A 52,849-nucleotide genomic window follows, 5' to 3' on the forward strand; every position below is an offset into this window, starting at 1 on the left:
CTGCGCAAGAAGGTCGTCGGCACCACCGAGCGTCCGCGCCTGGTGGTCAACCGCTCCGCGCGCCACCTGCACGCCCAGCTGATCGACGATTCGGCCGGCAAGACCATTGCCGCCGCGTCGACCATCGAGGCCGATGTGCGCGCGCTCGAGGGTGACAAGTCCGCCAAGGGCGCCAAGGTCGGCGAGCTCATCGCCGCCCGCGCCAAGGCTGCCGGCGTCGAGGCGGTCGTGTTCGACCGTGGTGGTCACGACTACCACGGCCGTATCGCGGCTCTCGCCGATGCCGCCCGTGAAGGTGGGCTGAAGTTCTGATGATCAACACTGCGAACGAAGGGAACGTCTGATGCCGGGACGTCAGCGGCGTGACGGCGGAAGCAACGGTCCCGCCGGACAGAACAGTGGCAGCGACAACCGCGATCAGCGTGGTGGCGGTCGCGACCGCCGCGGCGGTAGCGATCGCCGGGACAATGCCGCCGAGAAGAACCAGCTCGAGCGCGTCGTCGCGATCAACCGTGTCTCCAAGGTCGTGAAGGGTGGTCGTCGCTTCAGCTTCACCGCCCTCGTGATCGTCGGTGACGGCAACGGTCTCGTCGGCGTCGGCTACGGCAAGGCCAAGGAAGTTCCCGCGGCCATCCAGAAGGGTGTCGAAGAGGCTCGCAAGAACTTCTTCCGCGTTCCGATGATCGGCTCCACGGTCACCCACCCGGTTCAGGGTGAGGCGGCTGCCGGTGTCGTCATGCTGCGTCCGGCTTCGCCCGGTACCGGTGTGATCGCCGGTGGCGCGTGCCGTGCCGTTCTGGAGTGCGCCGGCATCCATGATGTTCTGGCCAAGTCGCTCGGTAGCGACAACGCCATCAACGTCGTGCACGCCACGGTTGCGGCTCTGAAGATGCTGCAGCGTCCCGAAGAGGTCGCGGCCCGTCGTGGCCTGCCGATCGAGGACGTGGCCCCGGCCGGCATGCTGCGTGCGCGCGCGGGACAGGGAGTCTGATATGGCACAGCTGAAAGTGACCCAGGTCAAGTCCAGCATCGGCGCCAAGGCGAATCAGCGGGACTCGCTGCGCACCCTCGGGCTGCGCGGCATCCGCAAGGTTGTGGTGCGTGAGGACAACGCGCAGAACCGTGGCCTGATCAACGTCGTGCGCCACCTCGTGGAAGTTGAGGAGGTCTAAGCATGACCATCAAGTTGCACCACCTGCGTCCTGCCCCGGGTGCCAAGACCGAGAAGACCCGTGTGGGTCGCGGTGAGGGCTCCAAGGGTAAGACCGCGGGCCGCGGTACCAAGGGTACGAAGGCTCGCAAGAACGTCCCCGTCCGCTTCGAGGGCGGTCAGATGCCGATTCACATGCGTCTGCCCAAGCTCAAGGGCTTCACCAACCCGTTCCGCACCGAGTACCAGGTCGTGAACGTCGGTGACATCGCCCGCGTGTTCCCTCAGGGCGGAACCATCGGCAAGGCCGAGCTGGTCGCCAACGGCCTCGTTCGCAAGAACGAGCTCGTGAAGGTGCTCGGCGAGGGCGAAATCGCTGTGGCCGTGCAGGTTTCGGCCGACAAGTTCTCCGGCTCCGCCAAGGAGAAGATCGCCGCAGCGGGTGGCACTGCCACCGAGCTGGCCTGACGGTAACCTGAAGTAGCAACGGCACCGGGCGAGTCGCGAGCTCGCCCGGTGCCGCTGTTAAAGTTCAAGTGTTGTCTGCCAACACCCCGTCATGGTTCTCGGCGTTCTTTCGCTGAATCCGTGGCCTGACCTATGTCGTTAGCCAGGAGGATCTGTGCTTTCCGCCTTCGTGTCGGCTTTCCGGACCCCGGACTTACGGCGGAAGATTCTCTTCACGCTGGGACTGATCGCGCTCTACCGGCTCGGTGCGTCGCTGCCCTCGCCGGGCGTCAGTTACAAGAACGTTCAAGAGTGCGTCAATCTGGTCAACGGCGGTGACTCCGCCGGCATCTACCAGCTGATCAACCTCTTCTCCGGCGGCGCGCTGCTGCAGCTGTCCGTGTTCGCGATCGGCATCATGCCGTACATCACGGCCAGCATCATCATCCAGCTGTTGACCGTCGTGATCCCGCGGTTCGAGGAACTGCGAAAAGAGGGTCAAGCGGGTCAGAACAAGATGACCCAGTACACGCGCTATCTGTCCGTGGCGCTGGCGATCCTGCAGTCGACCGGTCTGGTCGCGCTCGCCTCCCGCGGTCAGCTGCTGCGTGGCTGCCCCAAGGACATTCTCGACGACACCTCTATCTTCGGCATGATCATCATCGTGCTGGTCATGACCGCGGGCGCGGCCCTGGTCATGTGGTTCGGTGAGCAGATCACCGAGCGCGGCATCGGTAACGGCATGTCGCTGTTGATCTTCGCGGGTATCGCCGCCCGTATCCCCTCCGAGGGCAAGATGATCTGGGACAGCCGCGGCGTGGGCATCTTCGCCCTGGTCTGCGCGGCCGCCCTGGTGGTCATCGTCGGCGTCATCTTCGTCGAGCAGGGCCAGCGCCGGATTCCGGTGCAGTACGCCAAGCGCGTGGTCGGCCGGAAGATGTACGGCGGTTCCTCGACCTATCTGCCGCTGAAGGTCAATCAGGCGGGTGTCATCCCGGTGATCTTCGCGTCCTCGCTGCTGTACCTGCCGAACCTGCTGGCGCAGCTGACCCAGAAGAGCACGGGCAATCCGGCCAAGTGGCAGGAGCTGATCCAGAAGTATCTGGTCAATCCGAGCAACCCGGTCTACGTGGCGATCTACTTCGCCCTGATCGTGTTCTTCACCTACTTCTACGTCGCGATCACCTTCAACCCGGAGGAGCGCGCGGACGAGATGAAGAAGTTCGGCGGCTTCATCCCGGGCTACCGGCCGGGCAAGCCGACCGCCGATTATCTGAACTATGTCCTGAGCCGGATCACCCTCCCCGGCTCCATCTACCTCGGTGCTGTCGCTGTTCTGCCGAACCTGCTCCTCGGGATCGGGGCCTCCGGCGGCGTGACGAATCTGCCGTTCGGTGGTACCGCGGTGCTGATCATTGTGAGCGTCGGCCTCGATACCGTGAAGCAAATCGAGAGCCAGTTGATGAACCGAAACTACGAAGGGTTCCTGAAGTGAGACTCGTACTGCTCGGACCGCCGGGCGCCGGTAAAGGCACCCAGGCCGAACTGTTGTCGGAAAAGCTCGGTGTTCCGCACATCTCCACTGGAGCCCTGTTTCGCACGAACATCGACCAGCAGACCGCGCTGGGCAAGGAAGCCCAGGGGTACATCGACGCCGGCAACCTGGTGCCGTCGGACGTGACCAACCGCATGGTCGAGGCCCGTATCGCCGAGCCGGATGCCGTCAACGGCTTCATCCTGGACGGCTACCCGCGCACCGTGGATCAGGCCGAGGCGCTGGAGAAGATGCTGAAGGGCATGGGCAAGGAGCTCGACGCCGTGCTGTCCTTCGTGGTCGACGAGGACGTGGTGGTCGAGCGCATGCTGGCCCGCGGCCGTGGCGACGACACCGAAGAGGTCATCCGCAACCGCATGCGCGTCTACCGCGAGGAGACCGAGCCGCTGCTGGTGCACTACGACGGCCAGGTCGTGTCGGTCGAGGGCGTCGGCGAGATCGAGGACGTCAACGCGAACGCGCTCAAGGCCCTGGGCCGCTGAATGGTTTTCGGCCGTAAGAGCAAGCGGGTGGTGCCTTTCCGCACCGCCGGTGAACTGGATGCCATGGCGGCGGCCGGCGCTATCGTCGGCCGCGCGCTGGTGGCGGTGCGCGCTGCCGCCAAGCCCGGGGTCTCGACCCTGGAGCTGGACGAGGTGGCCGAGCAGGTCATCCGTGAGGCCAACGCGATCCCGTCGTTCAAGGGCTACCACGGCTTCCCGGGTTCGATCTGCTCGTCGGTGAACGACCGTGTGGTGCACGGCATCCCGTCCAAGGGCGACATCCTGTCCGAGGGCGATCTGGTCTCCATCGACTGCGGCGCCATCCTCGACGGCTGGCACGGCGACTCGGCGTGGACCTTCGGCGTCGGCACCATCATCGAGGCGGACCGCCTGCTCAGCGAGGCGACCAAGCTCTCGATGGAGGCCGGCATCGCCGCCATGATCCCCGGCAACCGCCTCTCGGACGTCTCGCACGCCATCGAGCAGGGCACCTACGCCGCGGAGAAGTTGCACGGCCGCAAGTACGGCATCGTCTCCGGCTACGGCGGCCACGCCATCGGCCGTGAGATGCACATGGATCCCTTCCTGCCGAACGAGGGCGCTCCCGGCAAGGGTCCTGAGCTGCGCGTCGGCTCGGTCCTGGCCATCGAGCCCATGCTCACCCTCGGCACCACGGAAACCCATGAGCTGGACGATCATTGGACCGTCGTCACCGATGACGGTTCCCGTGCCGCGCACTGGGAGCACACGGTCGCGGTGACCGAGAACGGTCCCCGCATCCTGACGCTGCGCCCGGAATAAGCTCTGGCACAACGCTTTCCGCACCCGTCTCGGCTCGACTGAGGCGGGTGCGGTCGTTTGCGGGGGTAGCGTCCGGCCGCGGACCGGGTTTTCCCGGCCGGTGCATCGTGCGGCACCCGGGTCCACTGCCGCTGATTCCTTGGGCGTGGCGCCTCGGGGTCGGGCCCCGGCCCTGGTTCTATGGGGCAATGGCCGACAAGGTTGTTCTCATCACCGGGACTTCCACCGGTATCGGGCTGGCGGTCGCCGCGGCGGCGGTCCGGGCCGGGTACAAAACCGTCGCGACGCTCCGCAATCCGGACAAGGCCGGTCCGGCCCGGGACACCGGGGCCGACGTGCGGCAGCTGGATGTCACCGATTCCGCCTCGATCGCCAATTGCGTGGCGGGTGTGGTCGCCGACTACGGCCGTCTCGACGCCGTGGTCAACAATGCGGGGATCTCGGTGCTGGGCACTGTCGAGCACCTGCCGATGGCGGATATCCGCCGGTCCATGGAGGTCAACTACTTCGGCGTGGTCGAGGTGACCAAGGCCGTCATGCCGCACCTGCGCGCGTCGAAGGGCCGCCTGGTGACGGTGACGAGCGTCGGTGGCGCGGTCGGTCAGCCGTTCAACGAGGCCTACTGTGCGGCGAAGTTCGCGGTCGAGGGCTTCATGCAGAGCCTGGAGCCGGTGGCCGCCACGGTCGGTGTCGGCGTGAGTGTCATCGAACCCGGCGCGGTGACAACGGAATTCGTCACCAACGCGCGCGTCGACATCCCCGCCGCCATCGACGCCGCAGGCCCTTACGCTCCCGCCTTGCAGGCCTACATCAACCGCACTCGCGGCGCGTACAGCACCGCGCAGACCGCCGCCCAGGTCGCGGATGTGGTCATGTCGGCGCTTACCGCCTACCCGGTCGTCTTCCGCTGGCAAACCTCGGATTACGCCCGTTCCTTCGTGGCCGACAGCCTCTCGGACCTGGACGGCTCCATCGTCGCGGGCCTGACCTCCAAGTGGGTTCGCTGATCCGGATCTCAGCCCTCCAGCAGGAGGGTGACCGGCCCGTCGTTGACCAGTTCGACATGCATGTGCGCCCCGAACCGCCCGGTGGCGACGGTCGCGCCGAGTTCCTTCAGGGCCGCGGCGAAGGCGTCCACCAGTGGTTCCGCGACCGCTCCCGGCGCGGCCGCGTTCCACGACGGCCGCCGCCCCTTGGCCGTATCGGCATACAGCGTGAACTGACTGATTACCAGAATGGGCGCGGCCAGATCGGCGGCCGAGCGCTCCCCGTCCAGCACGCGCAGCCGGAACAGCTTGTCGGCCAGGGCTTTCGCGGTCGCCTCGGTATCGGTATGGGTGACCCCGACCAGCGCGACCAGCCCCTGCGGCGCACCGTGCGCCGCCGGATCGATGCGCCCGACCACCTCGCCGCCCACACTGACCTGAGCCGACGTGACCCGCTGCACGAGTACTCGCATGGATATCGATCTTCCCAGATAGCCCGGTGTGCGGCGGCCCGGCTACCCCGGAGCGGCCATCCTGCCCCGAATTTCCTTGTGCGCCATCGGGAGTTCACGACAGTAGGCTGTGCTGGCACAGACACGTGAATAACCGGGCGGAGCGACGGAAGTTACCGATGGCACCTGACAACAAGACAACGCCGGCATGGGGTTCGAGCCTGACTCCGCAGATCGACGGGCACACGCTCCAATTCGATCCGTCGGCAGCGCAGAAGGGCATGCAGCTCGCCGGCGATCTTGCGCGGGCGATGCGCGGGTTCAAGGATGCCGTGACGGGCCAGGGGCTGACCACCATGCCGGTCATCGGAAACCAGCCGTCCGGAGCGGCGCTGGTCGCCGCCTTGAATCGACGTGGATACGAATTGGAGACCGCGCTCGACGGGCACATCAAGATTCTCGAGGCCATGGTGGACACCTTCCGCTCCGCGGGGCAGGCGTATCGATACGCGGATGATGTCTCGGCCGAGCAGATCGACAAGGCCGCGGCCACCATCAAGGCGATCGGGAACTACAAGATCGGCGACGGTGCGAAGGACGCGGGCCTGCCGAAATCGGGCTCGCGTGGGACGGGTGTGAGATTCGAAAACGGCCTGGGCGAGACAAAGCACGACTTCCCGAAGGATCTGGAGAAGTGGGCCAAGGACCCCAGCCACGCGAAGGAGTCCATTTACGTCGAATGGGAGAGCGCTCAGGACAAGAACTGGGATTGGCTGATCGCCTTCCGGAACTCGTTGAACTCCGATCCGTACTACTACGCCGGCAAGGACTGGCAGACGCTGTCCGACAAGGTGCACTCGGGCGTCAGCGACCTCGCCACCCAAATCGAGGGCTTGAGCAATAGCTGGCATGGCACCGGATCCAACGCGGCGCGACAGGCGGTCCGGGACTACGCGAAGAACACCCAGCCGCTCGTGGACACCATGCACGCGATGAGCTTGCTGCTCGACTTCACCGCTCACTGGGTGCAGTACACCTATGAGCGGATGCCTGACCAGCCGAAAACCGACAGCTGGTGCAGCGACGACATCGGCATGTACCGCAAGCGTTTCGAGACCGACTATGTCGCGAACGGTAAGAAGACCGCGGAGACGTTCCCGGTAATTCCGCCCGCCCCGTTGGACAAGCCGACGCCGGTGGACACGCCGAAAACGGATGCCGAGAAGAAGGAAGCCGAGCGGAAAGAGGCCGAGCGCAAGGACGCGGAGCGCAAAGAGGCCGAGCGGAAAGAGGCCGAGCGCAAGGAAGCCGAGCGCAAGGAAGCCGAAAGGAACAACCCCGGTGGCGGCGGTGGCCAGCCGCAAGGTCGGCACCCTGGTGGTCAGCAGCCCGGTGGTCAGCAGCCCGGTGGTCAGCAGCCCGGTGGTCAGCAACCTAATGGTCAGCATCCGAACGGCCAGAATAAGAACGACAAGAACCAGCCGAACGGTCAGACGCCGAAGGGGCAGACACCGAACGGGCAGACCCCCAACGGCTCCAACCCGAATTCGAATACGCCGCAGGGCACCTCGCCCAATGGCTCCGCCGGGGGCGCGGGCGGTCAGGACACCTCGCAGCTCACCAGCGCGCTCAGTTCGCTGATCAGCGGTATGACCACTGGCGTATCAGCGTTGTCGCAGCAGCTCCCAACCATGTTGCAGCAGTTGCAATCCGCCATGCAGTCGAGCGATACCTCGACGCTGGCCCACTTGCTCGGGGTGCCCGAGGACAAGGTGACGTCCGCGTTCGCCGCAGTCGAGAAGGATCCGGCGAAACTGGCGCAGCTGGGTCAGCTGCTCGGTCTCACGCCTGGAACGGATGTCCCGTCGGCGGGCAATCCGGCCGGCGAGGTCCGCGCCGAGGCCCTGCCCTTCGGATCGGAAGCTCGTGCGACCGGTCAGGTCGCGGGTGTTCCGTCGCTCACCAATTTGTTCCGGAGCGGTCTCGGTGCGGACCTGGCAACGACGGTCGGTGCTCCCGAGGGCGCGATGGTCGCTACCAGCTCAGCCGGGGCGGAACCCGCGGGCAACCCGGTGGATTTCGTCCGTGACCTGGCAAGTAGGCTCGAGCACCCAGACGCGGTGCCCGGTCTTCCCGCGTCGCCCGTTGAGGTTCCGGCCCAGGAGGTTCCGGTGGTGGAGCGTTGAACTGGGAACTCACGCACGAAGAGTTCAAGGTGCTGTGCAACCGGTACCTCGACGGCTGGCTGCCGCCGCCGCTCACCTACTCCAGCCGTATCCCGACCTTCGACGCGTACGAGAGTGAACTCTCCCGGGTGGAGGCCGAACTGCGGGATCGGCTGGACGCGGGGCTGAATATCCCGTTCGACACGCTCGCCAATCCCGAGGTGTTCGTGGTCCTGGGTTCCTGGTGCGACAGCGACTTCGAGAATCCGGCCAAGCAGGTCCGGATTCACGCGGCCAGACGTGGCTGGCACGCGGTCATGGTTATTCAGCACATGGGCGAAACCATCTACCACAGCACCGGATACACGCTGATCGAATGCGACCCCGATGCGCTGTCCATGCTGATGGTGGGCGAGTTGCCCGATACCGTTGCCGCTAGCGGGTCTCCGTTGCCGATGGTGTTCGATCCTCCGGAGCGCGACCCGTACGAGATCAGGCAGAGCGTGGCGTTCGACTCCTTCGATGACACACTCGAGGTTCGTAGCCGTGCCTTCTGGAGTCGCACGGCCGAACGGTCGGGCGTCATCCGGGTGGTGCAGGGCCGTTCCATCTACGGTCCGCGCGGCCGGCTGATGACCAGCGCGTTCTGGCGCGACGTCGTAGGTGAGGGTCGCTATCTCATCGAGGTCGACGAGTCGGATACGCGTGCGATGGGCGCGGATTCGACCATGCTGGCGCAAAGCATCGACCGCCGGACGGCCTTGGTGCTCGAGCACATGGAGGAACGCGGAGAACTGCGGGTGTGATCGTCGCGGGCGGGCACCGCTCCGCCCGAATCGGCACTCTCCGTTAATTTTCCGGCAACTACCCGGTCGCCCGCGCCTGACAGGGTTTCACCCATGAGCGGTCGGCTGGAAGCTTACGAAGATCTGTTGACCAAGGCGGCCGGTCGAACGGACAAGGTGCGCGACGGCATCGAAAAGGTCGTGAGCACACTGACTTCCGCGGCCGACGGGCGGGGAACGCCCTGGGGAAACGACACGCTCGGCGGCAACTTCGCCGATGGTGAGCAGGGGTATCTCGCCAGCCGCAAGAACATCATCGAGGGCGCGGACAATATGGCCGGGACTTTCGGCAACTTCTCGGACGGCCAGCTGAAGGCCGCCGCGGAGCTGAAGAAGATGGATCACGGCAACGGCGACGGGTTCGAGTGACCGATCATGGTGAATGAACGGGCCAAGGCCGACTTCTCGGATATTCTCGACGACTTCCGCGATCAGATGCGCACCATCACCGGGTTGCAGCAGCAGCGGGCGGCGATCACCGCGTCCGCGAGCGTGCGCGGCAAGCGGGTGACGGTCACAGTCAATGCCGATGGCACGGTGATCGAGACCAAATTCGCTTCGGACATCGATGATCTCGACTATCAGGAAATCGCCAAGGCGGTGACCGAGGCCGCGCAGCAAGCGTCCGCCGAGGTGGCGCGGCGCAGCCGGGAGATCATGGCGCCGGTGTCGCAGAACCGTAATCGGCTGCCCAGGCTGTCGGAGCTGGTGCCGGACATGCCCGATCTGTCGGAGGCGCTGCGGATTCCGGAACCGCCGGTGGTGTCGACCGCGCCGCCCAAGGCGCCGGAACGTCGTGCCGCGGAGTCGGATTCGGACGACACGCGGCGAAATCGTGGTGGGGCCACCGATTCCGGATGGTGACACCGCCTGCACCGGTGGGTTAGTGGCGTATGACCCTCCACCTGCCTTCGGAACTCGAATGGCTCGGCTACCTCGTGGGCGTGGAATGGCCCGAGGGCGACGAGGACCAGATGTGGGCGCTGGCCGAGGACTGGCGCAATGCCGCCGCCGGGCTGCGCGACCAGATCTCGTTCATCACCGATGCCAAGTCCGCGACCCTGGCCGCCTATGTGAACGGCGACGGGCGCGACGAGATGGCGCAGCTGTTCGACAAGCTGGCCGCACCGGCGAGTGGCGATGGCAAGGGAAATTCGATCCTGGATCTGGCCCAGCATTTCCAGCAGCTGGGTGATTCGGTCGAGGAGACCGGCACCGAGATCCAGTACACGAAGCTGATGTTCTACTCGTCGATCGCGATGGCGCTCGGCGAGATCATCATCGCGTGGCTGTGGCCGCCGACCGCTCCGATGGTGGAGGCGATGATCGTCGCGGCCACGCGGGTGGCGGTGCGGGTAATCGGCCGCGCGGCGCTCGACCGCATCCTCGCCATCGCCGCCCGGATGGGCATCACCGCGGTCGTGAAGTTCGCGATGCGACACATCGTGATGAACACGCTGCTCGGCACGCTGCAGGACTACGGGATTCAGCAGTACCAGGTCGAGACCGGGCACCGGAAGAACGTCAACTGGACGCAGGTCGGCGTGACGTCGATCAGTTCTGCCGTCGGTGGCGCGGTCGCGGGACCGATCGGCGGGGCGATCGGCAACTCGCTCGGCCAGCGTGGGATGAACCGCTATCTGACGGGCCTGATCACCGGCACCAGCGCCGGATTGGTGGGCGGCGGAGCGGGTTTCGTCGGCGCGACGGCCGCGCAGTTCGGCTTCGACGTGGCACAACACGGCTGGGACCAGGCCGTCGAGAACGTGAAGAACACCCACTTCGACCCCCGCATGCTCACCGGCGGCATGTTCCAGGGCGGGCTGTCGGGTGTGAATCACACTGGGGCGCATACGGTTTGGGAACCGAAGGTCACCCGCATGCACGCGGGGATCACTCCCGGTGACCTCACCCTCGTGGGTTCGCGCCCGGACACTCCGGGCGTCAACGGCACCGGCGGAGGCCACGACCCGGGAACCAATGGATCCAATGGCTCCAACGGGTCTGACGGCTCGAACGGTTCTCACGCACAGGGCGGCGGCCCCGGCTCCGACGGCACCCGCGTTCATCCGGCGTCGGTCGACGGCGGCGAACCGACCGGCGACCCCGGCGCCCGTCCGACCGGCGACGGCAGCACCGCGCACCCCGACGCCAACGGCCAGAACGGCGGCGGCGTCACCGCCGATTCCCGCACCGCCGATCGCAACACCCCCACCGACCAGGGCGGCGCCACCCAGACCGGCCCGTCGAACACCTCGGGATCGACCCCGCAAACCCACGTCGGCACCGACACGAACGGCGCGGGCGGCGCGCCGGCCAGCCACCCGCAGGCGAGCGCACCCGAATCCTCGGCCCCGGTGCAGAGTGGCGTCCAGGGCGGCGGAATCCACGACACATCCTCCGCTGCAACGACTTCCAACGCCGGTGCAAGCGGCGGAAGCTCGACCGCCCCTGGGTCTTCGACGTCGGGAGGGTCATCCAGCGCAGGTGGCTCGTCCAGCGCCGGCGGCTCCTCGAACGCCGGTGGCTCGTCGAACGCTGGTGGGTCGTCGAACGCTGGTGGTTCGTCGAATAGTGGTGGAGCCCCGGCGAATACCGGCGGCGGCTCGTCGAACTCCGGGGGAGCCACCGCGAATACGGGTGGCGGTTCTTCCGCAGCGGGCGGCAGCTCGTCGCCCGGAGCCAACGGACCCGCTACCCACGCGGCGTCCGCCCCGGGTGGCAGCTCGCCCGCTTCCGACGCGTCCGCACGCGCGGGATCGACCGGCGGACCGGCAGATCCGTCCGCCACCGGCGCCCGCGCCGGTGCCCCCTCCGCAACGCCCGCCGGAGCGACTCAGGGCTCAGGGGCCTCGTCTCCCGCCGGTGCGACCGCCGCGAGCGGCTCACCGTCGTCCTCCCCCGTCGCCGCCTCCTCCGGCGGCAACGCCGCCCCGGGCTCGACCACCCAGCACGCCGGCGGCGCACAGCAATCCGCCACCGCCACCCCGGACCAGCGCGCAGCCGCCCCCCGCGCAGGCGAGGCGGCCACAGCCCCGAAGGCTGACGCCCCGCGAACGGACGCCCCGAAGCCCGACGCCCCGCGCGCGGACGCTCCGAAGTCCGATACGCCCCGAGCCGACACTTCCAAGTCGGATGCGCCACGGTCGGACAGCCAGCGTCCCGACTCCACTCGCACCGACGCTCCGCGTTCCGACAGCCGCGCCGGTGCCTCGGACAGCCGCACGGGCGCCCCGGAACCGCGCTCCGAAGCTCCGCGTCCCGAATCCACCGGTGAGGATTCCCACCCAAGTTCGCGGCCCGAAGGCGACCAGTCCGAATCGACCACCACCCGCCCAGGCGACCACGAGATCGCTCCGGAATCGGAAAAGACCAGTGGCAGTGGGGATTCGACCCATCCCTCCGACACCACGCCGCCGCGCGAAGGCGCAGACCCGACCGCCGACAGGCCGGACGCCCAAACCGACCACCGTGCCGGCGAGCCCACGGAATCCCGGAAGCCGGTCGACGACCAGCCCGCCGAACCGCCCGCTGAAAGCAACCACCCGGAACAGCACCCGGAGTCCCGCCGTCCCACCGACCAGCCGACCGAGGCGCGCCACGACGACCAGCCTGGTGCGCGTCGTGACGAGGACACCCCGGATACCCGCCGTGAGGGCGAGCCGACTACACGCCGCGAGGATGAGCCTGCGGCCCGCCGTGACGACGAGCCCAACACTCGCCGTGAGAATGAGCCGACGGTCCGTCGTGAGGATGAGCCCAACGCTCGGCGTGATGATGAGCCCACCACGCCGCGTGGGGATGAGCCGGAAGTTCGGCGTGATGACCCCGCTGCCCAGCGTGATGGTGAGCCGGAAGCCGATCGCGGTGACGAGCCTGTCGTCCGGCATGAGGATGATCCGGCGGCCCGGGACAACGATTCGGTGCGTCCCCGTGATGAGGACGCACGCGAGGACTCGGTCAGGCCGCGGGATGAGGACGCACCCTCGGAGACTGCGGATCGCCCACTGCGGGATGGGCGGGAGCCGACCGCCGACGAGCCGGTGCGCGAACCGGATTCGAACCGTCACGAGGACGTCCCCGCCGAGGAGAAGCGGCCGAGCGGGGAGAAGTCGCCGCCGGATACCTCCGAACCGGTGCACGACGACCCGGCGCACCGCGATGCGGACAGCCGGGATCGTGGCGCGCGACCGCAGTCGGAATCCGCTGACCCCGAACGTGATTCACACCAGTCCGATCGGGATCGGCGTGCAGGCGATGGATCGACGCCCGAAGACGGCTTCGTGGTCGCGCCGATTCCGCTGGGCGACGGGCCGGAGGTTCGCTCGCACGAGGGTGAGCGCCGTGCACCCGGCGAGCGCCCCGTTGGAAACGAAACCCCGGCCGCGGCCAAGGCGCGCCCCGAGCCCGCCGATCGCGGCGAGTCGCGGCGTGGAGCCCCGCCGGAGCGCACCGACGGTCACAAGCCGCACCCCGGCACCCTGGACGATCCGTCGAACACTCATGTCCGCGAAGAGGATTCGACCGAGCCCGCGCCCCGCGATCCGGACACCGTCCGGGAGAAGTACCGCGGCCGCTGCGGCGAACTGGCCCTGCGCCTGCTGCGTCAGATCACCGGCAACGAGTCCATCCACCCGCCGCAGCGCCGGGTCGGTCCGGAGGGCATGCGCCTCGAGGAGCTGGTGGCCGGTGCGGGCGGCAAGCTGGAGGACTTCCCCAAGGGCCACGAGGGCATCGCGAACCGCCTCCGCAAACTCGGCGACGGCGCATCCGCGCTGGTCGTCGACCGCTATGCCGGACCCGTCGACGAGCACGGTGTGGGCGCGCACGCCTACCTGCTGGTCAACGAGGGCGGCGATATCGTGGTCAAGGACCCGGCCGCCGGGCTCGACCACGGCTTCCCGCCGCGGGTGCCCAAGGAGACCCAGGGCGTCCACGCCATCCTGTTCGACAGTGACGGCAAGGCGGTTCACCGGCTGAAGGATTCGGTGCGTGCCGGACTCCTGCACCTCGCGGATGTCCATGTCGGTGAGACGCACCCACCGCGTGATTCGGACGACACGAGTCCCGACGAGGCAACCCCGCGTCCCGCCCGCCCCGAGAACACCGGCGAGGATGCACGTCGGCCTCAGGACCGCCGCGAGGACGTCGAGCGTCCGCGGCCGCGCCGGGACGCGGATCCCGGTCGCCGCGTGGATGATTCACGTCCCGATGCGGATCATGGTTCCGGCGCAGGGCATCCCGGCGACGAGCCCGCGCCCGACTGGTCGCACCGGCCGCAGGACGTCTGGTCGACGCTGGATCGCGACCACATCGCCGAGAAGCTGCACGAGGACTGGGATCTCGACGTCACCGGCTTCGACAACACCCGTGTCGATGTCGAGGTGCTGCGCGAATTCGCCCGTGCCATCGAGGACATGTTCAACCGGTTCCCGGACACCGAGCTGATGGAAGTCCGTATCGGCAAAATCGATGACGACAGTGTGTTCGCCGAGGTGGTTCCGGGCCGTGACGGGAACGTCCACTTCGCCGACATCCTCACGCTCAATGAGCATTTCGCCCGGAAGCCCGAAGAGCTCGCCCGCAGGGTCCGGCTCAATGAGGAGAACGGCCACCTGGTCCCGGGTTCCGGCGACCGCCCGGTCTATTCGACGATCGTGCACGAGTTCGCGCACGCCATCGACTTCACCAGCCAGATGAAGGCCCGCGTCGACGCTTTCGAGGCGCTGGAACGCCATTTCGATCGCGTGTACGGCGGGGATACCGAGGAATTCCTGGGCTGGCTGCACGACGAGCTGAGCGGCTACAGCTTCGACGAGAACGGCATGTACGACCACGCGGAGGCGCTGGCCGAGGCCTTCACCGACGTCGTCCTGAATCGCGATCTGGCCAGTGAGCCCGCCCAGATCCTGCACGACCACCTGGCGCGGATCTACCGCGACCACGCCGCCGACAACCCGGTCTACGAGCGAGAAGCCCCCGAACACCGCTCCCGGCCGGTCGACGAGGATCCGGGCCCGGCCGCCCGCCGCGACCGTGTGCCGGAACCGCAGCACCCGGACCGCAGGTCCGAGCCGAGCCCGCACGCATCGCCCCGCGACGACGAGGGAGCTGGCGGCGAGAAGGCCTCGCGCGAACCGGAATTCGTGCTCCAGCCGCCGGAACCGATCGAAGCGCCCGCGGTCGTGGACCACTGGACCACCCTCGATCGCCAGGGCGTGCAGGATCGGATCAACATCGACCTCGGCATCGAAACCGCCGGCTTCCACGTCATCGGCGACGTGGAGGCGCTGCGGGAGCTGGGTCGTGCTCTGGAAGAAGGGATCGCCGACAATCCGGGCATCAAGCCGCGCCGCGTCGAAATCGGCCCGATTCCCGGGGATACCGAGGTCCTCGCCTCCGCGTTCGGCGTGCGGGAGACGGACGGCAGCGGACCGTGGCGGCCCGACCGGATCGTGTTCAACGACCGGTGGGCCTTGGATCCCGCGGGTTTCGAACAGGGGATTCGGGAGTCGGTCGCCGCTGGATTCCATGTGCCGGGCTCCGACGAGCGGCCGATCTACGCGGTGATCGTCCACGAATACGGACACCTGCTGGACTATTACGGCCAGATGCAGGCTCGCGAGGGTCTGGCGAGGGACCTGGCCGACCGGTACGCGGAGACCAATGCCGGCGCCGACTTCGCCGAGTTCAGCGACTGGCTGCATCGCGAGCTGCCCGGATACGCCTTCGACAAGCACGGCCTGCTCGACGAGGGGGAGGCCCTGGCCGAGGCGTATCGCGATGTGAAGCTCAACGGCGACAACGCGTCCGACCTGTCGAAGATGATGGTGGACCGGTTGCGTGCAGCCGCGCGTGACGCCGCGGGCCTGCACGCGCAGGACCCGGCCGCGCCGCGCGAGCACGGCTCCGGAGAAGGTCGTCAAGACCAGCTGGGCTCTCATGAGGAATCCGGTGTCCCGCCGGAAAAGCCTGCCACCCAGCGGGATCCGGCCGATCCGGAAGGCTCCGTGCCGCCCGAGGACGCGACCGATCCGGCTCCGGCGCACCCGCCCGCGGATTGGTCGCCGCGCCCCGACGACTTCTGGTCGGAGCTGGATCGCGACGGAATCATCCGCGAGATGAAGGACCTGTTCGGCATCACCAGGTTCGAGGGCTTGGACAACACGTCCGTCGATCCGGAGGTGTTGCGCGAGTTCGCCCGCGCCCTCGATGACGTCACCGGTCAGAACAAGATCACCTTGCGCGGCATCGAGATCGGCGAGCCGGTCTTCGAGGACTCCCTCGCCGAGGCGACGAGCGTGCGCAACGCTGACGGCAACGTGATCACCGAGAAGATCGTGGTGCGCCTGGAACACGCGCTGAATCCGGCCGAGATGGCCGAGATCGTGCGGAACGGGGAGGCCGCCGGTTCGTTCCCGCGGGGAGCGGGCGAGCGCCCGATGTACTCGGTCTTTCTGCACGAACTCGGTCATGCGATCGACCACGCCGGAAACCGCGCGTCGCATGCCGAACTCGCGAACGCGCTGCTCGACCACTATGTGCGGACACACAGCGAGACCACGCCCGTCGAGTACCTCGGGTGGCTCTCGCAGCTCTCCGATTACAGCTTCAACGCCGACGGCTCGATCAACCACTCCGAGGCGCTCGCGGAAGCGTTCGTCGACGTCACCCTGAACTTCGACCACGCCACCGAACCGGCCAAGGTCCTCCACCGCCTGCTGACCGACCGCGCCGCGGAGAATGCCCACCTGGTTCGCGATCTCGCGCAGTCGGCCGAGCCGGTCACGACAGCCGGCGACGAGCAGCACGGCACCCCGCCCGCCGATGCGCGCCCCGACGCCATCCGTGGAGACGATCACCCCAACGCTGCACACGCTGACGATCGCCCCGAGGACGTACGCGCCGACGACGGGAAGCCCGCGCCCGAACCGGATCTGGTGCCGTCGCCGGAGCCGACCGAGGTCCCGGCGATCGCCGACCACTGGTCCACCCTGGACCACCAGGACGTCATCAACCGCATCGAGAACGAACTCGGCATCCCGACCGTCGGTCTCCATCTCGCGAGCGATGTCGAAACGGTCCGCGAATACGGCCGCGCGCTCGAGGACATGATGGCCCAGCACCCGGGCGTCAAACCGAAGAGTGTCGAGATCGGTCGCATCCCCGAGGATCCCGACGCCATCGCGGGCGTCTACCCGAGCCGCGAGGACGGCCGGCTGGTCCCCGGCCGCATGGTGTTCAACGAGCGATGGGCCACGGACGCCACCGGTCTCGACGCACGTATTCACGACAAGGTCGAGCAGGGCAAGCATGTCGCGGGATCCGATGCGCGGCCGGTGTATTCGGCCATCGTGCACGAGTTCGGGCACGTGCTGGACTTCGCCGGTGAGCGAGCGGCCCGCCACGAGCTGACCGACATTCTCGCGGCGCACTTCGAGGCCACGCGCAACGGTCCGCTGGATGTCGACGCCTTCACCGAATGGCTGCACCAGCTGCCCGGGTACGCCTTCGACGAGAAGGGCGCCCTCCACCACGGTGAGGCGCTGGCCGAAGCCTTCCGCGACGTCACGCTGAACGGCCGCGACGCCGCCGAGCCGTCGCAGGTGATGTACCAGATGCTCCGCATCGCCGCGCAGGACACGGGGGTCCTCCAGCCGCACGGCCTGACGGAACATCAGTCCACCCCCACCGAACATTCTTCTGCGCCTGCTGAACGTGAGTCCGCGCCTGGTGAGCGCGAGCCCGCGAGCGCCGACTCCGATCGCCGACCCGACGCGGACGGCCGTCCCGACCTCCTGGGAGACCGTGACTCGTCCGGGGATTTGTCGGAATCCAACGACCCGAACCGGCCCGAGCGTTCCGACCAGAACCAGCCCGACCCGCGCGAATCCAACGAGCCGCCCACCGGTGCCGAGGAACCGGCCCAGCCCGACGATCCGGGCGCGGAGAGACCGGCTCTCGAATCCCGCACTCCCGCAGCGGAACCGGAGGTAGGCGACGCACGCTGGTTCGACCAGCGGATGGCCGAGCACGCCGACTTCGCCGCGGACATGGAGGCCAAGCACGCCCGCTTCCTGCACGAGATGGCCGATTCCGCGCCTCCCGGCAGCACCGAGGAACGCTTGTTCCGCGAGCAGGCCCGCGAAGTCGACGACATGGCCCGCAGCTCCGCCGAACGCGCCGACCGCCTGTGGGCGGACCTCGGAGGCCGCCCCGACCCCGCCCCGGCCGCCCGCCCCGTCGGTGAGGAAGGCCCCGCGACCGGGCTGCGCACTGGTCAGGAGTCCGGAACCGGATCGCGCGCAGGGCAGGATTCCGGTGCCGAGTCGCGCACTGGCCAGGACCCCACGCCCGAAACCTCCGCCGCGGGCGATGGTCAGCCGCCGAACGATGGGCCGCCCCGCCGCTCCGCAGCCACCCCGGACGACCCGGACGCCTGGTTCAACGAACAGCGCGCCATCCAGGCCGACTGGGTCGCCCACATGGATGCCAAGCGCGCCAAGTGGTTCCACGACATGGCCGACCAGCTCGAGCCCGGCAGCCAGGCGGAGCGCGAGGCGCGCTTCGAGGCCCGCATGGCCGACGCCGAGGCCCGCCTGTCGGCCCTCCGCGCCGAGTACATGTGGGACTTCGCGGGCGGCCGCCAGGAACCCACCCCAGGCGAAGCCGCAGCCAAGCAGCCCGCGAGCAGCTCGTCCAGCGATCCGTCCCGCCCCACCCCTCCCGGCCCGTCCGCCCCCGTGCCGCCCTCCACGACCGCACCCCGCTCCGGCGACGGTGCCAGGTCGGACGGCACCGGCCCCCGGTCGAAACCGCTGGGCACGAACCCGGACGAGACTCCGACCGTCGAGGTCAAACGCACGGGTGCGAACCCGGATGAGACTCCGACCGTCGAGCTGAAGCGTCCGGACCAGTCGAATCCGGATGAGACTCCGACCGTTGAGGTCAAGCGTCCGGACCAGTCGAACCCGGACGAGACGCCAACCGTCGAGGTCAAGAGGCCCGAGCAGTCGAACCCCGATGAAACTCCGACCGTCGAGCTGAAGCGCCCCGAGCAGTCCAACCCGGATGAGACTCCCACCGTGGAGATTCCGCGGCCGGAAGCGGAGTCGCCCAAGCCGCCCGCCGATCCGGCCGAGGCGTCACCCGGATTGCAAGCGGCTCTCGATCGTCTGCGCGCGGCGGATGCCGAGGCCGGGGAGCGCCCGCGCTCCCTGGAGGACCAGGTCTACGGCGCGCGCCTCACCGACGCGCTCGGTGTGGTCGAGGCGCTGGCCAAGCGCCCGGACGCGCTGTCGGCGTTGCGGCATCTCGCTGAAACCGCTGCGGCCGAGGGCTTCTTCCACGATCCGGCGAATGGTCTGAACACCCGTCCGCACGCGCCCGAGGGCGGGGAGCCGCGCACGCTCGCTCTCGAGGAGCTGCGCACCGAACTCCTGCACCGTCTCGGCCTGCCCGAATCCACGCCGGACGACCTGCTGCCGCGGATCGTGGGCGACGAGCAGCTGCGGAACCTGTTGCGCGCGGGCGGAATCGAGGCCCTGCGCGAAGCGGTGTTCCGTCATGACAACGCGACCGGCCCGGAACGCGAGCGCGCCGCCCGCACCCGCGATGGCTGGGCGGACCTGCTCGGCGTCGACAAATCCCTGCTCGACCCGGCCCGCACCACCCCCGAGCAGCGCCGGGCGGTCCTCGACGAGCTGCGCGGCGAAACTCTCCGTCACGCCGGCGATGTCGCGGACCTCATGGTCGCGAGCTTCCACCACCCGTCCTCGGATCACACCCACGTGGTCCTGGAGGCCGACGGTGAGCGCGTCCACATCCGCGTGACCGAGGACGCCGACGGCAACAAGCGCGCCGAGGTCATCCAGCGCCCCGACCTGCCGCGCGAAACCCCTGCGGAGACAAAGGAACCGGAGAAGAAGCCGGGTTGGCTCAAGCGCGTATGGCGGCGCATGATGCACGGCTACCACGGTCAGTCGCCCAAGTACCCGTCCGGTTCGGGCAACGACTCCAAGGGCCAGACCATGCTGGCGATGGAGATCGGCTACGTCACCCACGACGAGGCGCTGCTGCATCTCAAGGACAAGTTCAACCCCGCGCGCATCCTCAAGGAGAGCGCGACCCTGTGGAAGGAGCGCGAGCGTCTTCCGCTGATCAAGCATCTGACCGCGCGGGTCGCCGATGTCGCCGGGACCCTGATCCCGATGCGCACCCGCGACGGCGGCGAGTACCGCCCGTGGGTCACCGAGGCCGATCCGCGGATTCGCGCCGAGGTGGAGGAGACCCTGCGCGGCGCGAACATGCCGATCGAGTCGGAAATGCCGGAGCCGCAGCACGAGCCGCTCGATCGCGGGCCCGTTCTCGATCCGCCCGCGCCCCGCGAGTGGAGCTCCGACCTGCCACAGCCGCTGGTCGACGCGGTCACCACCCGCGACGCCGCCCTGGCCGATCTGGTCCGTCTGGCCCGCGGCCTGCGTATCGACATCCCCGACGACAGTCCGGAAACCCTGCGTCGCGTGGTGAACGAGGCCGTCTACAAGCTCATGCGCCGTGCGGGCGCGATCGAGGCGTTGCGCGATGTCAGTGAGCGCTGGCTCATGGAGGACGCGCAGATCCCGTTCAGCCGCGAGGTCAGCATCTTCGACAAGGATCCGCTGGGCCGCTATCTACGGGAATTCGCGCACGCCGAGGCGATTCGCACGGAGGAGGAGAAGGCCGCGCGCCGCCGCGAGGAGGCGGGCGTCGGTCCGGACGACGATTCGCTGGAGTTCCGTCCCCGTCGCCCGCGCGCCTCCTTCCTGGATCTGCAGGGCGTCAACAATGGCGGTGAGTGGCCGCGCCACTTCGACGACGCGGACGAGGAGCTGTCCGGCCGGCGCGAGGGCCGCCTGTTCGAGGACGCGTTGCGCCGCGACCAGATTCAGGACGAGCGCTCGAACTGGGCGCAGCTGCTCGATATCGGATTGGACCGGCTCGGCACCGAGGCGGACCTGCGGCGCGCCATCGCCGAGGCCCGGATGGGCGTGCGCGACGAGGGGCGCGGGATCGCCGAACTCGACGCGGCGGTCCAGCATTTCCTCGATCTGGACTCCGATGCCCGCCGGCACGCCGCCGATCTGGCCGAGGCGGCCGCGCACGACTGGGTGAACGAGCACGGCGGCGTCATGCTCGATCCGGAGCGCGGGCTGGCGGTGCTCCCGGGCGAGCCGCGCCGCCTGGTGGTGATTCGCGGCGAGGCGGATCACGATGCGCGCCTGGTCGATTCGCTGTCCGCGCACCCGGAGATCCGGGAACAGCTCAACCGCGGCGAACTGCGGCTCGACTACCGCGTGGTCGGCCTGGACGGCAATGACCGGGTCCACGTCATCGAGGTGGATCCGCCGCAGATCCGCTTCCACGACGTCGAGGTCGACGGCGAGCGCGCACCGGTGGCGTTGCTGCGCAACGGCCTCGAGCCGTGGCGCATCGTGCAGCCGACACCGGAGGCCGGGGCCCCGCACGCCGAGCCGGCCACGGAGCCCGCCGCGCCGCGCGATCCGGCCGTGGTGCGCGCCGAACGCAATGCGGTGGCCGCCCGCCTGTCGGTCTACGACATGGATCTGGGCGCGAACCTGGACCGGACCATCGCCGACCTGCACCACGACAATGCGCTGCGCGCCGCCCAGGTCGAGGGCATGGCCGACTTCATTCGCAGCTCGGACGCCATCGACAACTTCCACGACCTGGACCGCACCCTCCAGCAGCTGGCGCATCGCCTGGGCCTCGACCCGGACACGCTGTCGCCGGAGAAGCTGGCCGCGGCGATGGCCGATCCGAACGTGCGCAAGGTGCGCCGCCTGCAGGCCGTCGACGACCTCATCAAGTACGCGAAGGTCCTGCGCGAGAACATCGACGAGAAGGCGGTGCTCGCGGCCCGCAAGGAGCTGGCGAACCGGCTCGACGTGGAGCCGGACGACCTGTCCCCGCGCAAGCCGAAGACCAAGGACGGCGAGGTCATCGGGTTCACGACGGACTCGAAGAACACCGACAAGCACGCGCTGCTGGACGCGATCCACAACCTGCTGCGCGACTCCGCCGACCGCCCGGAACTGCTGGCGGCGCTGCTCGAATACAGCAGTGTGCTGGGCGATCTGGACCCGTTCCGTCAGAACCTGCGCTACGACCCGCTGACCGACCCGCGCGCCGTCGACGGCGAACTGCCGATCCACGACGGCGACGCCCCGGCGGCCCTGCGCGCGTTCATGAACGACTCCATGGGCGAGCCGCCGCTGTCCGACAATCCGTCGGCGGCGGCCACCGTGTGGTCGCGCCTGCTCGGCGTGCACATGAACGACTTCGCCCGAACGGTCAAGATCTACACCGAACAGCTCGGCGGCCTGCACGACCGGGTGACCCCGAAGCAGTTCGCGGATGTCCTGACCACACTGCGCGAGACCGGCGACTCGACGGTGGCCTACGAGCGCTACCGCGACAGCGCCGCCGACCCCACCAAGATCCTGACCAAGGACCAGCTCGCCGATCTGGTGCGCGGTGTCCGCAATGCGCGGTACGCCGAGGTGTACGAGGCCTACCGCGACGGCAAGATCGAGAAGCACGAGCGGCTCAGCGCCAAGGAACTGGCCGCCACCATCGACGAACTGCGCGCCGACGTCCGCGCCCGCGAGGCCGACATCAAGCTGCTGGAGAAGCTGGCCGCCGAACACGACGCGCTCACCAAACCGCGTCCGCCCGAGGGCCCGCCGCGTGACCCGCGCGCGGTCGCCACCGATCTGGCCGCCGCCCGGCACGAACTGCAGATCGCCGCCGAGGGGCGCGACTACGCGCAGGGCCGGGCCTACCGGGAGAACCCGGGCCCCGGCTTCCGGCCGCTGCGCGACGGCGATCTGACGCCCGAGCGGATGCCCGGCACCAACGACTATCTCGCCAACCGCCCGTCCGAAGAGGGCGGACAGTTGCCGGGTCTGGAGCAGCGCCTCACCGATCTGACCGCGGCCGTCGAGGAACACGACGGCGCGCAGTCCCGGGTCGACGACCTCGAGTCCGAGATGCGTCGTGCCGTCGAGGCCGGTGTCGGCCCGGACGAGTCGCCGGTCGACGCGTGGCGGCGTGAAGTCGACACGGCGCGAGCCGAATTGGAAGAGCTCGTCGCCGCCGACCCCGGCTTGGCGCGGCAGGGTCTCGACCGCACGCTCGCGGACATCGAACGCCTGTCCCGCATGCCCCAGCAGTGGGGCGACGTGTTCACCGACGAGCTCGTCCCGCTGCGCGACGCCGCGCACCGCTACGAACAGGCCCGAGAATTCCTGGCCGCCGCCGAGTCCGACGCCGCCGCGGCGGCGCGCGCCGCGGAAACCCCGGAACAAACCGCGGCCCGCGAATTGGCCTCGGCCCGAGAGGATCTCGCGAACGCCGCCCCTGCTGACCGTCAGGCCGCGCAGGACCGCGTCTCCCGCTGGGAGGCCGAGCACCGTCTTCTCGAAGCCCAAGCCGCCCACGCGGCCGACACCCCGCACCAGGCCGCCGACCGCGCCCGCACGGCCGCGCACGATGACCTCACCCGAGCCATCGAGGACTTCCGCCGCGCCACCGGCCTGGACGTCACCGAGGCCGAACTCGCCCCGGAACACCTGCGCGACACCGTCGACCGCCTCCTTCCCGAGGCGCGCGGCACCGTGCCCGAGGTGGTCGGAGCATTCGAACGACTCGAGAACGCGGCCCGCGCCCTGCACGACGCCGACGCCCTGACCGAATGGGTGGACGCCCACTTCCCGGAATCCGGCCACACCGGTCGCGAGGGCGAGGACCCCGGCGCTTCGGGCGCCCCCACTCGCCCGCAAGGCCCGACCCAGCCCAACTCCGACCCGTCCTCCGCCGCCCGCAATCCGGAGGGTGACGGCCAGGATGGCGGCTCTCATGCGTTGACGCACAACGACTCCGGCGAGACCGACGTCAATCAATCCTTCGCGCGGCGCGTGGAGGACGCGATCGCGGCGGGTGAGGCCGAGGTGGTGGTCCTCAGCACCGGTATGGGGCGGATGGCCGAACGGGTCGAGTTGGTCACCTTCGCTACCGAGCCGCCGACGCAGCTGATCCGGAAGATCGTCACCAATCCGCAGCACTCCCATGCCGAGGCGCTGGTCTCGCTGGTCGGCCAGGCGGTCGGCGCGAATGTGCCGCGGGTGCACCGGGTCGGGGACCGCGTGGTGTACATGGAGGTGATGCCCGGCGAGGTCGGTGCGGACCGTTTCACGACGCCCACAGCCGCGGGTCTGGAAGCGGCGCTGGCGACCCCCGACGGCCGCCGGCTCGGCCTGCTGGACGTGCTCGTCGGCATCCCCGACCGCAATCTCGTCAACTGGCTGATCACCGCGGACGGTCAGATCAGCGGTATCGACCACAGCCTCGCCTTCGGCGGCGGTCGACGCGGTGACGAACTGTCGAGCAGCCTCTTCGCCCGCCACTACGCGACCGAGGGCGCCGACGGCGAAATCACCTGGCACGACCATGATCTGAGCGCCGGAGACATGTCCGGCATGCGTACCCGCCTGGAGGGCCTGGCCCCCGAATTCGCCGCCCTGGGCCGCGACGACTGGCACCGCGCCCTGATGGATCGCTTCGACGAGGTCCAGCGCCATGCCCGCGCCTCCGACGAGGGAAGCGCCGGCGACGAAGGCGACCCGGGCCCCACCCCGGCGCGCCCGAGCAACCCGAAGCCGCCCGGCTCCAGCCCGACGGCGGCCACCCCTCCGATCGGTGCGACCCCGCCCGGCTCGGGTGGCGGCGGCAAGGAGCCCCCGAACCGAAACTCCTCCACCCCAGCGAATCCCGACCCCGACGAGCCGGGCAACTCCGGTCGAAACGGCGACCAGAACTCCACCCCGCCGTCGAAGCCCGGCGACGGGCAGACCGCGAAACTGCCCGAGGGCAGCGAGGACCCGACGGTCAACCTGTCGGCGGGCGGCGAGGATTCGACCAAGAAGCTGCCGGAGGGCAGCGAAGACCCGACGGTCAAGAACCCGCCGCCGGGCGAGGCGTCGACGTCGAAGATGTTCGAGGGCAACGACGACCCCACGGTCAACCTGTCGCGCGAGAACGCCTCGAACGAGCAGACCTTCGAAGGCAACGACGATCCGACGGTCAAGAACCCGCCGCCCGGCGAGGCGTCGTCCTCGAAGCCGTTCGAAGGCAACGAAGACCCGACCGTGCAGATGGAGCGCGGCAGCGAAGCCAAGCCGCCAGGGAGCGAAGACCCGACCGTCGAACTGCCCAAGCCGCCTGGGAGCGAAGACCCGACCGTCGAACTGCCCAAGCCACCGGGCAGCGAGGATCCGACCGTCGAGCTGACCCGGCCGAGCGAGGCCGCGACGCTCGAATTGCCGCGGGTGCAAGAGGAAGTGCTGCCGGTGGATCCGGTGGCTGACTCGCCGTCGCTGCAGGCGGCGGCCCGCTTCCTGCGGGAGGCCGTCAACGACCCGCTGGCCCCCGGCCGCGAGGTCAACGCGGTGCTGTTCACCTCGCGACTGATGGACGCGCTCGGCCTCGATACCGCCGCGGCCCACCTCAACGATCCGCTCGCCCATTTCCGCGAGATCGCCGAAATGGCCAAGGCGCGTGGCTTCTTCGGCGACCCTGATGACGCCGCCCCGCCGCTGCCCATGCGCGAGGCCGACGACTATCGGCCGCTGACCCCCGAGGAGCTCTACGGTTCCGAGGAGTACTGGCGCACCGAGGCGGACCCGGAGACGCTGCGCGCCATCGAAGCGCATCTGCGCGAGACCGGCCTGGACCGCCGGCTGGCCGAGCTCGGGGCCGAGGAGCCGACCCGGGCCCTCGACCCCGCCGCCACGAGGCGCGAATTGCCCTCGAGCGCCGCGCATCCCGAAGGCGGCGGCGAGCCGGTCCGGGAACGCCCGCTGGAAACCTGGTCGCAGCGACCGCACGATCCGGAAGGCGCCGAATCCCGGGTCTTCACCCTCGAGGAGTTGAGGAACCGCCTCGCCGGTGAGTTCGGCCTGTCGGAGGAGCACCTGCAGCGGCGGAACCTGCCGGAGCTCGCGGGCGACCTGCAGTTCCGGAACATGCTGCGGATCGGTGGACTCGAGGCCCTCGACCATGTGCTCAGCAGTCACGACGCCGCCACCGGCGCCGAACGCGAGCACCTGGCCCGGGTGCGCGACGAGTGGGCGCGCCTGCTCGGCATCCCCGAATCCGCCCTGGATCCCGCGCACACCACCGTCGAGCAGCGCGACGCGGTGCTCGCCGCCGCCCGCTCCGAGACCCTGCGTCGCGCGATGGATGTCGCCGACCTCATGGTCGCCGCCCTGCACGCGGATGCCGAACACGCGCACGTGGTCCTGGAGACCGACGGCGAACGCCTGCACGCTCGCATCGTCGAATCTCCGGACGGCACCAAGCGTGTCGAGCTGGTCCCGCGGCCCGAGCTCGGTCCGCTCCGTCCCGCGGCGAAGCCGTCGCCGAGCTGGATCGACAACCTGCTGCAGCGCCTGCAGCAGGGCTACCACGGACAGTCGCCGAAGTATCCGTCCGGTTCGCGCCTGGATTCCTCCGGGATCTCGCTGCTGACACTGGAATTCGGCTACAACGTCCTGCACGACCACGACTTCCTCGGGATGAAGCCCAACTTCAACCCGGTGCGCATCGGCAAGGAGATCCTGACCCTGTGGGAGGGTCGCGAGCACCTGCCGTTCGTGCGTCGCCTCACCCGCCGGGTCGCCGACATCTCCCCGCCGCAGATCCCCATGCGCACCGCGGACGGGGGGGAATACCGTCCGCACGTCACCGAGGCCGATCCGGTGCTGCGCGCCGAGGTCGAGGAGTCGCTGCGCCTGGCGGAGATGACCATCGAGTCGGAACTGCCCGAGCTGCGGCACGAACCGGTCGATCCGGTGACCGCCGAGCCCGAGCCGCACGAGTGGGGCACCGATGTCCCGCAGCCGCTGGTGGACGCCGCGGACGCCCGTGACGCCGCGCTGGTGGATTTCGTGCACATGGCCCGGGAGCTCCGCATCCCCCTCGCCGATGCCGATCCGCAGACCGTGCGCGCCGCGGTCGAGGAGGCGCGGTACCGGCTCATGCGCCGCGGCGGTGCGGTCGAGGCGTTGCGTGACGCCGGGCAGCGCTGGCTGCTCGAGAACGAGGTCATCCCGTTCAGCCGCGAGATCAGCATCTTCGACAAGGATCCGCTGGGCCGCTTCCTGCGCGAGTTCGCCCATGCCCGCGGCATCGAGCTGGAGGAACTGAAGGCGCGGGTCCGCCGCGAGGAGGCGGGCGTCGGGCACGACGATCCGCCGCTGGAACTCCGTGCGCGCGAACCCCGCCCGTCCCTGCTCGACGTCGAGGGCGTCAACAATGGCGGCGAATGGGTTCCGCACTTCGACGATGTCGACGAGGAGCTGGTCGAGACCCGCGAGGGCGCGCTCTTCAAGCACGCGCTGCGCCGCGACCAGATGCAGGACGAGCGCTCGAACTGGGCGCAGCTGCTCGATGTCGGGCTCGACCGGATCGAGACCCAGGCGGACCTGGATCATCTCGTCTCCGATCTGCGCATGGACATCCGCGACGGACGCGCCCGGATGCTCGATTTCGCGGCCCTGGCCGACCGTTTCCTCGGCGCGGACGACCAGCTGCGCGAGCGCGTCCACGAGGTCTCCGATCTGGCGGCCCGGGAATGGGCCGACGCCAACGGCGGTGTCATGCTCGACCGCGACCACGGTGTGGCGCTGCTCCCGGGCGAGAACGGCGGCCCCGAACGCCTCGTGGTGATTCGCGGCGACGGGGAGCACGACATCCACCTCGTGGACGCGCTCGCCGCGCACCCCGACGTGCGCCGGATGCTGAATCACGGTGAGCTGCAACTCGATTACCGCAATATCGGGCTCGACGAGCACGGCAACGTCCACCTGGTCGAGCAAGCCGCGCCCACGGTGCGGTTCCACGACGTGGACGTCGACGGCCACCCGCGACCGGTCGCGGTCATGCGGGAGGACGGCCGGGGCCTGCGGTTGGTGGAGCCCACGCCGGAACCGGTCGCCACACCGCACGAGGCGGGCAATGAACCGGCCGTACCGCGCGATCCGGATACCTTGCGGAACGAGCGCAATGCGGTGGCGCGGCGGCTGTTGCTCGAGGTGGACTTCGACCTCGGTGAGAATCTGGGCCGCACCATCGAGTCGCTGCGGCAGGAGCTTTCGCTGCGCGCCTCGCAGCTGGAGGGCATGGCCGATTTCATCCGCACATCGGATGCCATCGACACCTTCAACGATCTGGACGGCGCGCTGGGCAATCTCGCGAACCGCCTCGGCCTGGATCCGGAGCAGCTGTCGCCGCGTGCGGTAGCCGAGGCGTTCGGCGATCCGCGGTTCCGGATGGGGGAGCGGCGGCACCAGGCGTTCGCGGACCTGCTCGAGTACGCGGATGTGCTGCGCAAGAACGGTCATGAGACGGCGGTGCTCGCCGCCCGGGATCGGCTGGTGCGCCTGCTCGACGCCGATCGGGAGAACCTGCACGCTTCCAAGGCCGTCAAGGACGCCGAAAAGGTCGAGATCGTCGGGTTCGAGCCGGATAAGAAGACCACGGTTGCGGACACGATCGCCAGGGCCTTCGAGAACATGGCGTTCCGCCCGGACGAGCGCCGGGCGCACGCCATCGACGTGCTGACCGACTACATCGAAGCGATCGCCGCGCTCGACCCGCATCGTGACGGGCTGCGCTACGACCCGAGTACGGATCCGCGGGCCGTCGACGGCGAACTGCCCGTGCACGATCCGAAGGGCCGCGAGCTGCTGAGCTCGTTGTACGGCGACTTCGTCGGCGAGCCGCCGCTGGCGAGCGAGCTGATCCAGGCCGGAGAGGTCTGGTCGCGCCTGCTGGGCGTGGACACCTCCAATATCGACAAGACGGTCAAGATCTACGAGAGCCGTCTCGGCAGCCTGCACGATCGGATGAGTCCGGCGCAGCTGCGGGAGGTGCTGCGGACGCTGACCGACACCGCCGGCAACCGGGATGCGGCCTACCAGGTCTACCGCGACAGCGTCACGGATACACGGAAACTCCTCAGCTCCGACCAGGTTTCGGAGATCGTGCGGGTCGTGCGCAAGGCGCGCGACATCGAGGTGTACGAGGCGTACCGCGACGGCAAGATCGAGAAGCACGAGCGGCTCAGCCCCAAGGAGTTCTCCGCGGCGGTCGAGGCCATGCGCGGGGAGATCCAGGCCCGCAAGGCCGATATCGATCTGCTCGAGCGACTCGCGACCGAGCATCACAACCTCACCAACCCGCCGGAACCCGAAGCGCCGCCGCGTGATCCGCGCACGGTCGGACCCGAACTCGCGGCGGCCCGTCATGAGCTGCAGATCGCCGAGGAGGGCCTCGACTACGCCAAGGGCCGCATGTGGCGGGAGCGCGAGGGGGAGGAATTCCGCCCGCTCGGCAACAGCGATCTGACCCCCGACAATCTGCCCGGCACGCAGGACTACCTCGCCAACCGCAACCGCGCGGAGGGCGGCGAGCTGCCGGGCAACGAGCAGCGCATCGACGACCTGTCCACGGCGGCAGCGGAATTCGATCGGGCGCAGAACCGGGTACAGGACCTGGAGACCGAGCTGCGCCGCGGCATGGAGGCGGCCGCCGAGCCCGGCGAGACGCCCGCCGACGCCTGGCGGCGAGAAGTCGAATCCGCGCGCGCCGACCTGGAGGCGCTGGTCGCCACCGACCCGGCCGCGCCCCACGGCATCGACCACGCCATCGACCAGATCGAACGCCTCTCCCGCATGCCGCTGGCCTGGGGCGACATCTGGACCGACGAACTGGTCCCGCTGCGCGACGCCGTGCACCGCTACCAGCGGGCCGAGGAGTTCCTGGCCGCCGCTCGCACCACCGAGGCCGATGCCGTCGCCGCGGCGGCACGCGCCGCCGAGACACCCGAGCAGACCGCGGCCCGCGAACTCGCTACCGCCCGAGACGAACTCGCCGCCGCCGGAGCGCAGGGCGACACCGCCCGCCGCGACGCGGCCGCCGATCGCGCCGCCCGATGGGAAGCCGAGCAGCGCCGCATCGCCGATGCCGTGGCCGCCGACGCGGACACGCCCCAGACGGCCGCGCACCGTGCCCGCGAGGAGGAGCACACCGAGCTGCGCGCGGCCATCGAGAACTTCCAGCGCGCCACCGGTCTCGACGTCACCGAAGCCGCACTGGCCCCGGATCGCCTGCGCGCCACCATCACCGACCTGCTCGGCCGGGCGCACGGCAACCTCCCCGACGTGGTCCGCGCCTTCGACCGCCTCCAATCAGCGGCCGAGGCCTTCCACGCCGCCGACACCGTCGCCCACTGGGTCGACAACCACTACCCCGACCCGGTGCGCGCCATCGACCCCGGCGAAGGCGAACCCGGCGGCGGCCCGAAGCGCCTCGGCCCCGGCACCCCGCCCACCGACCCCACCGGTGGCGCCCCCGCCCGCCCCGGCCCCACCAAACCCGGCACCGACCCGGCCACGACAGCCAAGCAGCCCGAATCCGGCGCGCAGCCGATCACGCATTCGTCCACCACCACAACCCATTCCGGGGTGGAGGAGTCCGCCGGCCCGCACCACAACGGCTCGGGTCAGACGGGCGAGCAGACCCATACCCCGCCGGAACAGAACGCCGCGCCCGAGCACACGAGTGCACCGACCGGGTCGAACTGGGTGGTCGTCGAGCCGGGAACCGTTCATACCTGGTCGGATCCGGCGTTGGCGGCCTGGGCCGACGGCGCGATGGCTCAGGCCCGCGCTGCGGCCGAGCGGCACGATCTGATGATGACCGACCTGCACGCGATCGCGCGGGAGCTGGGCGTGAATCCGGATGGGCACGAACTGGGGATACTGAAGGACCTACTGATGTCGCGGGTGAACGAGGAGTCGCTGCGCCAGCAACAGCTCGGCCTGACGCCTCCGGGAACACCCGCCGAGGAAGGAATAGCGCGAAAGCACGCCACCGACCAGCGGGTTCGAGAGCTGGCGGACTACGGCAAACGAATTGCCCGGGCCACCAGCAAGGACGAGCAAGAGGCGCACGCCTTCCACAGAGCGGTCCAGGAGGCGGCGGCGAAGGACATCCTCACCACTCTCGGGGCGGAGATGTGGGGGAGCGGCGTCGGGATCGTGCACGGCAAGAACGACATCGCCGTCGTCGTCTCCCCGAACCCCGACCCCCTTGCCTTCCTCGGGCGGGAGCGTCAGGAAGTCCTTGCCAGGGACAACATTCTGCTTGTCGCAAAACTTCTCACCGTCGATCTCGACGGCACCATTCACGTCCACGACCTCGACCTTCCGAACCCCCCGCCGGCCCCGGAATCCACCCCGCATTCAGGCCCCCCGACCAAGCCCCCGGCCAGCCCAGGGTCCCCCGGTCGACCCGGAGGCCCTGGCAATCCCGGGACGCCCGGTCAGCCCGGAGTTCCCGTGACCCACAGTGCCTCTGGGCAATCGGTTGCCTCGGTGCATCCCGGCGTGGCTGGGCAATCCGGCGGTGCCGTCGAACCGACCAGCGCTGGCGGCCGAGGCGATGCCGCCCACAGCTCGCAGCCGACCTCGTCGACTTCGCCCACGCCGGAGCCGCCGACAGCGGTGGTCGTCTCCGAGGTGATCACACCTCCCGCTGATGTCAACGGCGCAGTCATGTTCGAAGGCGACCTGCCCTCGAACGCCGATTCCCGTCCGCTCTACCGCGGCGTCCCGCGCCTGCTGCCCGATGGTTCGGTGAGTCCCGCATACCTCGACGGCCTGCGTGGAGTGGTCGCGGCCCGTGGCGACGCCGATTTCGACTACGAAGGCCACATCTCTCACCCCTCCAGCGAGAGCGATGCCACCTCCTGGACCCGCGATCGCGCGATCGCCGAACACTTCGCCCATGACGACGGCCTCATCATGGAATGGCGCACCGGCGCACCCCCCGAAGACGCCACCTGGCGCTTCAAACCCACCTACGACCTCGACGACCTCCTCCACCAGGTCCTCATCCAGGGCACCCTCACCGACGCCCGCGCCATCCGCCACCTCCCGTCCGCGCCCGGTGACTCCACGTCCGCGGAGACGATTCAGCCCGCCGGTGCGGGAGAGCGCGGCAGCACCGACGGCACCGCAAAGCCGCAGGACGACAACGCTTCCCCGCTTCCGGCTCCCCAAAAGTCTGAGGCCTCCGGCGACACATCCGTTCCCACGAAGCCGACGCCTCCGACCGGAGACGATTCCAGCGGTTCGGAAAGCCAGGGTGCGCCTGGCGATCCGGCCAAGCCCGCTTCGGGTGATTCCGACGAGTCCGATGATTCCGGTGCGGCGGGTGACCCCTTGCATGTCGGTGCAGGTGATTCCGATGGGTCGGGTGCATCAGGCGACCCGATGCAGCCGGATCAGGGTGATTCCGATGGCGCGACCGATGGTTCCGAGCCCGCGGGTGCGGGGGAGTCCGGTGGTTCCGGCGGAACCGGCGAGCATGTCGGTTCCGGGCGTTCGAATGCGGATGATCCAGATGAATCGGGTTCCGGCTCGCCCTCGGAACCGGATGCGGGCGACGGCGACCGCTCCGATGGCGACGCCTCGGCCAACGACGACACCCCATTCCGCTACAGCCCGAACTGGCGCTCGCACCTGCCCCTCGTGCCGCACCAGTTCGACCCGGAGTTCCCCGACTACACCCCGAAGCCCCCGGAGCAGCCCGCCCCGTGGACCCTGCCCCCGGACCCCAACCCACCCCACACTCCTCCGCAGCCGCACCAGCCGACGCCACATCAGCCGACGCCACAGCCGCACCAGCCGCAGCCGACCCCGCACCAGCCGACGCCGCAGCCCCATCAGCCCACGCCGCCGCAGGTGCCGGTCCCGCCGAATACACCGCAGCCGCCTCATATCCCGCAGCCGCCGAACCTTCCGAAGCCCCCGCACATCCCGGGTGCGCCGCAGCAGCCGACCCCGCCGCAGTGGCCGCAACTGCCGCCCAACCCCGGCGCGCCGCAGTGGCCGACGAATCCTGGGATGCCGCAGGTTCCGACGAATCCGGGCATGCCCCAGGTCCCGGTGAATCCGGGCTGGCCGCAGTTGCCTCATCAACCGGGAGGTCAGCCGGCAGATCCGGGGCTGCCGCAGCAGCCCTCGCGGCCTGGCGTGCCGAACTGGCCTACGAATCCCGGTCTGCCGCAGGTCCCGGCTGACCCGGGTTGGCAGCATCAGCCGGGCGTGCCGCAAACGCCCTCGAATCCGGGTGGGTCGCATTTGCCGCAGTGGTTGACGGATGCGATGGGGTCTCGGATGCCCGTGCAGCCGGAGGCGCCGCAGCAGGGGCATCCGCATACCGATCCGGGTATGCCGCGGTGGGTGGCGGATTCGTCCGATGGCGGGAATCCGGGTGTGAATGGCGGCGGGCACGCGAGTGCCAACGGCGGCAACGGGATTGGCAACGGTGCCGGCCAGGGGTTCCCTGGTGGCGCGCCGATGATGCCGCCGCAGGGGGCGCCGGGTGGTGGGAACGGGAATGGGTCCCGTGGCAACAGCCGGTTCCCGCGGGCGTCGGGGCGTCCTGCTTCCGGTGGGCAGATCTATCTGCGGTCGCATTCCGGGTTCGGCGAGTACGTGTTGATGGATCCGATGACGGGGCAGTTGAGCGCCGCGCCGGTCGGGACCGGTGCGCCCGCGGGTGTGTTCGATGAGCTGGATGGTTTGCGGGTTGTTTTCTACCGCGATCCGGCGGCGGGGCTGGTCTTGCGGGTCGGTGATCAGGTGATCGAGTTGGATCGGATGGCGGCGGGGGCGTTGTGGGAGCGTTCGGGGCAGGGCTTCGTGCGTCTGCTGGTCGGCAGTCCGGGCGACGTGCGGTGTGAGCTGCGGTACAGCGAGCGGCCGGCGGACTCGGACCTGGGTTTGCTGATTCGCGATGTGCTGTCGGATTCGTCGCGCCGGCTCGGGATCTTCGGGTGATCGCCGGTGAGGTGTTCGCCGATTTTTACGGTTCCGGCAACCGCACGGTTGTCCCAGGTATGTGATGCTGACAGTTGGTTTTCGGAACGGATGAGGAGGTTCGACGTGCGCGGTGAGCGCCCGAGCGAAGAGCAGCTGCGGCGGAATTTCGACACGATCCTGGCCGATGTGCGGGAGGGGCGTGGCGTCCGGACCGCGTCCGGTCTGGATTCGCCGACCGAGGACGCCCTGTGGGCGATCGCGAAGGCGTACCCGAACGTGTCGGAGGACCTGGTGACCGCCGCCCGCGAGTCCTTCGCGGGTCAGCTCGACGGCAGCAATGCCGCCCGCTGGCGCGCGGACCTGGAGCGCCGGTTCGCCGAGCGCAAGCGGACCTCGGACAGTTAGCGACGATTCCGCGTGACCGTATCCCGCGAGTTCAGTGAAAACCGTTCCGGCACTCCGAATTCCGATCAGCAGCCCGAAACTGCCAACCCCGCCACCGATTCCGCCTCGGCCGCAGCCGATTTCGGCGTCGACCAGGCCGCCGATTACGACGGCCCGCAGATCCACCCGCTATCCGCGGTTCTCGGTGAGGACCCGGCTCAGGACGCGAACGAAACCCCAGCCGCCCCAGAGGAACCCAGCCCCGACGTCGGCTTCAGCATGGCCGCCGAGGAACTCGACGTCCCCGAGCGCGCCCGCCGCCTCGCCCACCGCATAGCCGCCGAACTCCAGGAGCTGGCCCCCGAGGGCTGGACCCGGGTCCGCGCCGCCTTCGCGCTGGCCGCGTCCGGCCAGCGCTCCCGCATCCTGTACTCCGACGACGATCAACGCCAGGCCCTGGTCCCCGCGACCGACACGATCATGACCCTGGTGGTCTCCCACCGCCGACTCTCCGCCGAACTCGGCGACCCGTGGTGGCGCCTGGAACTGGACCTCACTTCCGAGGGCGCGCTGAGCGTCGACCACGACTACGGCGACGACCCGTTCCCGGACGACCAGCTGTTCTCTCCGCAGGAATACCTGGCCGACCTCGAGTCCACCCCGCGCGAGTCCCTCCCCACCTGGCTGGCCGCCTATGTCGGCCACGGCAACCGCCAGTCCCGTTCCCCGCGTCAGGCGGCCGAGCAGGCCCGCACGGATCGCGAATCCGGTTATCTCCCGGTGGTTTCCGAGGACGACTTCCCGCCGTTCCCCCTGCTGTGGGCGCGCTGGTCGGCCATCGCCGCCGCGTTCGTGGCGGTCGGCTCGGAGTGGGGCCCGCGGGTCCTGCCGTCCTTCGGCTGGTTCGAGGGTGCCCGCCGCTCCGGTTCCTCCCTCTACGAACTGCCCGGCGGCCGCGCGGTGCTGTCCGGCGGCGTCTGGAACGCCCCGGAACTCGATGTCGCCTACAACGGCAAGACCCCGCTGCCCCGCCTGTACGCGGGCGCCCCCGAATGGGTGGCGAACCCGGTGCTGAACACCCGCGCGTCAGGCGGCCTGCTGAGCTTCTGTTACTGGTGGGAGCGCGGCCGCTGGTACCGCGGCGAGTCCCCGTCGGGCGCCGATGTCGCGGTCGCGGTGCCCGGCATCTGGACCGCCGGCACCGTCGCCGACGTGATCTGCGACCTGCTCACCGAGCACCCCTCGGAGGAATTGCGTTCGGCCGTCACGAGTTTCGTGGATGCCGCGCAGCGTCGTGACGTCACCCACGCCCAGCTGTACGAGGTCTTCGGCGACGCCGCCGATCTGGACGCCGTGCACTACCAGCTGGCGCTGGCGGGTGTGGCACGCCTGGGCCCGGAACCGATTCCGCAGTCCGAGGCGTTGGAGATCGTGCGCCACCACCTCACCACGGAGGGCATCGACCCCGCCGCTTTCCCGCCGGATCGCCTACGCGCGGAACGGCTTACGGTCGGCTGGTTGGTGTACGTTCCGGTGGAGCCGGAGGAGGTCGTGCTGGATCGCGCGCTCTTCTATGTCGCCGATGACGGTGTCCTGGAAGCGGCGACCTCCAGCACTCCGGCGTCGGTCTATCTGTCCGGTTTCGAACAGCGTTTCCGCCAACGGCATTCGTAGCGGGATCGCGGCCGACGAGTGGAGTATCGATGGTGTCGGGCCTTATCGTCGGGGTGTCGCGCGAGTTGGGAGTGAGACGTGGGCAGTGATGACGGCAAGAACACGAACAACCATTGGCTGGGGCTCGTTCCGCAGGCTCAGGCCCACACCCTCCAGCTGGGTCACGATGTGGCGCTCGAAGGTGCGAAATTGGCGGCGATCGCGGCGAATGCGCTGATTTTCGCCAAGAACTACCAGGAGCTTCTCACCCAGCACAAGGGTTTCAGCGACAACAATCACCTGGAACAGGTCGTGATGCTGAAGACCCGTTTCAATGACCAGGGCGGCAGACTCGGCGCGATCCTGGATCACTACATCGAGCTCGTGAATGCCATGGCCGACACCATGATTCAGGCCGACAAGACCTATGACGCCCACGAGGAAGACACGGCGGCCATATTCAAACGGCTCAAGCACGATGCCGACACCGCGGACACCGACCCGGCCAAGCCCGCCATGCAGCGCGGCGAGATTCCCAGTCTGCCCGGGAACTCCGCCCCGCGTCTCGACCAGGACAAGAAGGTCGATCAGGCCCTGTACAACATCGCCCACGAGAGCGGGCACTACACCGCGATCGATCCGGAGAACCCGTTCTCGCACAATGATCTGGACTGGTTCTACGAGGCCGGGGCCGGTATGAACCCGCAACTGGTGGCCGATTTCGGAGCCACCTGGCTGAAGGTCGCGAAAAAGGTCGACACGAGCTTCGGTGAGCTGAACAAGCAACTGGCCAAGATGGTGACCGACAAGGCGTGGACCGGTGCGGGCGCCCAGGGCGCTGTCGACGCCGCCAATGCCTTCAAGGATCAGGCGAGCGAGCTCACCGGCGACCTGCGTGCGATGGCATCGAACCTGACCTATGTGTCAGGTTGGCTGGACAGCACCAAGATGATGATGCCGCGCAACAAGCCGAACGACTTCGACTACGACCACTACCAGCGCATGCAGAACATCATCAAGGCCGCCCAGCTGGCCTTCCAGCACTGGTACGTGCCGGGTTTGATCGGTGCGAGCCAGGCGGTCCCGAAGTTGTCGGACGCGACGGTCGCGAAGCCCAACCTGAACCCGCCCAATCGACGTTCGGATGCGGGTGGCGGCCAGAACAACAACAATGGCGGCGGTGGCGCGCAGAACCGTTCCGGTGGCGGCAGTATGCCGAATCTCGGCAGCATGCCGAACAACAAGATCAACCCGAACGGCGTCGACCCCAACGGCACGAACCCCAACGGAATCAATCCGAACGGGACGAACCCCAACGGGACCAACCCGAACGGCACGAATCCCAACGGCACCAACCCCAACGGGACCAACCCGAACGGCACCAACCCCAACGGCACCAATCCGCAAGGGAATCCGTCCGGAACCAACCCGAACTCGAACTCCGGCCAGTTCAGCCAGGGCATGTCGCAGCTGTCGAGCGCGCTGCAACAGGGCATGCAGGGCCTCACGAGCCTGCAGACGACCGAGCAGCAGAAGAAGCAGCAGCAGGAACTGAAGGACAAGCTGAAGGACTCCCCGCTGGCGGGCATGCCCAACCTCGAGGACCTGAAGAAGGGCCTGGGTGGCGGCGGAGGCGGTGGCGGCGGTGGTGGCAGCGCGCCGAAGCCGATGCTCGAGACCTCGCGCCTGTTCCCGCGCGCCGCGCTGGCGGAGACCGCGGAAGCGGCCTCGATGGGCGTGGCCCGCGCGGGTGTCGCGGCGGGCTCGACCGGAATGGGCGGTATGGGCGGCGGTGGCGGTATGGGCCCGATGGGTCACGGTGCCGGCGGTCAGGGTCAGGGCGGCAAGGAGCACAAACGCCCCGAATTCCTGGATTCCAGTGAGTATCTGGACGAGGCGATGGGCACCGCGCCGGTGGTGGCCAAGCCGGTGGTCGAGGGCTGACGGTGCGGTCCTGGTCCTTCACCGATCTGGAGTTCCTGGTGCTGTGGGAGGCGCTCGGCGAGGAGCACCTGCCCGAGCCGCTGTTCTTCACCAGCCGCGCTCCTTTGTGGAGCGCGTTCCAGGACAGCAAGATTCATGCCCGCGACAGCCTGCGTGCGCGCCACGACCCGGAATTCGACGAGGTGCTGCGCGCGCTGCACACCCCCGACGTCCGGGTGGAGCTGCGCGGCTGGGACGGCGTGGATTGGCGCGCGCCCGAGTCGAGCCTCCGCGCGTTCGGGGTGCGGTCCGGCGACGCCGGATACCTGGTCGTGCAGGAACCCGGCGAAACCATCGGCCGCGCAGCGGGATTCACAGTCACCGAATTCTGGGCGAGTGATCTCGCCGAGCAGGTCGTGGGCCTGCTGCCGGAGGTTCCGGCGGGCCGCGGCGGTGACCTGGTGCTCGCCGAGGCCGAGGACGTGGTCGACACCGACTACGGTTTCGGCCTGTCTCCGGCGCACGAGACCCTGGAGGGCGGGGTGGTGGACCGCGCCGCCGACTTCCTGGCTGTCGCCGCCTCCACCCTCGGCACCATCGATGTGGTGCAGGGCCGTTCGCGTTTCGGCCCGCGCGGCATCACCCGGCATCACCTGCAATGGCGTGATCTCGCCGAGGACGGCCGCTATCTGATCACCGCCGACCATCCACCCGTGGCAATGGCCGCCGATCACCGCCGCGTGGTCACCGAAGTGAACGTCCGGATCGCCGAAGTGGTCCTGGCGGTCGCCGACGAATGGGAGACGAACCGATGACCGCCGAGGTATTCCCGAGCGAGTTCACGCTGTCCTCACGGACCGGTGCGATCGTGGTCACTACCACCGAACAGGGCCTGCCCCGGGCGATTTCGGTGGAACGGGACCGCTTGCGCCAGGATCCGGAGCTGCTGGCGTCGGAGATTCTGCGCCTGTGCAAGCAGTCCGCGGCCCGCGCCGGTGTCGAGCGGCGCGCCCAGCTGCGGGCGGCGGGGCTGTCTCCGGAGCTGTTGGCGCTGACCGGCTTGCCGACCACCGACGATGTGACCAGACAGGAGTACGTCGAGGAGCAGGATTACGAGACCGAGCCCGACAGCTGGCTCCGCCCGATCTGAGCACGTGTGAATAGGCATGTGAAATATACAGTGCGGCAAGTCGATCCGCCGCGCCCTCGATCACCTGGGGAATACCCTGTGTTCACCGGGCTGTTGGTCAATTAGTGAACTCTTCGTTATGCCGGGCGATTCACCGCTCTGTATAGTTCGAACCGAAATGATCTTCCTGATGGGGGTCTCATGAGCCATCTCGTTGCCACTCCGGACGCGATTCGCGCATACGGCGATGCTTCGGCCGCCATGGCCACCGCGGTGGCGAGCGCCGCCGCGGTCGACCAGGTCGCCACGGTCGCCGCACTGGTGCCGGTTTTCGGCCTCATCGGCCAGGACTTCCTGCTGAGTTACGCGGGCGCGCAGGGCAATCACCTGTCGTCGGTGGCGGAGCTGGCGGCCGTGCACGCCGGGACGGCGGTCACCGCGCACGAGGCCGCGGCGTCCTACGAGGCCGTCGACGGCGCCGCGGGCGTCGACTTCCTGTCGCTATCGCGGGACCTGTGAGCACGCCCTTCGACCAGGGTTCGACGGGAGCCGCGCAGGCCGCTCCCACGGTGGCGAGCGGGCAGTCGGTGGCGGATGCCCTGCGCGACACCGCTTTCGCGCCGCTGTTGGACTCGCCGGTCGCCGAGGTGCTGTCGACGCTGGGATTGCCCGCGCTGCCGCAGATTCCGGCGCTGCCCCCGATGCCGGACATGCCGCCGCTGCCGACCCTGGATCTGACCGCGCTCACCAAGCCGCTCACCGATCTGGCCTCCACGTTCGGCACGGGCCAATTGGGGCAGGGCCTGGACGCGTCGCAGATGCTCTCGGGTGTCTCCTCGGCCTTGCAGCAGGTGATGTCGATCGCGCAATCGGTGATGTCGCTGGCCAATTCGAATTCCTGGGAGGGTTCGGGCGCGGCGGGCGCCGCCGAGAAGGGCGCGGCCGCTCAGACCAACGCCCTGGAACTGGAAACCCAGAACGGGCACCAGAAGACCGTCATGGCCGGCGCCGCGGGCTCGGTGGCGGTGGGCAGCGCGATGATGTCGGCCATCATCACCAAGTTCGTCACGGGCGTCACCCTGGCCGCCCCGTTCATCGCCACTCCGCCGGGCCAGGCGTTCCTGCTGTCACTGGCCAGTGAGACCGCCGCCGAGGCCACCGCGGTGGTGGCCAAGACCCGCACCGAGATGACGGTGCACAGCGCGAACATGACCACGGCCGGGCACAAGGTGAAGGTCACCGACGCGCCGAAGGGCGTGGACTCGCTCTCGCAGGTCACCCAGCTGTTGAGCGCGATCGCGCCGTTGAGCAGCGTCGCGGGCCAGGGCGCGCAGACCTTGCAGCAGTTGCAGTCGATCAGTCAGCCCTCGACCGTGCAGCCGACGCCGGAGACCGAGCCGAAGACCACGCAGCCGGGTCCGGGTGGACTCGGTGGCGGTGGCGGGCTCATGCCGATCGGCGGCCTGGGCGGCGGCGCGGGCGCGGCCCCGCTCGGCCAGACCAGCCCCCGGACCATGAGCGCGACCACCACCCCGTCGGTCGCTGTCCCCGCCCCGGTGCCCGGGGTCGGCGGCGCCGGTATGGGCGGTGGCATGGTGCCGCCGCCGATGGGCGCGGCGGGTGCCGGCGCCGGACTGGCCGGCGACGCCGACGAGGATGTGCGCACCAACCTGGTCACCGGTGAACACGGCGACGAGGTCGTGGGCGAGCTGGGCTACACGGGCGTGCCGGTGATCGGCGCGGTCGGCACCAACGGCCCGCGCCCGGCACAGTGATCCACCGCGCGGACCGGTGATCGACACCGCGGAAACCGGCTCGGTGTCCGTCGGTGCGACACGGTAGGATTCGCGGCGAAAGGGAGGGACGATGAGCGAATTCAACTTGGGCGGTGTGCGTTTCGACGCGGACACGGTGCTGGCCGCCGCCGCCGACCTGGAAGCCGTGGCCGATCGCCTGGAGGCCGCGCTCGGCGCGGACGCTCAGGCCCTGGCCGTGCCCGCCGCGGGCTCGGACAAGGTGTCGCTGTCGGCCGCCGAGACCCTCAGCGCCGTCGGCGCGTCCTTCGTGGACCAGAGTGGCGGCGGCATCGACGAATTGCGCAAGCTGGCCGCCGTCGTGCGGCAGCAGGCCGCCACCTTCGGCAAGGTCGAGACCGACAACTCGACCGACTTCACGAACCTCTGACCGGATCGCGGTGAACGCCGCGGGATCACTCCGATTCGCGTGAGCGAGACTCCATCTCGCTCAGCATCTGGTCCGTCTGCGCATGCCAGCGGGCGGCATTGCTGCCGTCCAGTTGGCCGGCGAAGGCTTGGCGCGCGGCCTCCACGAGATCATCGGTGGCATTCGGATGGGCGCGGGCGACAGCTCGGAGTGCGGTCCGGGTCTCCTCGTCGAGCCCGGTCGAGCTGCGCAGCCCCTGTCCCGCCAGCGCGCGGGCCAGCATGCTGTCGAAGTTCAGCTTCAGTTGTTCCTGGCTGGGACGGCCATGCCGCACGTCCGTCTCCTTCTGCTTCGGCGTCGGGGCCATCGTATCGAGCTGCCCGATACCCGCGCTGTGCCCGGCTCGCGTTCCGGAATCTCAGAGTTTGAAGTGCCGGGGCTCGCCGGAGGTCAACTGCCAGTCGTCGGCGAGCAGTGCGTCCAGTGCCGCCTGGAGCAGCGCGTGCTCCGCGGTCCCCGCTTCGAGCCACCGCCCCCAGTTCACATCGAGTGTGAGGACCAGGATGCTGTCGAACCAGATCCTGAAGGTGACCGGTGGCAGGTAGGGGGCGGCGTCGGGGAGCGGGCCGAGCCATGTGGTTCCGTCCGCCTCGGTGGTGACCGGGAGGTTCAGGGTGTCGTCCCACAAGGTGACCGGGAGGACTTCCGAGCTCGGCGATTCGCCGGTCCGTGCGAAGCGGGTAGTCGCACCCAGCGGGGCGATGCTCTCGAACATCACGAAATACCCTGGCGGGCAAGTGATCGTATCCAGCGCCCGCCGGTAGGTGCCGATCAACTCCGCATCGGTGAGGACCGGAAACCGTGTGACGACAGCCGGTTGCGGGCCGTCTCCCTGGAGAGCCGTCGTATCCGCCCGCAGGACTTCCCAGTACTGGTCGGAGGGCTGCGGGTCGTCCACATTGATGAAGGTGTCTTCGATCGCGCAGGTGAACCACAGATCGAAGCCCGTGGGGCGCACGACATTCGCCAGATGGTCGCGCACTCGCAGCGCATCCGCGAACAGCACCTCGGAGCTCCCGACGTCCGCGGGAAAGCCGCGGGTGAAGGTCAAACTCTCACCGTGCGGCCGATACTCGCTGAATCCGATCACTGGACCTTTCTCCATACATCACCCTCTCGGACGATCTGTCCGAGCAGGTTGCCATTCTCGTCCACGAAGCGAACGGCATCGAGGTTCGCCAGGTTCGGGTGCAGTTTCTTGTTGACGGTGAAACCCCGGGCCAGCTCGTCGAGGAGGTTCCCCGTCTTGCGGACATTGCCGTTCGGGTCGACGATTTCATAGTCCCATCCGTTCGCGCCGAACCGCCGTTCGTTGCCGCCGCCCAGCGGCTGGACGCGCCCTTGCGGTGGAGTCTCGGGCATGACCACTGTGGTCTCGGCGGACGGTATCCGGTCCGGCGCCGGCGCTACGGCTTTGTCCGCGCCGTGCAATGCGGCGCCGTGCAGGCTCGTCGCCTGCTCGGGCAGGTGTTTCATCCGTTCGATCTCGACACGTCGTTCGACCGTCGTCGACCCATCGCTGGTGGTGCGCTCGACGAGGATGTCGAACGACCTGTCACCGGATACGCCGGGATTGAACCGGACGCTCAGCTCCGGGTCGTTTCGGACCTCGAACGACAAGCGGTCGAGTTCGGTGAGCTCGGCGGCCTTGTCGAGAACCTGGTCCATATCGCCGACTCGGGCCCGCGGGGTGGTCTCTCCCATCCAATCCTCGAGCCCTCCCACGTTGCCGCCGTCGACTTCGCGGTTCACCAGGTCCGTGAACTTCTGCGCCAGGTCGGGACGCCCCGCGTTCTGGAGCGCGCTCGCGATGTCCCGGGCGTCCCGGTGGAAGTTCCCCTGGTATCCCGGGAGCGGCTTGATCGGATCGGGCGCGGGCGGGCTGACATCCTCGGGACGGGGCAGCAGATGCTCGTGGTTCTGCTCCACGTACTTGGCGAGAGCCGCGTCGTGCTCGGTGAACGACTGCCACGCCGGGCCCCACTTGTCCTGGTCGCGCAGGCCGATACCGTCGACGAGTTCACCGAATTTCGCACGTAGCTCGGGTAATTCATGAGCTCGGGCGGGATCGTTGGTGGCCGCGAAGATGTCATTGATGTGCGTGCGGACCTGCTCGAATCGACCCTTCAGCTGCTCGTGGCCGGGAGCGGCTTCCTCAGCGAGAGGCAGGAAGTCACCCGAGTATTCCGCGAGGTAGGTGGACAGCGCCTGGTCGTGTTGGTCGAACAGCTGCCACGTGGCACCGCTGTTCTCCGAGTCGCGCAGACCGAGACCGTCGAATTGTTCCGCGAATCGCTCACGAAGGTTCGTCAAATCGTCGGCTCGGGCGGGATCGGCTGCGGCGCGATCGATTTCCGTTGCCAGGCTGCGCAGGTTGTCGAAGCCGTCGCGCAGTTCCGGTGTCAGCTCGCCGCTGTCTCGCGCCTGTTCACCGATCGGCTGTTCGGACCGGTTCGAGTCGGAGTGCGTCGACCCGGGGTCTCGAGGTTCGTCAGGGATCCCGCTGCGGGCCCTGCCGCGTCTTTCCGGGGGTTCCGGTCTCGTCGGCGCGTGCTCCTCCGGGAGCCCCTGCTGCGTCGCCTCCCAGAATCGGCCGCTCACAGTGCGTTTGAGTTCGGTGCTGAGCGCCGCTTCCTCCGGGTGCATGGCCCGGTTCTCGTCCTTGGCCAGCGCCTTGAAGTCGCGTTGCACCTCGTAGAGCGCGTGCTCATACTTGGCGACCGCGTCGATGTGGCTCAGATGCAGGCGCAGTTCGGCGATGTGGCCGTTCTCCAGCTGGACTTTCATCTGCAGGTCGCGGTAGCCGGAGGGGGTGGGGCGGTCGAAGCGGTCCTCGAATTCGACGATCCGCACTCTGGGATCGTTCTCGATCATCTCGAGCGCGCGGTAGGCGTCGGAGACGTGGTCGAAGACGATCTTCGCGCCGACCAGGTCGGTCAAACGGGAGACGTCGCCGTCGTATCCCTTGATCTTGTCCCAGGCCCGGGTCTCGTCCTTCGGGGCGTCGCGCCACCCGGGCGTGCCCTCGGTCTCCCGCGCGATGTCCCGCACGACGTCATTGAGCGCGTCCTGCGAAGCCCGCCAGATGTCGTACTGCTTCCGCAGGAACTCGCCCTGGTACTCCGGGTCCTCGATTCGGCTGTAGTCGAATTCGGGCTGCCTGCGGCTCGATTCGGGCACGTCGGCGATCGCGTCCCGGATCTCGTGCGACATCGCCCGTTCCGCCGGGGTCAGCGGGGTCGGTTCGATGTGGACCGGTTCCGCCAGCGCCGATTCCGGTCCGCGCTCCACGACCGCCTTGACGGCATCGTGCAGAACGGGCAGACCATCGGGGTGGGTGAGTAGTGACGCCAGCGTCTTCGGGCGTTCCAGCAGCGAGCGTTCGAGGTGCTCGTTGCTGCGGAGCATTTCGGCCAGCTCGGGATGCTGGGGCAGCAGATCCCGGATGACGGCGCTGACCGGTGTGTCGACACCGTCGATCGAGGTGGTGATGCCGAGTTCGTCCGCGCGGTCCAACGCCGCCGAGACGCGAGGCTGCTCCAGATAGCTCTCGACATCGGGCGCGGAGGGCCCACCGGCCTCGGGTGAGTCGGGTGCGGCGGCGGGGCCGTCGCGCTCGCCGTTCGGCTCGGATGGACTGGGGGACTGTCCTTTTCGTAGACGCGGATCCTGGACCGCGTCGTCGGGACGATGTTTGAAGCCGTCCGGCGTGCTCCCGTGGTCGCGGGCGCTGTCGAGGAGGTGGTGGTACAGGACTCGGGCGGGCTCGGTGGCGCCTTCACCGTGATACTGGACGTCGGTGAACGCCTCGGCCACCGCCTCGGGGCCGTCGAATCTGCCGTTCTCGTCGAAGCTGTAGCCGCTGAGCTGGTCCAGCCACTCGTGGAACGCGTCCTTGTCCATCCCGCCGCGGGTGGCCTCGAAATGGTCCGCCAGCGCCTTGTGCGCGGTCAGCTCGGCGTGTTCCTGGGACTCGATGGCGAGCACATGGCCGAACTCGTGCACCAGGGTGGAGTGGATCGGACGGTCGGCGGATCCGGGGACCAGATGACCGTCCGCCTCGTCCTCCGCGATCTCGCGGGCCATCCGTTCGGGATCGAGCGCGTAGTCCCGGTCCAGGACCACCTCGTCGGTGTACATGCGGCCCGACGGGCTGTGCCCTTCGTACGTCGCGGCGTAGGTGCCGGGGTCGCCGATCGAGTCGATCGACACCTTGCGCAGATCCACGTCCGGGTAGCGGGTCAGCATGTCATCGATGGCGCGGGCGAACTCGCGCGCTACCTCGGGGTCCAGCAGCGGGTGGTCGAAGCCCGACACTTCGAGGTTCCACCGCTTCGCGAGTTCGTCCGCGACCTGGGTGCTGTCCCGGTGCGACCACTCGTCCTCGGGGCGTGGCGACCAATCACCTTCTGCTGGATCAGGTTTCGATGCGTCCGCCGGTGCGTGCGAGTCCTGCGCGTCGGTGGGTTTCGAGTTCTCGTGGGCGCGGGCCCTCGAATTGTCGCGCGCATCGGGGGAATGCGTCCTGGCCTCGTGGCTCCCCGGCTCACCCGGCATCGTTGTCACGACGAGAGCGGGTGCGGGCGTCTCCGGCGCCGCGTCGCCGCTGTCGGGGCGTTCGCTGTCGCGGTGTTCGTTCTCGCGCTGACCCTCCGCCGCCGGCTTGTCGCGCGGTTCCTGCTGGGCCTGAGGCTCTTTCGGCGTCTGCTCGGCGTGATTCGGTGTCGAATCCTCGGGCCGGGGCCCTTCGGGATCTCTCCGCGATCGGTCCGTTTCGGGCGACTTGCTCGTGGGGTCGGAGCGGTCGGTCGGCTTCGCCGGGGACTGCTCCGGCTTTGTGGTGGATTCCGTTGGCGTAGCCCGTGTTTGGGTATCGGAGGTGGCTTCCACCGGCCGGGCTTCGGGGGTGCGGCCCACCGGCGCGGCTCGGTCCTGGGTGCCCGAGACCAGATTGCCGCGATGTTCGGTCGGAGCTGTTGTGGCGCGCGGTCCTTCACCTGCCGGTGCTGCGGGGGTACCGGCACGTGGTGCGGCCGGTTCGGACACCTTGGGAGACGATTCGCCGAGTTTCGGGCCCGCATCGCCGAGTTTCGTGCCCGTGTCCCCGAGTTTCGGGCCTGCATCGCCGAGCTTGGTACCCGGGTCTCCGAGTTTCGGGCCCGCATCACTGAGCTTGGTGCCTGTGTCGCCGAGCTTCGTGCCCGTATCGCCAGGCTTGGTGCCCGCGTCGCTGAGCTTCGTGCCCGCGTCGCCTTGCCGCGGTCCTCCATCACCCGAGGACGAGACATTGGTCCCGAGATCGTGGCGCGGGGCCTCCGAGCTGGGCGCGTCCCGCTCTCGGGTCGTGCCGTCCGCCGGTTCATGGTTGACCGGCTGATCGGTCGCCGCGGCGGGGTGAACATCGTGCGGCGCGTCGTGTTCGGGCTGGACGCTGTGTTCGGGCTGCTCGCCCGCCGTCCTGACCTCCGGTTCCGGGGTATGCGGGGCACTACCGTCGGGACCGCTCCTGGCCGTGACCGCGCTGTCGCCGGGAGCGCCGTGCCCGTTCTCCAGCCCATGGTTCGCGCCGCCGCCGACGCCCATGGCCAGGCCGCCGATCAGCAGCTCGGTGTGGAACGTCTTGTCGACCTTGCTCCAGTCGCCGCCGTTGTCGTAGAGCTGGATCCCGAGTCCGGTTCCGTACATGCCGACGGCGCCCATTCCACCGCCGACACCGCCGGCGATGGCTCCGCCCAGCTTCGACGGGAGCCGTGTATCCCTCAGCAGGTCGCCCACTTTCGCGTGGAACGGCGCACCGACAGCGCCGCCCACTCCCCACTGGAGACTGGTCTGGAAGGTCTGCTTCAGGTTGAAGCCGTCGTCGCGGTGGCCCTCCAGGATCTGGATGAACTGCGTACCGGCATCGAGCCCGGCTCCCATGGCGCCGGCGCCGAGGCCCGCGGTGAGGGATTTTCCGCCGTACTTCAGGGCGGTTTCGAGCAGTGGCTTCGTCGCCGCCTGGGCGGCGAGTTTTTCGCCCAGCGGCACGGCGATCTCGCGAAGCAGCGGCTGGGCGAGGGTTTCCAGGGCGGCCCGGGCTCGGAGCAGACCGATCCGCTCCATCACCTTCTCGGCGAAGATGCGCAAGGTCTGTCGCGCGGTGAACAGCACTTCCGGAACAAGTGCCTCGCCGAACAGGGTCACGCTCAGCTGGAGCACGGTGTACAGCGTGAGGAGCGCGAAGATCTCCGACTGGATCTTGGCGTACTCGATTTCCGTTGCGGTGGCGCGCGTATCGTGGCCGAGCTGATTCAAGCATTCGACCAGCTTCTGGATGGAATAGTCCTTGCCGTCGAACAGCGTCGCGAGCTCGGCGCTGACTTTCACCGCGCCGTCGCTGTCGTAGAACTGGGGCAGTTTGCCGGTGACGGCCTTCAGGTCCGGTTCGAGCTTTTCGAGGTCGGCCGCGGCCTTCTTCCAGGCGTCACCCAGATCGAAGAGTGCGTCCTGATCGCCCTTCGGATAAGCCATTCCGAAGTTGAGGGCCGCCATCAGCCAGTTCGGTAGGTGGTCTCCAACCCAGGTCCATCCGGACAATCATCGGCCTCCACTTCGCGGCTGATCGTAAGGTCCGGGCTCCCAACCGGATTGGAAGATTCTTCGATTCACCCTACCCAGAGTGCTTCTGCCGGTCCAATTCTCGCGAGACTACCGGGCGTCGCCCACCCAGGTGTAGTGGAAGGTCGGAGCCTCGCCCGCGGTTCGCCGCGCGAATTCCTCTTCCCACGTCCGGAAAGTCGTGCGGTAGAGGTCGGCGATCCGGTCCCGCTCCTCGGAGGCGAGTCGCCGCCGTTCCCGCTCGGCACGCTCGAATATATCTGTCGCCTGGCGGTACATATCGAATATCGGGCCGTCGCCGCGGAGATACGTGCTGCGCGCTTCTTCGGTCGCGCGGATGAACCGCTCTTCGGTCAGCTCCGAGAAGTCCAGATCCGCACCAGGTTTCAGGACCGCGTCGATATCCTCCGCCGACGCCGGTTCGAAGGCGCCGGTCCGGATGTTCAAACGCTGCCCGACCACGATGCCGTGCTCGGGCTCCTCGAGGCGAATGGTGCCGTTGCGGAACCGGAAGAAGGATGGCGACTCTTTCAACCAGAGCATTGGCCTGCCTTTCGGGATCTTCCGCGCGGTCGAGCCACATCATCGCATCGGCGGGCGCCGGCCGATCATTCGCCCGGTGTCGATCACCAGCCGGGTGTCGCGGCATCCGAATGCGCTCGGGCCTTGGGATCGTGCTCGAACTCCTCGACATTCTCGAATCGCGGCCCGGCGTCGGCGTCGGGTTCCCGGCGTTCGGCGGCATTCGGCGGCGCCATCGAAACCTCAGGGGGAGTGGGCATCATGGCCTGGATATCGGGCATGAGCGGGAAGACCTCGGACAGTGTCGGCATCTTCGCCTTCTCGGCCTGCAATGCCGCCAGGATCTCCTGCGACTTCTCCCTTACCTGGACGGCGGCTTCCTGCGCGGCCGCGGTGACGGCGGCGGCGATCTCGGAATAGGTCAGTTCGTCGATGTCATCGGAGAATTCGGTCTTGATCACGGCACCGTCGGCATTGACGGTGACCGTGACCCGTCGCCCACCGGCACGCGCGCTCGCTGTCAGCCGGGCTCGGTCCCGCTGTGCCCGTGCGACGGCGGCGAAACTGCCCTGCACCATCTCGGCCAGATCGGCCAGCTGCGCTTTCGCGACCTCGTTCGTCATCGATCAGAAGCCGTTCTTGTTGGCCTCATCCATGTTTTCGAGCTTGGTCGCGCCGTCGCGCAAGCCCTTCGAGTACTGCGCCAGCAGCGTCGTCTTCGACCCGAGTGCGGCCAGCAGACCGGGCTTGCGCGCGTCGTATCCGCTCTCGCCCTCGGCGAACTGGTCGCCGAATTCGTCATGACCCCAGACGCCTTCATGAGCGTCCGCGGCCGCGGTGATCGCGTTGAGAATGTCGGTGACCTTGGTGTTCACGTCATCGAGTCCACCTGCTACGGAACGCATTCCGGCGATCTCGACCTCTACCTTGCTCACGTCGAACCCCCAATGTTCATCTGACCATCAGGTTGCGATCATATACGCGACTACTCGGCGACACCTGCCAAGATCAGTTGAAAATAGGCGCTGTCGAGATCGATGTCGGGGCCCACCAGCGCGCGGGACAGCAGTGTGCGGGTCACAGTGCCGGTATCAGCTGCGGCTATCAGCGCCGTGAGCCAGGACGACGCATTGCCGTCGAATACCTGTGTCAGCACGTCGTAGACGGCATCGTCATTCCATACGCCGGGGAGCGCGTCCTGCACACCGTTCGCGTCCGGGGACTCACCGCGATACCACGCGTTTCCATCCCACCAGTAGCAGAACGACATCAAACCGTTTGCCGCCCTGGGGCTCAACACCGGATCCGCGACCCAATCCGGAGCTCCCCGATAGAACTGCGGCATCGCCGCGCCGCCGTTGTACACGGCATCCAGCTCAGGTGCGTTCCATAGCCCACCGGACAGCACCGCCCGCCCGTGCGGCAGCCGATGCAGCGTCGAACCGCTGCGAGTTCGGCCCTCGAACCAGCCGAGGGCGCTCGTAACTCGCGGTCCGAGCGGAGATTTCACTGCCACGAACGCCGCGGAGATCAGTGCCCACCGCGCCCACAGGACTGGGAGCGGCGGAAGTCCCTCTCCGGCCGGAACCGCCGTGGCGTCGGCCTGCGCCACCGCGAAGGCGGCACTCGGAGTCCGCGCCTGCCGATCACCATGTCCGATGTACGCCGCCAGCCAGATCGGCAGCCGCTCGCGCGGATACTCCAGCAGGTCGGCGAGGTACGCCTGGGGTGGGAACAGTTGCTGCTCGGGGAAAGGCTCAGCGCCGTAGTCGTATTCGATCCGTGCCGGACCGGTCGTGGTGACAGCGGCGAGAAACCGCCACCAGGGCCCTTCGGCCGACGTCGCCGCCAGCTGTCGAGCCTCCCGCAGCAATTCGACCGCACGCCTCGACAGTGGCACCTGCGCGACGCGCTGCCCGTCCGACACGATAACCTGCGCGGCCTCGTCCGTGACGGTCATCGCGATGGCCGCTTCCAACCGATCGAACCCGTCCGGGATCAGCGCAAGAAGTTCGTCGGCTACCTGATCGGCCACTTGGTCCGCCGTGCTGCCCGGCTCGGGCGTGGCGATAGCCGCAGCCATCCGGAAACCGACATCCGGCGACTCGGCAGTCGAATTGTCTTGACTCACACTGTTCCTCGTTACCCAATCAGCTTCCGGTGATCACTTGAATAGCCGCCTGCTGAGCCGCGTCGCCGATCTCACCGACCCGAAACCCGCGATCCGCGATGTGCCGGACCAATTCCGGCTCCGGCGCCAGTCCATGCTTGTGCAGATAGTGCGGCACCGCCCCCGCCCACACCCACACCCCATCGGTCCGGAAGTTCAACGGCACATCCGATCCCCGGGCGTGAACTCATCCTGCTCGAAACTCCGCGCCGCCAACACGATCGGCGCCGACTCCAGATACGCCAGCACCGCCGTCCGCGTATTCCCCTCCACCACAGGCCGATCCACGACGGGCCGCCCGTCGGCATCTTTGCCGTCATAGACACAGGCCATCCGAGGCGGCCGCACGGCAGCCGGTGCCGGCTCGATCTTGACGGTCGCCTCCACCGCAGGCGCGGGTTGCGCGGGCGCGAAGGGATTCGCCGGGGGAGCGGACGCGAACGGATTCGCCGGCGGAACGGATGTGAAGGGATTCGCCGCGGAAGCGGGCGCAAAGGGATTCGCCGCCGGAGCGGGTGCGAAGGGATTGGGTGCCGGAGCGGGCGCGAAGGGAGTGGGCGCCGGCGCGAACGGGTTGGGCGCGGCGTTCATCGGTGCATAGCTCGCCCGAGGTTGGGCCGCCGCGCGTGGTCGCGCCGACTGCGCCACCAGCCCCGCAGCGGCCGCGGCGAAGGACAGCGACAGCGCCAGCACCATCATTACGAAACCGATGCCCAGGTATTCCCAGAAGTTGAGCCCCATGATGGCGAAGGTGGAAATCAGCCCCGTGATTTCGCCCGTGAGAATGAGCGCGGCGGCGGCCGCGCCTGCCGGGCGCATTGCCGGATTCCGGACACCCGCACCCGAGATCAGGGCAATCGCCACCACGACCGCGACGATCAGAATGAGTACGAAATGCACCAGCAGCAGCGGTGCCGATCCGTCCGAGTTCGTGCGCCAGATGGTCCTGAAGTATGAGCTGTCGCTGATCGCCGGCTTGAACGACCCCGCCAGCTTGACAACGGCCGCGACAAGCAAGAACACACCGGTCACCCGGTCCGCCCGCCCCACCGACTGCCCCGTTGGTCTCCTGCGGCGCACCGCTTTTCGAAACCACCGCATCCCGCAGCCCACTCACCAGACCCGCGATCGCAACCAGCATCGCCAGCACGAGCACCCAGAATCCCGCCGCCGGCGAAATGTTCTCCTTGAACCCCTGCGCATACGCCATCACGTCCCCCGACGAGATCGACAGCACCATCCCACCTGCGAATGCCGCGACCCAGAACAGAACCCCGCGCCGAGCACCCATCCCCACCGCGAGCATCACCCCCGCCACCCCCGCTACCAGCGCAATGAGCAAATACGGCACAGCGGAGAACCAGTCGGCAAGCTTGGATCCCCCACTCCCTTCCCACACAGACGTTTCCCACGACCGGCCACCGAACTGAACGCTCGCCACAGGCACCCACAACACCGTGAACACCAACACCGCCGCCGCGATCAACAACCCCCCGGTGACCCGCCCCGCCCTCACCCGCAACGCCGTCATTCCGCATATAACTCATAGCTCCGCCCATCCCTCCCCATGTGATCCTGCGACCCTAATTGCCCAGCTCTCCCGACGCCAACGAGAGCAGCAGCCGCGTCGGAGGGGAGTGTCGGGATAACGGAGGATCCTGATCTCGGTCCGATTGGCCGAACCTGATGGTTCGGCAGGAAGGACCGACGAATGTCGGAGACACTGGCCGCCGTGACCAACGACGCGGTGGACACCAAGAAACTGGCCGAACAGCTTCTGGCCCAAGCCAAAGAGCAGGGCATCGACCTGGTCGGGCCGGGCGGGTTGTTGAACCAGCTGACCAAGACCGTTCTGGAAGCTGCTCTGGAAGCGGAGATGACCGAGCATGTCGGCTACGAGAAACACGACCCGGCTGGTCGCGGAACGGGCAACTCCCGCAATGGGACTCGCGGAAAGACGGTGATCACCGAGATCGGCCCGGTCGAGATCGACGAGCCGCGGGACACGAGTTCCTCGTTCGAACCCAAGATCGTGAAGAAACGGCAGCGGCGGCTGTCGGGGGTGGACGAGATCGTGTTGTCGTTGACCGCGAAAGGCGCGACCACAGGCGAGATTTCGGCGCATTTCGCCGAGATCTACGGCACCTCGGTGTCGAAGGACACGATCTCGACGATCACCGATAAGGTGGTCGCGGAGATGGTGGATTGGTGCAATCGGCCGCTCGATCGCGTCTATCCGGTGCTGTTCATCGATGCCATCCACGTGAAGATCCGGGACGGTCAGGTGGCCAACCGCCCGATCTATGTGGTCATCGGCGTCACCACCGCCGGCGAACGCGACATCCTCGGGCTCTGGGCCGGTGACGGCGGTGAAGGCGCCAAATTCTGGCTGCAGGTGCTGACCGAACTCAA

The 52,849-nt window shown here is 68.5% G+C and carries 32 protein-coding genes (1 of these 32 running past the window's edge); 21 read left to right on the forward strand and 11 right to left on the reverse strand.

From position 1 onward, the window contains the following. From rplR to ABZ412_RS26830, 8 genes are all read left to right on the forward strand, one after another. Window positions 1-312, forward strand: the 3' portion of a protein-coding gene (gene rplR, locus ABZ412_RS26795; RefSeq protein ID WP_357089108.1) for a 50S ribosomal protein L18. 96 nt of this gene lie to the left of the window's left edge; the window shows 312 of its 408 coding nt (coding positions 97-408); its start codon lies beyond the left edge, outside the window; its stop codon occupies window positions 310-312. A 31-nt stretch (window positions 313-343) separates the two neighbouring features. Next, window positions 344-991 carry a 30S ribosomal protein S5 gene (gene rpsE / locus ABZ412_RS26800; RefSeq protein WP_357285161.1) on the forward strand — a complete coding sequence of 216 codons (648 nt, stop codon included), beginning with the start codon at window positions 344-346 and terminating at the stop codon, window positions 989-991. A gap of 1 nt (window position 992) precedes the next feature. Then, window positions 993-1,172 carry a 50S ribosomal protein L30 gene (rpmD, locus tag ABZ412_RS26805; RefSeq protein ID WP_157388589.1) on the forward strand — a complete coding sequence of 60 codons (180 nt, stop codon included), beginning with the start codon at window positions 993-995 and terminating at the stop codon, window positions 1,170-1,172. Between the two features lie 2 nt (window positions 1,173-1,174). Further along, window positions 1,175-1,618 (forward strand): 50S ribosomal protein L15, encoded by a 444-nt coding sequence (gene rplO / locus ABZ412_RS26810; protein ID WP_357285164.1) that lies wholly within the window; start codon window positions 1,175-1,177, stop codon window positions 1,616-1,618. 154 nt (window positions 1,619-1,772) lie between these two features. Then, window positions 1,773-3,092, forward strand: coding sequence for a preprotein translocase subunit SecY (secY, locus tag ABZ412_RS26815; protein ID WP_357089100.1), 1,320 nt, complete (start codon window positions 1,773-1,775; stop codon window positions 3,090-3,092). Next, window positions 3,089-3,634, forward strand: a complete 546-nt coding sequence (locus tag ABZ412_RS26820; protein ID WP_357285167.1) for an adenylate kinase — start codon at window positions 3,089-3,091, stop codon at window positions 3,632-3,634. The genes secY and ABZ412_RS26820 overlap by 4 nt, the downstream gene beginning before the upstream one ends. Continuing rightward, window positions 3,635-4,435 carry a type I methionyl aminopeptidase gene (gene map / locus ABZ412_RS26825; RefSeq protein WP_357285170.1) on the forward strand — a complete coding sequence of 267 codons (801 nt, stop codon included), beginning with the start codon at window positions 3,635-3,637 and terminating at the stop codon, window positions 4,433-4,435. Between the two features lie 188 nt (window positions 4,436-4,623). Next, the gene (locus tag ABZ412_RS26830; RefSeq protein ID WP_357285173.1) at window positions 4,624-5,442 is read left to right on the forward strand and encodes an SDR family oxidoreductase; all 819 of its coding nucleotides are present in this window, start codon (window positions 4,624-4,626) and stop codon (window positions 5,440-5,442) included. 8 nt (window positions 5,443-5,450) lie between these two features. On the opposite strand, the gene dtd is transcribed toward ABZ412_RS26830, so the two are convergent. Together dtd and ABZ412_RS26840 are read right to left on the reverse strand one after the other, a co-directional pair. Next, window positions 5,451-5,894 (reverse strand): D-aminoacyl-tRNA deacylase, encoded by a 444-nt coding sequence (gene dtd / locus ABZ412_RS26835; protein WP_357285176.1) that lies wholly within the window; start codon window positions 5,892-5,894, stop codon window positions 5,451-5,453. 1,099 nt (window positions 5,895-6,993) lie between these two features. Further along, window positions 6,994-7,209 (reverse strand): pentapeptide repeat-containing protein, encoded by a 216-nt coding sequence (locus ABZ412_RS26840; protein WP_357285245.1) that lies wholly within the window; start codon window positions 7,207-7,209, stop codon window positions 6,994-6,996. Window positions 7,210-8,055: 846 nt separating this feature from the next. Between ABZ412_RS26840 and ABZ412_RS26845 the strand changes: the two genes are divergently transcribed. The 12 genes from ABZ412_RS26845 (at window position 8,056) to ABZ412_RS26900 (ending at window position 41,109) form a co-directional block, all read left to right on the forward strand. Beyond that, window positions 8,056-8,844: an ESX secretion-associated protein EspG gene (locus ABZ412_RS26845; protein ID WP_357285179.1), complete on the forward strand. Its 789-nt coding sequence runs from the start codon at window positions 8,056-8,058 to the stop codon at window positions 8,842-8,844. Between the two features lie 93 nt (window positions 8,845-8,937). Continuing rightward, window positions 8,938-9,252, forward strand: a complete 315-nt coding sequence (locus tag ABZ412_RS26850; protein WP_357285181.1) for a hypothetical protein — start codon at window positions 8,938-8,940, stop codon at window positions 9,250-9,252. A 6-nt stretch (window positions 9,253-9,258) separates the two neighbouring features. Then, window positions 9,259-9,747, forward strand: coding sequence for a YbaB/EbfC family nucleoid-associated protein (locus tag ABZ412_RS26855; protein ID WP_357285184.1), 489 nt, complete (start codon window positions 9,259-9,261; stop codon window positions 9,745-9,747). A 29-nt stretch (window positions 9,748-9,776) separates the two neighbouring features. Further along, window positions 9,777-33,854 carry a hypothetical protein gene (locus tag ABZ412_RS26860; protein ID WP_357285186.1) on the forward strand — a complete coding sequence of 8,026 codons (24,078 nt, stop codon included), beginning with the start codon at window positions 9,777-9,779 and terminating at the stop codon, window positions 33,852-33,854. 105 nt (window positions 33,855-33,959) lie between these two features. Then, the gene (locus ABZ412_RS26865) at window positions 33,960-34,241 is read left to right on the forward strand and encodes a hypothetical protein (protein WP_357285189.1); all 282 of its coding nucleotides are present in this window, start codon (window positions 33,960-33,962) and stop codon (window positions 34,239-34,241) included. Between the two features lie 12 nt (window positions 34,242-34,253). Then, the gene (locus tag ABZ412_RS26870; RefSeq protein WP_357285192.1) at window positions 34,254-35,894 is read left to right on the forward strand and encodes a hypothetical protein; all 1,641 of its coding nucleotides are present in this window, start codon (window positions 34,254-34,256) and stop codon (window positions 35,892-35,894) included. Window positions 35,895-35,972: 78 nt separating this feature from the next. Further along, a complete protein-coding gene (locus tag ABZ412_RS26875; RefSeq protein ID WP_357285195.1) occupies window positions 35,973-37,817 on the forward strand; it encodes a hypothetical protein in 1,845 nt (614 codons plus the stop codon). 2 nt (window positions 37,818-37,819) lie between these two features. After that, on the forward strand, window positions 37,820-38,611 hold the full coding sequence (locus ABZ412_RS26880; protein ID WP_357285198.1) for an ESX secretion-associated protein EspG: 792 nt from the start codon (window positions 37,820-37,822) through the stop codon (window positions 38,609-38,611). Further along, entirely contained in the window at window positions 38,608-38,946 is a 339-nt protein-coding gene (locus tag ABZ412_RS26885; protein WP_357285200.1) for a hypothetical protein, read from the forward strand. The genes ABZ412_RS26880 and ABZ412_RS26885 overlap by 4 nt, the downstream gene beginning before the upstream one ends. Window positions 38,947-39,126: 180 nt before the next feature. Then, window positions 39,127-39,444, forward strand: a complete 318-nt coding sequence (locus ABZ412_RS26890) for a type VII secretion target (RefSeq protein WP_357089064.1) — start codon at window positions 39,127-39,129, stop codon at window positions 39,442-39,444. Continuing rightward, window positions 39,441-40,700: a hypothetical protein gene (locus ABZ412_RS26895; RefSeq protein WP_357285203.1), complete on the forward strand. Its 1,260-nt coding sequence runs from the start codon at window positions 39,441-39,443 to the stop codon at window positions 40,698-40,700. Before ABZ412_RS26890 ends, ABZ412_RS26895 begins: the two co-directional genes overlap by 4 nt. 91 nt (window positions 40,701-40,791) lie before the next feature. Further along, window positions 40,792-41,109 carry a PE family protein gene (locus tag ABZ412_RS26900; RefSeq protein WP_357285204.1) on the forward strand — a complete coding sequence of 106 codons (318 nt, stop codon included), beginning with the start codon at window positions 40,792-40,794 and terminating at the stop codon, window positions 41,107-41,109. 25 nt (window positions 41,110-41,134) lie between these two features. Here ABZ412_RS26900 and ABZ412_RS26905 read toward each other — a convergent pair whose 3' ends face one another. From ABZ412_RS26905 to ABZ412_RS26945, 9 genes are all read right to left on the reverse strand, one after another. Continuing rightward, window positions 41,135-41,422, reverse strand: coding sequence for a hypothetical protein (locus ABZ412_RS26905; RefSeq protein WP_357285207.1), 288 nt, complete (start codon window positions 41,420-41,422; stop codon window positions 41,135-41,137). Between the two features lie 84 nt (window positions 41,423-41,506). Continuing rightward, the gene (locus tag ABZ412_RS26910) at window positions 41,507-42,253 is read right to left on the reverse strand and encodes a hypothetical protein (RefSeq protein ID WP_357285210.1); all 747 of its coding nucleotides are present in this window, start codon (window positions 42,251-42,253) and stop codon (window positions 41,507-41,509) included. Then, window positions 42,235-47,679: a hypothetical protein gene (locus ABZ412_RS26915; protein ID WP_357285213.1), complete on the reverse strand. Its 5,445-nt coding sequence runs from the start codon at window positions 47,677-47,679 to the stop codon at window positions 42,235-42,237. Before ABZ412_RS26915 ends, ABZ412_RS26910 begins: the two co-directional genes overlap by 19 nt. 156 nt (window positions 47,680-47,835) lie before the next feature. Further along, window positions 47,836-48,288 carry a hypothetical protein gene (locus ABZ412_RS26920; RefSeq protein WP_357285215.1) on the reverse strand — a complete coding sequence of 151 codons (453 nt, stop codon included), beginning with the start codon at window positions 48,286-48,288 and terminating at the stop codon, window positions 47,836-47,838. A gap of 83 nt (window positions 48,289-48,371) precedes the next feature. Further along, on the reverse strand, window positions 48,372-48,890 hold the full coding sequence (locus ABZ412_RS26925) for a YbaB/EbfC family nucleoid-associated protein (protein WP_357285218.1): 519 nt from the start codon (window positions 48,888-48,890) through the stop codon (window positions 48,372-48,374). Window positions 48,891-48,893: 3 nt separating this feature from the next. Continuing rightward, window positions 48,894-49,202 (reverse strand): hypothetical protein, encoded by a 309-nt coding sequence (locus ABZ412_RS26930; RefSeq protein ID WP_357285220.1) that lies wholly within the window; start codon window positions 49,200-49,202, stop codon window positions 48,894-48,896. A 50-nt stretch (window positions 49,203-49,252) separates the two neighbouring features. Further along, window positions 49,253-50,350 carry a hypothetical protein gene (locus ABZ412_RS26935; RefSeq protein WP_357285223.1) on the reverse strand — a complete coding sequence of 366 codons (1,098 nt, stop codon included), beginning with the start codon at window positions 50,348-50,350 and terminating at the stop codon, window positions 49,253-49,255. A gap of 67 nt (window positions 50,351-50,417) precedes the next feature. Continuing rightward, window positions 50,418-50,603, reverse strand: coding sequence for a hypothetical protein (locus ABZ412_RS26940; RefSeq protein WP_357285225.1), 186 nt, complete (start codon window positions 50,601-50,603; stop codon window positions 50,418-50,420). Beyond that, entirely contained in the window at window positions 50,594-51,469 is an 876-nt protein-coding gene (locus tag ABZ412_RS26945; protein WP_357285228.1) for a hypothetical protein, read from the reverse strand. Before ABZ412_RS26945 ends, ABZ412_RS26940 begins: the two co-directional genes overlap by 10 nt. A 679-nt stretch (window positions 51,470-52,148) precedes the next feature. On the opposite strand from ABZ412_RS26945, the gene ABZ412_RS26950 reads away from it, so the two are divergent. After that, window positions 52,149-52,849: IS256 family transposase (locus ABZ412_RS26950; protein ID WP_357285231.1), on the forward strand; the 701-nt coding region annotated here is incomplete at its 3' end.

The sequence above is a fragment of the Nocardia sp. NPDC005746 genome, assembly GCF_040630785.1.
GTDB lineage: Bacteria > Actinomycetota > Actinomycetes > Mycobacteriales > Mycobacteriaceae > Nocardia.

Excerpts from the sequence above, each read along its gene's own strand:
- rpsE (WP_357285161.1), top strand. The coding sequence starts at position 344 with ATGCCGGGACGTCAGCGGCGTGACGGCGGAAGCAACGGTCCCGCCGGA.
- rpmD (WP_157388589.1), top strand. The coding sequence starts at position 993 with ATGGCACAGCTGAAAGTGACCCAGGTCAAGTCCAGCATCGGCGCCAAG.
- rplO (WP_357285164.1), top strand. The coding sequence starts at position 1,175 with ATGACCATCAAGTTGCACCACCTGCGTCCTGCCCCGGGTGCCAAGACC.
- map (WP_357285170.1), top strand. The coding sequence starts at position 3,635 with ATGGTTTTCGGCCGTAAGAGCAAGCGGGTGGTGCCTTTCCGCACCGCC.
- ABZ412_RS26830 (WP_357285173.1), top strand. The coding sequence starts at position 4,624 with ATGGCCGACAAGGTTGTTCTCATCACCGGGACTTCCACCGGTATCGGG.
- dtd (WP_357285176.1), bottom strand. The coding sequence starts at position 5,894 with ATGCGAGTACTCGTGCAGCGGGTCACGTCGGCTCAGGTCAGTGTGGGC.
- ABZ412_RS26850 (WP_357285181.1), top strand. The coding sequence starts at position 8,938 with ATGAGCGGTCGGCTGGAAGCTTACGAAGATCTGTTGACCAAGGCGGCC.
- ABZ412_RS26855 (WP_357285184.1), top strand. The coding sequence starts at position 9,259 with ATGGTGAATGAACGGGCCAAGGCCGACTTCTCGGATATTCTCGACGAC.
- ABZ412_RS26860 (WP_357285186.1), top strand. The coding sequence starts at position 9,777 with ATGACCCTCCACCTGCCTTCGGAACTCGAATGGCTCGGCTACCTCGTG.
- ABZ412_RS26885 (WP_357285200.1), top strand. The coding sequence starts at position 38,608 with ATGACCGCCGAGGTATTCCCGAGCGAGTTCACGCTGTCCTCACGGACC.
- ABZ412_RS26890 (WP_357089064.1), top strand. The coding sequence starts at position 39,127 with ATGAGCCATCTCGTTGCCACTCCGGACGCGATTCGCGCATACGGCGAT.
- ABZ412_RS26900 (WP_357285204.1), top strand. The coding sequence starts at position 40,792 with ATGAGCGAATTCAACTTGGGCGGTGTGCGTTTCGACGCGGACACGGTG.
- ABZ412_RS26910 (WP_357285210.1), bottom strand. The coding sequence starts at position 42,253 with ATGGAGAAAGGTCCAGTGATCGGATTCAGCGAGTATCGGCCGCACGGT.
- ABZ412_RS26915 (WP_357285213.1), bottom strand. The coding sequence starts at position 47,679 with ATGGCGGCCCTCAACTTCGGAATGGCTTATCCGAAGGGCGATCAGGAC.
- ABZ412_RS26920 (WP_357285215.1), bottom strand. The coding sequence starts at position 48,288 with ATGCTCTGGTTGAAAGAGTCGCCATCCTTCTTCCGGTTCCGCAACGGC.
- ABZ412_RS26925 (WP_357285218.1), bottom strand. The coding sequence starts at position 48,890 with ATGACGAACGAGGTCGCGAAAGCGCAGCTGGCCGATCTGGCCGAGATG.
- ABZ412_RS26935 (WP_357285223.1), bottom strand. The coding sequence starts at position 50,350 with ATGGCTGCGGCTATCGCCACGCCCGAGCCGGGCAGCACGGCGGACCAA.